A 44,074-nucleotide genomic window follows, 5' to 3' on the forward strand; every position below is an offset into this window, starting at 1 on the left:
GGTGACCGTGATGTCAGCGGCGCCCAGGCCGACACCGCTGGCATGCGCGTTGGCGTCATTGCCTATGCCGATGGCCGTCTGTCCCAGGTTGACGAAGCGCGAGTCGGTGAAGGTGATGGTGTTGGCGGCGGAGACCTGTACGGCGGCGGGCATCTGCTGCCAGTTCGGCCGGGTCGCTTCGAACTGCCGGCAGCCCTGGTGGCAGGAGGTGAAGGCGGGCCAGCTCCAGTTGCCGGCTATGTAGGCGCCGGTCTGCTGGTCCACGTAGCCCTGGTTGCTGCTGGGGCCGAGCCAGCTCGTGCCGGTGAAGGTGATCCCGCTGAACGTGATGTGGTGCGCGGGCGCGTCGTACGTGCCCCCGACGTTCACCAGCGACTGGAGCACCGGCAGCTCCACGCTGACGTTGCTCATGTTCTGCCCCGCGAGCGGGATGTAGGAGAGCACGCCGGTGGAAGGGTTGATGTACCACTCGCCTGGGGAGTCGAGGAATTCGTAGGCGTTGGCCAGGTAGAGCGGACCCGCCCGGTGCGGGCTGGTGAAGGTGTCGTACCCGAAGTTGTTGTTGTTCCAGGCGGGCTGCTGCATCGTGATGAGGTTTCCGCTGATGCTCTGCACCGGCGCGTACCGGTCGGTGAAGGAGCCGACGCTCTCCATCTCGACCCGGCTCTGGCCGGCCAGGTTGTTCAGATAGCTCAGCGCGCTGCTGGTGAACCTCATCCCCGTGCTGCTCGCGGTGAAGTCGGATCGGTTGACGGCGGTGCGCGCCCGGGTGGCGAGCGCGCCGTCGACGTACAGCTGCCGGGTGTCGATCCCGGCGCCGACGTTGGCGCGCCAGATGTTCTTCCCCGAGTCGGCCACGGTCCATCCGGTGACCGCCCTGGCTCCGCTGATGGCAGGATGGGCGCCCGCCGCGGCCTGCCATTTGACGGTGTAGCCGTTGTTCCCGGAATCGGCGGCGGACAGCCGGAGCGGCGCGGAGAGCCGGTACACCCCGTCGGCCAACTCGACGACGATGTCCCCTGACATCGCGCCGTTCAGCGAACGTACCGCCGTCTGCGCCGCGGACAGCGAGCACGGCTGGGCGGAGGTGCAGGCGGTGCCGGTGCCGGCGGGTGACGCGTACAGGGTCGTGGTGGCCGCGAGGGCCGGGGTCGCCGGGGCGACCAGGGCAAACGCCGCGGCCAGGACCGCGGCGACGATGCCGGTCAAGACCGCTCGGAGCGCCGTGACGGGCGAGGATGCTTGCACGGTGGTTCCTTTGGGGGGTAGGGGGTGGTCAGGTCACGCCCTCCTCCTCAGGCAGGTGACGCCCTTCTGAGGTGGAGGCCGTCGTCGAACCGGGGAGGGTACGACGGCGGCCGGTTGTGTGGATCCGGCTCAGGGGTCAGTCGGATCATGCTGCTCGGCGGCATGGCCAGCGTGATCAGTGGACCGGCGAAGGCCGCCTCCTGCACCGTCATGGCGCTGACCGGGATGGCCGTGCCGGATCGAGACCCGCCTCGTCCACGTATCTCGTTCGATCGGTCACGTGCTTCTCCCAAAAATGGCGCGCCTCACCGATGACACCCACCAGGGGATGAATGGTGAAGCGAGGCTGTGGACGTCGACGTGGCCGGGCACGATGCGGAGGGCGGCGAAACGCCTCCGCAGTGCGCCCATGTGATCCCGTCGCGGAGGTTCCGGAAGGAGCGCGTCCCCCGGGCCTCGCTATCTAATTACGTTCAGAGTCACGATGTCCGTCAAGACCTTAAGCCCGCTTATTTCATCATCTTCACACCGAGGGCTGGCCATGGTTAGCCGCTTTGCTTCTTCACCAGCGAAGATGCCTGCCACCGCGTATTCCTGTGCGGATCATCCTCGAATGAACCGTTCAGATGTGTCGTACTAATCGGACGATCGTCTGACCCGGGCGGGCGGACCTCGATCAGTCATACTCTTGCAGGGAGTGGCGAGGAGGAAGCACGGTGACCGACACCCCGCGTGAGAGCGGATACCGGCCGGGCTACGAGGTGGCCGCCGAGCATGTACTGGAATTGATCGTCCGGCTCGGCCTGCGTCCGGGCGACCGCATGCCGACCGAGAACGAGCTGGCCCAGCAGCTGGGCACCAGCCGCACCGTGGTACGCGAGGCGGTGAAGATACTCTCCGCGCTCGGCCGGGTGCGCGCCCAGAAGGGCCGCGGTCTGTATGTGGCCGACGGCGAAGGGATGCTCGGCACCGGGCGCTGGGCGTCCTTCTTCCTCCCGACCGACCTCGACCATGTCTACATGCTGTTCGAGTTCCGCCGGGCGCAGGAGATGGAGACCAGCCGGCTGGCCGCCCGCCGCGCCATCCCTGCGGAGCTGAGGGCCATCGAGGAGGCGGCCGGAGTGTGCCGCCAGGGCTTCGAGACAGGACGCGAGGACCTGTTCAACGAGGGCGACGACACCTTTCACACCGCTATCGCCACGGCCTCGCACAACATTTTCCTCCAGGTCGCGGTGCGGGAGGCCCGCAGGCTGCAGGCGCAGTCCAGCCTCATCGGGCTGCGCGGCTCGGTGGGCGGGCACGCCGCCAAGGCCGTCGAGGAGCACGACGCCATCTACCGGGCCATCCGCGCCGGCGACCCGGAAGCGGCCGCCCAGGCCGCCGCCACGCACATCGACAACACACTCGACGACTACCGAAGAGAGATCCAGCAGCGCCTCTTCTCCTCATCTGACTGAGCCGGCTGCCCCCGAACCGGTTCGACCATGGGAGAACCAACGGCACATGGCCAGGCCAGCCGGGGCGGATGAACGTTTCATCGAGCCTGACTCGGCGGAAGTGCAAGCTTCGCGGATGACTGCCGCCAGGTAGGACTTTCGGCAGGCAGCCGAACAGCACGGAGCCTTGACAGGCGGTCCGCCGGTCGTATGTGCTTCGCTGTACACCGCCGTCTCCCCCTCCCTAGTGGATTCGGTACGTTGGCGAATCGATTCGCATCCGTAGTGGCGACCGGTTTCCGAGCGGCCCTCTCGCACGGTTTCATGATCGGGGAAGTCCGGTCCTCGGTCTCCGTCAGATGGGTGCGTACCGTCTCCTGCCGTCTCCGCCTCGCCTATCCCCCAAGGAGTACGACATGCAGCCTTCATCCGTTCCCTTATCGGGCCGTGCGACACGTGGGTGGCGCTCTCGGGCGGCCGTCGTCGCGTCTGTGGTGGCGGCGCTGGTGACCCTCCTGGCCACCGCCCTGACATGGTCGGCACCGGCCTCGGCAGCGACCACGCCGCTGGTGGGCGCGGGGTCGAACCGGTGCCTGGACGTCAACGGCGCCTCGCAGACGAACGGCGCGCAGGTGCAGATCTGGGACTGCAACGGCCAGGCCAACCAGCAGTGGACGTCGACCAGTTCCGATGAGCTGCGGGTGTACGGCACCAAGTGCCTGGACGTTTTCGGCGGCGGCACCGCCGACGGCACCAGCGTGATCATCTGGGACTGCAACGGGCAGAACAACCAGAAGTGGCGCCTCAACGCCGACGGCACCATCACCGCGGTGGGGGCGAACAAGTGCCTGGACGTCAGTGGCACCGGCACCGCCAACGGCACCAAGGTGCACATCTGGACCTGCCACGGCGGCACCAACCAGAAATGGACCACCGGAGCCGAGCCCAGCCCCACGCCGACCCCGCCGCCACCCGGCGCGCGCCCGTGCGACATTTACGCCTCGGGCGGCACGCCGTGCGTGGCCGCGCACAGCACGACACGGGCGCTCTACGAGTCGTACAACGGCAACCTGTACCAGGTCAGGCGCTCCTCCGACAACACGACCACGAACATCGCCGTCCTGAACGCGGGCGGCGTCGCCAACGCCGCGGCCCAGGACTCGTTCTGCGCCGGCACCACGTGCGTCATCACCGTCGTGTACGACCAGTCCGGGCGGGGCAACGACCTGTGGTACCAGGGATCCAGCGTGGTCCCCGGCTCCCCTCAAAGCAGGCCCGCGATCGCGACCACCGAGTCGCTCACCGTCGGCGGCGGTAAGGCCTACTCGCTCTACATCAACCCCGGCAACAGCTACTGGCGGGACGGCCACCTGACCGGCGTGCCCACCGGCAGCGCACCCGAGGGCATGTACATGGTTACCAGCGGCACCCACGTCAACAGCGGCTGCTGCTTCGACTACGGCAACAGCGAGACGACCAGGAAGGCCGACGCCGCCGGCGCCATGGACGCCATCAACTTCAGCACCCAGTGCTGGTTCGGCGGCTGCCAGGGAACCGGCCCCTGGGTCCAGGCGGACCTCGAATGGGGGCTCTACCCCGGCGGCAGCCAGTCGTGGAACCCCAACCAGCGGGCCTTCCCCCACAAGTTCGTCACCGCCACGCTGAAGAACAACGGCACGACCCGGTTCGCCATCAAGGGCAGCAACGCGCAGTCCGGCAGCCTGTACACCCTGTACGACGGGCCGCTCCCCAACGGCTACAGCCCGATGAAGAAGCAGGGGGCCATCATCCTGGGCAGCGGCGGCGACTGCTGCAAGCCCGACGGCGGCGCCAACCTCAGCGCGGGCACCTTCTACGAGGGAGCCATGGTCGCCGGCTATCCCACCGACGCCACGGAGAGCGCCGTCCAGGCCAACATCATCGCCGCCGGCTACCGCTGACTCAGTCCCAGCCCGGACGCCGGCCACCTACTCCACCCAGCAAGGGGAGGCGGTGGCCGGCATTCGGACGACGCCGGGGCACGGGCGACGGCGGGTGAACCCGGCAGTCCCCTCGCTAGGCCTGATGGAAGCCGCCGGTGACCGCCGGCAGCCGTCGTCCGGCGTGCTCCGGCCGGATGTCGGGGCCGTCGGCGGCTCTGGCGTTCGGCCTGCGGGTGAACCCGTTGATCGCGTGCTCGTCGATCGTGATGCCGAGGCCCCGCGAGTCTCCGAGGATGAACGCGCCGTCCTCGACGTACAGGTCGAGTCCCAGACCACGAGCTTCAGCTGGTTCTGCTGCTTCTGCTGCGAGCCTCAGGACGGGGACTCCGTCCGGATCGGTTCCCACAGCCGGCCACGGCCAGTGCCGCGACCATCAACGCCGAACACAACACTCGCTGCTTCATTGCTGCCCGCTTTCCGAGAAGGACCGCCTGGACCCTTCCGTCCCGGCCGAATGTAATTCGTATGACGTATAACGTCAATGAGGCTCACCGTGCCGCCGACCCGGCCGGGCACTCGGAACGATTCGATTGACCGACCGTGAAAGTTTCATCGCGGCACCGCAGTGGTCACCACGGCCGCTTCCCCTGATCAGACGCAGGAGCGACAGGGTCGTCTCAGGCGAGGGCCGCCAACGTCGACAAGGCCGAGCCTTGACAGGTCTTGTCACGGTCATATTTGCTCCGCTGCACCGTCGCCTCCAGCCGCGCGAAAGAAAGGATGCGATTACGGCGGCGTTGAGTGAGCGCTAACATTTTGGGACTCGACCGGCCGGTCGATATGCGCCGGGCCGACGAGTTTCGATCGGCAGAACGCGGCGCGCCGCGTCGGCCCGGTATTCACTGAGTCAGCGACCAGAAATGCCGGCCGCTGACGCCCTCACGCCCGGAGAAGGTGGAGAAAGTGGCTTTCCCATCTACGTGTGCAACCACGAGAACGGCAAAGGAATTTGCGTGATGTCGAGGCTTAGGTCCCTCTTAACCGCCATCGCGACCACGGCACTGCTCGTCGTCCTGACCACGCCTCAAACGGCGCTGGGCGACAGCGCGACCCCGTCGCTCGCACAACAGAGCGCCCTCGCGCCCACCGCAGGATGCGGCCAGACTCCGACGCTGAGAAGCGGCACGCAGTCCATTACCACCAGCGGGAAAAATCGCAGCTACATCCTGAGAATTCCGGACAACTACAACAACACTAATCCGTACCGGTTGATATTCGGATTCCACTGGAATGGCGGCACCGCCAACGATGTCGACTCGGGCGGAACCAGTGGGTATCCCTGGTCCTATTACGGGCTCAGGGCATTGTCGAACAACACCGCGATCTTCGTCGCACCCCAGGGCATCAACAACGGCTGGGCCAACTCGGGCGGTGAGGACGTCACCTTCGTCGACGACATGATCCGGCGGATCGAGGCGGACCTCTGTGTGGACACCTCCCAGCGCTTCGCCCTGGGCTTCAGCTACGGCGGCGGCATGAGCTACGCGCTCGCGTGCGCCCGGGCGACGGTCTTCCGCGCGGTGGCGGTCTACTCCGGCGGGCAGCTGAGCGGGTGCAGCGGCGGCACCCAGCCGGTCGCGTACATCGGACTGCACGGCCTCAGGGACGGGGTGCTCAACATCTCCGCGGGCCGGTCGCTGCGTGACAGGTTCGTCAGGAACAACGGCTGCACGCCTCAGAACCCGCCGGAGCCGGCGCAGGGCAGCCTGACGCACATCGTCACCTACTACTCGGGATGCCAGGCCGGGTATCCCGTCGCATGGGCGGCGTTCGACGCGGGTCACACCCCCGGTCCCGTGGACGGGAAGCCTGGCGACTTCGAACCCGGCGAGAATTCCTGGACCAGACCAGTGGTGTGGGAGTTCTTCACGCAGTTGGGAGGCGGCAACCCAACTCCGCCGGGGACCGCGCTCAAGGGTGCGGGGTCGGGCCGGTGCCTGGACGTCACCGGCGCCTCGCAGACGAACGGCGCGCAGGCGCAGATCTGGGACTGCAACGGCCAAGCCAACCAGCAGTGGACCTCCACCACCGCTGGTGAGCTGCGCGTCTACGGCGGCAAGTGCCTGGACGTGAACGGGGCCGGGACGGCGGACGGCACCAGCGTGATCATCTGGGACTGCAACGGACAGAACAACCAGAAATGGCGCCTCAACGCCGACGGCACCGTCACCGCCGTCGGAGCGAACAAGTGCCTGGACGTGTCCGGCGCCGGCACCGCCAACGGCACCAAGATGCAGATCTGGACCTGCCACGGCGGCACAAACCAGAAGTGGACCCGCGCCTAACACTGACCGCCTGCGACAGCTGACGACGCGCCATCGCCGGGGCGACTCATCGCCCCGGCGAGCTGGGAGAACCGAAATGGCAGAATTATCGCGAAGACAAGTGCTGAGATTCGGCGCGGTTGGAGCCGGAAGTGCGCTGTTGCCGGGGCAATGGACGGCGGCCGCCCGGGCCGCGTCGGTAGCTCCTTCGGACGTGCGCGCCGCGAACGATCTGGCGCTGTGGTACGACGAAAGCGCCGGTACGGACTGGCTGCGTGCGCTTCCGCTCGGAAACGGTCGCCTGGGCGCCATGGTGTTCGGCAACGTCGACACCGAGCGACTGCAGCTCAACGAGGACACCATCTGGGCCGGTGGGCCGTACGACCAGAGCAACACGAAGGGTGCGGCGGCGCTGCCGCAGATCCGGCAGCTGGTCTTTCAGAACCAGTGGAGCCAGGCCCAGAGCCTGATCGACCAGAACATGCTGGGCAACCCTTCGGCTCAGTTGGCGTACCAGCCCGTGGGCAATCTGCGACTGGCCTTCGGCAGCGCCACCGGCGTCTCGGAATACAACCGCTGGCTGGACCTGACCACGGCCACCACGACGGTGACGTACCTGCAGAACGGCGTGCGGTATCAGCGCGAGGTGCTCGCGAGCGCGCCGGATCAGGTGATCGCCGTCCGCCTGACCGCCGACAGGCCCGGCTCGATCACCTTCTCCGCGACGTTCGACAGCCCGCAGCGGACGACGCGGTCCAGCCCGGACGGCACGACGGTGGCGCTCGACGGCATCTCCGGCGACCAGAGGGGCCTGGCCGGCAAAGTCAAGTTCCTGGCACTGGCCCGGGCCGTCGCCGAAGGCGGCAGTGTCAGCAGCTCCGGCGGCACGCTGCAGGTGAGGGCCGCCAACAGCGTGACGGTGCTGATCTCCATCGGCTCCAGCTATGTGAACTACAAGGACGTCAGCGGCGACTACCAGGGCATCGCGTCGCGTCACCTCAACGCCGCCGTCACCAGAGCCTACGACGACCTGCGTGGCCGGCACGTCGCCGACTACCAGCGGCTGTTCGGGCGCACGACGCTCGACCTCGGCCGCACCGCGGCGGCCGACCAGCCGACCGACGTACGGATCGCGCAGCACGCCAACACCAACGACCCACAGTTCTCGGCGTTGCTCTTCCAGTACGGCCGTTACCTGCTGATCTCCTCCTCGCGTCCGGGTACCCAGCCCGCCAACCTGCAGGGCATCTGGAACGACTCACTGACCCCTTCCTGGGACTCGAAGTACACCCTCAACGCCAACCTGCCCATGAACTACTGGCCGACCGACACGACGAACCTGTCGGAGTGCTACGAGCCGGTGTTCAAGATGATCAACGACCTCACGGTCAGCGGCGCCCGCACGGCCCGGGTGCAGTACAACGCCGGCGGCTGGGTGACCCACCACAACACCGACGGGTGGCGGGGCAGCTCGGTCGTCGACGGCGCGACCTGGGGCATGTGGCAGACCGGCGGCGCGTGGCTGGCCACCATGATCTGGGACCACTACCTCTTCACCGGCGACCTCGAGTTCCTCCGGCAGTACTACCCGGCCATGAAGGGGGCGGCGCAGTTCTTCCTGGAGACTCTCGTGCAGGAGCCAAGCCTGGGGTATCTGGTCACGAACCCGTCGAACTCCCCGGAACTGACTCACCACGCGGGCGTCAGCGTGTGCGCCGGACCCACGATGGACAACCAGATCCTGCGGGACCTGTTCAACGGCTGCGCCAAGGCCAGTGAGCTCCTCGGCACGGACGCGAGCTTCCGGGCGCAGGTCCTGGCCGCCCGGGACCGGCTCCCGCCGATGAAGACCGGGTCACGCGGCAACATCCAGGAGTGGCTGTACGACTGGGTCGAGACCGAGCCGAACCACCGGCACATCTCCCACCTCTACGGCCTGCACCCCAGCAACCAGATCACCAAGCGCGGCACCCCCGCGCTGTACACCGCCGCGCGGCGGACCCTCGAACTGCGCGGTGACGACGGCACGGGCTGGTCGCTGGCCTGGAAGATCAACTACTGGGCGCGGATGGAGGAGGGCACGCGGGCGCACGACCTGGTTCGCGCCCTCGTGACGACGGCCCGGCTCGCGCCGAACATGTTCGACCTGCACCCGCCGTTTCAGATCGACGGCAACTTCGGCGCGACGTCCGGCATCGCCGAGATGCTGCTGCAGAGCCACAACGGCGAGCTTCACGTGCTGCCGGCGCTGCCGGCGGCCTGGCCGAGCGGGAAGGTGCAGGGGCTTCGGGGGCGCGGCGGCTACACCGTGGACGTGACGTGGAGCTCCGGCGGGGCCACCGAGATCCTCCTCAGGTTCGACCGTGACGGGACGGTCAACGTACGCTGCCGGATGTTCGCCGGGACCTACCAGGTGGTCGATACCACCACCGGCGGTACCGTCAGCGTCGACAAACCCGAGAGCGATGTCATCAGACTGACCGGCCAAGCCGGTCGTACGTACCGCATGACCGGGTCCGGCCCCGCGCCGACGAGCTACATGCGTATCACCAATGTCACCACCGGTCTGGTGCTGGACAGCGGCGGGAATGTCGCCTCCGGGTCGAACCTCAAGCAGTGGAACTGGGACGGCAGCACCAACCTGCAGTGGCAGCTCGTGGACCTGGGTGGCGGGTGGTACCGCATCGTCAACCGCACCAACGGCATGGTCGCCGACAGCTGGGGCAACACCGCCAACGGCGCCAACGCCAGGCAGGCGGCGTGGAATGGCGGCAACAACCAGCAGTGGCGCCTCAACAACATGGGCAACGGCCGCTACCAGATCATCAACCGCGGCACCGGCACGGCCCTGGACGGTATGGGCAACAGCACCGCCGGCTCCACCGTGGCCATGTGGACGCCGAACAACAGCACCAACAACCAATGGACTATTACGGGCGCGTGAAACCCGACCCTCGCAGACCTCTGCCCAACGCGCGCTTCGCCGCAACCGGCCACCGGTTGCGGCGAATGCCGGTGCGCCTTCGCCAGGTCAGGTGCGGGTCCAGCGTTGGTTGGCGGCGCCGTTGCAGGACCAGATCTGGAGTTTGACGCCGTTGGCGGTGGAGTAGTTCGGCACGTCCAGGCACTTGTTCGCGCCGACCGCGGTGATGGTGCCGTCGGAGTTGAAGCGCCATTTCTGGTTGTTCTGACCGTTGCAGTCCCAGATGATCACACTGGTGCCGTCGGCGGTGCCGCCGCCGTAAACGTCCAGGCACTTGCCGCCGTAGACCCGCAGCTCACCGCTCGCGGTCACCGTCCACTGCTGGTTGGCCTGGCCGTTGCAGTCCCAGATCTGCGTCTGCGCGCCGTTCGCCTGCGAGGCGCCGGAGACGTCAAGACACCGGCCCGACCCCACACCCCTGATCGCACCCGCACCAGGTGTTGGGCTGGGGGTGCCGCTCCCCGGCTGGCCGATGCTGCCCGGTACCGACTGAAGGGCTTCGTACCAGGCGGCGGCCATCTTGTCGTAGCCGCCGGCGGTGGGGTGGATGCCGTCGATCAGGTCGGAGGTGGTCACCTTGCTGTGCATGTCGACCAGGTGGACATGTTTGCCGCTGTTCACCTTGCTCTGGACGATGCCGGGGATCGCCGCGTTGAAGGTGCGGCCGGCCGACTCCTGGCCGGAGTTGGACAGCGGGATGATGGTGGCGACGAAGACGTCCGCGTTGGGCACGGCTGTGGTGATGTGGTCGATCAGCGTGGACAGCCGTTGCGGTGCACCGGCCAGGTTGTAGTTCTGCAGGACATCGTTGGTGCCGATGTGCAGCAGCACCGTACGCGGTGTGTACGTACGCAGCCAGCCCGTGATGTTCGCGTCGATCTGATCGATCCGCCACCCGGGATGGCCCTCATGATCGTGGTCGCCCAGGCTGCCCGGCCCATTGAACTGCGACCCGACAAAGTCGACCGTGTAGCGGCCGGCGGCCAAGCGCTGCCACAACCCGATCCGGTACCCGCCCGGCACCTGCGTGCCCTCGGTGATCGAGTCGCCCAACGGCATGACGCGCACCCCGCCGTTGGACTCCGCGCCGGCGCCCCCCGCCCCCATCGCCGCACCCGCTACCACCAAGGCCACGGCCATCAGCGCGGCGGCCCACCATCGTCCCCACGTACGCATGCTCAACTCCTCGCGGCGCTCAAGGAGCAGGTCGAATCGAGTGGCAAGGTTTGCGCTAATGCGCTTACGTTCCGGCCCGCCCTTGTGGACACGGGGACCTCCTTTGGAAGGATCGGCGACTTGGGATCGTGCTGAGTGGTTGCCGCACCCGGGCCACGGCCGGCAGGTTCGGGGCTGACCCGATTCGGCATGCCGGGAGCGGCTCCCGAAGTGTCTGTTAGCGTTAACATCACCGTGGCGAATCGAGTGCTCCTTCCACGCAGGCCGACTGAGGTGGTGGTGTGGCGGGAGCAAACATGACGCCAGAAGATCCGTCAAGGGCCCGCTCTCCTGCGTCACGATTCCGCCGCATGCCGAAGCGACCTGAGCAGGGCCGGCCGGGAGCGGCCGCACTGTCGCGGCGGGGCCAAGTGATGAAACGTTCATCCCGTGGCGGCGTGGCGTGACCGGGACGTACCAGCGCACCCGCCTCCTGGGTGCCGATCACGCCATCGAACCGATTCGTCCGCGGTCTTGACATGTTTCGTGGTGGTTTCCACACTGAGTCCGCAAGGTGGCTACCTCCTCACCCAGACCAACTCACCCTGCTGACCTGCGCTCCACGCTCCCAGTGGCGCCCGCCTGAGCCCGTCACCCGCGACGGCGGTGCGGCGTGCCTTGAGTTACTCCGGCCCCCACCACTTCGGAGGAGCGGAAGCTTGCCGCCGTCCGTGAGCCGGCAAGGGCACCGCCACCAGCCCCCCGTGGCCCGCTCGACCTGCCCCGACCCTCCGTGACCAAGGAGTCACATATGGACGCCACACCCTGCAGGCGGCACAGAAGCCGCCGCGGGATCGCTGCCCTCCTTGCCGCAGGCGCACTCGTCGCCGGCCCCGTCGTGACGGCCGCCACGCCGGCCCTGGCCGCGGACCAGACCATCACCGTCGACTTCTCCGCCGGTGGTGGCTCTCCCACCTACCGCGCCTCCGGGTGGATCTACGGCATGACCGAGAACGCGTCGGCGCCGCCGGACCGTTTCTACACCGATGTGAAGTTCCGGTACATGCGCGCTGGCGGGGCACAGCTCGACAGTCCGGGCGGCTGGGTGTCGGGCAAATACGACCGCCGATGGAACTCCACCCGCGCTCAGCTGCTGCGCACGCGATCGCTGGGCGGGGAGTTCATCCTGCTCGTCCACGACCTGTGGGGGGCCGACGGCTACCCGATCTCGCGATTCCCCGGCGACAACGGCGACTGGACCGACTACGACAACTTCCTCACCCGTCTGATCAACGACGTACGGGCGACGGGCGCCACCGTACAGTGGGACCTCTGGAACGAGCCCAACATCACCTTGTTCTGGAACCGCCCTCAGTCCCAGTACTTCGAGCTGTGGCGGCGCACCTACCAGCGCATTCGGGCCGCGTTCCCGACGCATCTCATCGTCGGGCCGAGCTGCGCGTGCGTACCTTCGGCCACGCACTCGTTCTGGAACCAGTACCTGGACTACGTCAAGGCCAACAACGTGGTCCCCGACATCATCAGCTGGCACTCCCTGCCCGGCGACCCGGTCGCCAACGTGGCTGCGGCGGATACCACGCTGAACTCCCGCGGCATCCCGCACCCACGCCCGTACCAGATCAACGAATACGGGGCGTCCAACGAGCAGAACCCCGGTGACGGATCCTGGTACATCGCACGCCTGGAAAGGGCCGGCGCCGACGGCCTGCGCGCCAACTGGGCGGGCGGCGGAAACCTGCACAACGACCTCGGCAACCTGCTCGTCCGCAACTCGGCAGGCGAGTACCAGCCGAAGGGTGAATGGTGGGTCTACCGCTTCTACGGCTCTCAGACCGGCCAGATCGTGTCCGTCACCCCCAGCTCCTCATACGACGCGTTCGCCACCAAGGCGGCCGGAACGGCCAAGATCCTGGTCGGCGGCGGCACCACGACCGGCAACATCGCCGTCAACCTGCGGCGCCTGGACACAACGAGCAGCATCGTGCAGAACAACCAGGTAAGAGTCGTCGCCGAGCGCATCCCCTACAACGGCGGCGGCGCCGTCCAGGGCCCGGTCCTCTTCCAGAACTCCGTGGTGACGCTGTCCGGCGACGGCACGACGGTCAACCTGCCGCACACCGCCATCGACGACACCTACACGATCACGCTCCTGCCTCCCACGGACCCCGGACCCGGCGGCGGGTCGACGTCGGTGTTGCGGAACGTCAACGCCGGCCGGTGCCTGGACGTCCCGAACGCGAGCACCGTCAACGGCACCCAGCTCCAGCTCTGGGACTGCGGCGGCGGCAACAACCAGCAGTGGACCCTCACCTCGTCCAGGCAGTTGCAGGTGTACGGCAACAAGTGCCTGGACGCCAAGGGGCAGGGCACCGGTAACGGCACCCAAGTGATCATCTGGGACTGCAACGGGCAGGCGAATCAGCAATGGAACGTCAACGGCGACGGCAGCATCACCGGCGTGCAGTCCGGCCTCTGCATGGAGGCGAGCAACTTCGGGACCGCGAACGGAACGAAGGTGCAGCTGTGGTCCTGCACCGGCACGACCAGCCAGAAATGGACCAAGAGCTGACCCGATGGCCTGCGAGGATCACCGCACTGAGACCGGCAAAATCCCCGCAGGCCCGCTCTTCCATACGTGGGTGCCGCGGTCGGGCAGGCGCGTCGCCGCACCGTCATCGGGTCGGGAGGCGCTGCAGGAGAGGGCTGGTGTGGCGCTGTGCCGTTGGCGGTGAAGCCGAACGTGGTGGTGCCGTTGGCTCCTGTGCCTGCGGCGTCACTGGAAGCCCGTGACGTTCTCCTTCGTCACCATCTCTGTGCCGGTGTCGATGATCGCCGGGACCTTCTGGCCCCGGGCCGCGGCGACCGCGGTCTCGATACCGGCCGAGCCCATCTTGGCGGGGAACTGGGCGACCGACGCCGCGACCTCACCTCCGGCGATGGCCTTCAGCTCGCCCGGTGAGGCGTCGAAGCCCACCAGCACGAGCTCGCCCGGCTTCTTGCCGGCGGACTTGACGGCCTGGAGGGCGCCGAGGATCGGCGGCCCGCAGGCCCCATAGATGGCGGCGATGCCGGGATGAGCGGCCAGGATGTCCTGGGCGGCGTTGAGCCCCTTGGTCTGGTCGCAGTCGGTGGCGGGTTTGGAGACCACGGTGACGCCGTCACCGAGCGTGGACAGCATGCCGGTGACGCGGTCGTCGAGCGAGGGGTTGCCGAGCCGCCCCTGCAGTACGGCGATCGTCGAGCCGGGCTTGACGCGCTCGGCGAGCCAGGCACCCGCCAGCTTGCCGCCCGCGAGATTGTCGGTCGCCACCACCGACGACTTACCTGCCCAGCCGGGGATGTCGTTGTCCACCAGGACGACCTTGACCCCGGCATCCACGGCCTTCTGCAGAACGTTCTGGAGGTTGGGGCTCGTCGGCGTGATCGCGATGGCCTTGACCCCCTTGGCGAGCATCGACTCGATCTGGGCCGTCTCGCCTTCGTCGTCCGTGCCGCTCTTGCCCTGGCCGAAGAGGACCTCGACGTCTGGGTGGTCGCGGTTCCAGGTCTTCACCGCGTCGACCATGGTGTCGTAGAAGTCGACCGGGAACTTCGTGATGAACCCAACCTTGATCGGTTCGGCGGTGCCGGGAGACGCCCCGGTCGTGGACGTACCCGAGCCGGTGGAGCAGGCGCCGAGACAGAGCGCCAGCGCGAGGGCCAGCGAGGCTGACCGAAGGTGTGGTGCCATCGTTCTCATCTCTTTCTGGAGGGTGGTAGCGCGGAACGCCGGAGGGAGGTCACGAGTCGCCTCCGACGATGAGCGAGACGATCGCCTGCTGGTTGTCCGGCGTAGGCCTCATCTCGCCGACCTTGCGACCGCGCCGCAGCACCGCGGCTCGGTCGGCGATCTCGATCACGTGATCCATGGCATGGGAGATGACGATGACGGCGTGGCCCTCCTCGCGCAGGCGCAGGATGAGGTCGAGCACTCGCCGCGACTCGCGCAGCCCGAGCGCTGCCGTCGGCTCGTCGAGGATCACGACCTTCGACGCGAACGCCGCGGCCCTGGCCACGGCGATGGCCTGCCGCTGGCCTCCGGACATCAGACCGACCGCGGCGTGGGGGTCGGCGATCCCGACCTGGAGGCGTGTCAGCAACTCGCCCGTCGCCCGGGACATGTCCCGGCGGCGAAGCAGCCGCAAGCCGCGGGGAAGCCAGCGCGGCCCGGCGACCTCCCGCCCGGCGTAGAAGTTCGCGACGGGATCCAGATTGTCGAACAGCGCGAGGTCCTGGTAGACGGTCTCGACCCCGAGGGCTCGGGCGGCGGCGGGCGAGCCCGTCGTCACCGCGACTCCGCCCATCTCGATGGATCCCGCGTCCAGCCGGTGCACGCCGCTGATGCACTTGATCAGCGTGGACTTGCCCGCCCCGTTGTCACCGAGGAGGGCGAGCACCTCGCCGGCGAACACCTCCAGATCCACGCCGTCGAGGGCGAGAACGGCGCCGAAGCGCTTGGTGGCGCCGCGAACGGCCAGGACGGGCGTCATGACCGCGCCGCCCGCGCGATGCGGAAGCGGCCTTCCAGCCGCCCGCGGACGACGTCGGACTCGACGGCCAAGACGATGACGACGCCGATGACGATCGGCTGCAGAAAAGCGTCGACGTCGAGCAGGTTCATGCCGTTCCGAATGATTCCGATCATGAGTGCTCCCACGAGTGCGTTGCCTACGCCACCCCGGCCGCCGAGGAAGCTCGCGCCCCCTATGACCACGGCGGCGATCGAGTCGAGCTCGGCCAGGTCGCCGAAGGTGGGGGAACCGGCGTTGAGCCGGCCGGAGGTGACGATCGCGGCGATCCCGGCGGCCAGGCCGCTCAGGACGTACACCGAGATCACCACCCGGTCGACGGGGATCGCTGCCCTCCGGGCTGCCTCCGGGTTCCCGCCGACGGCGTAGATCCAGCGCCCCCACACCATCCGCGTGGTGAGCAGGAGGACGGCCAGCGCCACTGCGGCGACCAGGAAGGCCGAATACGGCAGCCAGCCTGCCGAGCCGCCGCCCATCGTCTGGACGATCTCGGGCATGCCCTGCTGCGGTTGCCCGCCCGACAGCCACAGGGCGAGGCCCCGCCCCGCGCTCAGGGTGGCGAGCGTGATGATGAAGGGGTGGGGCAGCCGGCCCAGGACGTAGCCCATGCCGTTGATCGCGCCGACCGCCATGCCGGTGGCCAGCATGGCGAGGACGACGACCGGTCCGGACGGTACGGCGGAGTAGACAAGGGCCCCGGTCACGGAGGCGAGCGCCAGCGTCGATCCCACGGACAGGTCGATCCCCCTGGTGAGGATCACCAGGAGCTGCCCGATGGCGAGCACCGCGATCACCGCGCTCTGCGCCAGCACGTTGCCCAGGTTGAGCACGGTGAGGAACGCGGGTGACAACATGCTCATGATCACGATGAGGAGCAGCAGGATCAGCGCCGGGCCGAGCCGGATGGCCAGCAGCGCGAGCCGCAGCGGATCGCTGCCCAGGCGGCGCAGGGCCCCGGCCTCGGCGGTCACGTCATCTCTCCGGGGGCGGTGTCCACTCGCTTCCCCGACTCGTACGAGCGGATCACGGCGTGCGCGAGCTCGAGCGCGCGACGCCCGGCGCGGGCGTGGACGGGCGGCGGGTCTCCGGCGCGCAGGGCGGTGAGCACCTCGTCGACGTGCCGGTCGAAGGTGGTGTGGAAGCCCCGGTCGGCGTCGTTGAAGTAGCCCGCCTGCCACACCCGGCTCGTCTCGTCACCGGCCGGCGTGTAGGTGTAGCGGCGGACGGTGTCTTCGACGAGGATCCGGCCGCCGGTGCCGTTGATCTCCAGCAGGTGGGTTCCCGGGTAGGCGTACGACGAGTCGTACGTGCCGAGGAGCGTCCCCACTGCCCCGCTCGCGAACCGCACGGCGATCGCCATCGTCGTGTACGGCGGCCCGCCGGTCATCTGGGCCGTCACGGACGAGATCGGGCCGCACAGGTGCTCGACCATGTCGAAGCCGTGGCACTGGGTCTCGATGAGGTTGGCGTGGGGGTGCCGGCTGGTGCCGGCCTCTCCGCCGAATCGCCAGGTCGCGAAGACCAGCCGGCCCAGCTCACCGCGCTCGATGGCCGCCGCCGCCAGCCGTACGGGACGGGCGTAGCGGTGGTTGAAGTTGATGGCGAAGAAGAGCCGGCGGGCCTCGGCCTCGGCGATCAGGACGTCCGCCTCCTCGAGCGAGAAGACGAGCGGCTTCTCGACCAGCAGCGGGATCCCCGCCTCGACCAGCAGCCGGGTGGTGGCGAAATGGTCTTCGTTCGGCAGGCACACGGAGATCAGGTCGGGCCGCTCCCGGGCGATCATCTCCTCCACGTCGAGATAGGGGCGCACGCCGAACCGCCGGGCGCGCTCGACGGTTCGCTTCTCGGTCCGCCCCACGATGGCGCGCAGCTCGGCGTCCTCGTGGCCGGAGAACACGCGGGCGTGGTGCAAGCCCCACCAGTCGCCGGTGCCGACCACCGCGACCCTGGTTCGATTGCCTTTCACTGTCGTCTCCTCCTTGCCAGGGCGGCCTGGACGAGTACGACCAGGACGAGGAAGGTGCCGCTGACCACCTGCTGGTAGGCGGAGCTGAGCGTGCCCACCTGGTTGATCAGGTTCTGGATCACCTTGAGCAGCAGTACGCCTGCGAGGGTCCCCCCGAGCGATCCGGCGCCTCCGGTGAGCAGCGTGCCGCCGATCACGACGGCCGCGATGGCCTCCAGTTCCCTGCCTTCGCCGAGGGTGGGGAGCCCTGAGGCGGTCTGCGCGGCGATGAGGACTCCCGCGAGGCCGGCCAGCAGGGAGCTCAGCACGTAGACGCGGACCCGGATGCGAGCCACCGGGAGCCCCATGAGCTCGGCGGCGTGCCCGTCCCCGTTCCCGGCGGCGAAGACCCGCAGGCCGAACCGGGTGCGGTTGAGTACCACGCCGGCCGCGGCGAAGACCGCGAGGGCGATCAGCACCGGGACACCGACGCCGAGAACAGTGGCCTGTCCGATCCGGGTGAGGGCCAGATCGGCCGGGATGATGTAGACCTGGTTACCCTCCTGTGAGACCGCGAAGGCCAGCCCTCGGGCGAACAGCAGGGTCGCCAGGGTGACGACGAACGGCGCCAGCCGGGCCCGTCCGATCAGCAGCCCGTTCACCAGGCCGATCAGCCCGCAGACCGCCAGGGGCAGCAGGACCGCGCCCGCCGTCCCCCAGCGGGAGCCGTACGCCGACAGGACACCGGACAGCGCGAGAACGGACCCGACGGACAGGTCGATCCCGCCGGAGAGGATCACGAACGTCATGCCGGTCGCGACCAGCAGCAGGTAGGAGGCGTCCAGCGCGATGGCGCCGAGGTTCCCCGGGCCGGTGAAGCTCGAGCCGAAGGTCAGCGACCCGAGGAGGAGGACCAGGACGAGCACCAGGGCGGCCCCGTGCCGGCGGGCGAGTGCCGCCAACCGCGTCCGCCCGGTGCCGGCGGCCGGCGAGAAGGGGGCGGCACGTACCGCCTGTCCGGTCGTCACGTCCCGCTCCTGTTCCGCTGCGCGTACACGGCGGCCACGATGATCGCCGCCTGGATCATCCGGGCGGTCGAGTCGTGCAGGTCGTGCTGGATGACCGTGGCGATGATGAGCTGCATCAGCAGCGCCCCCATCAGCGTGCCGAGGATCCGGACGCGGCCTCCGGCGAGGGGCGTGCCCCCCACGACCACGGCGGTGATGGCGCTCAGCTCGATCAGCAGCCCGGTGAACGAGGGGTCGCTCGCGCTCTGCCGCCCGGTGGTGAGCACTCCGGCCATAGCTGCGAGCACCCCGCTGATCACATAGACGGTGACCAGGGTCCGCCGTACGGGCAGGCCGGCCAGGAGCGCCGCGGGCCGGTTGCCTCCCACGGCCAGCAGCCTGCGGCCGAACGCGGCGCGGCGCAGGACGAACCCGGCGGCGGCGGCGACCGTCAGGGCCATGAGCACGGGCAGTGGGACCCCCAGCACCTGCCCGCCGCCGATGGCGGCCAGCGTGGGGTCGAAGATCTCGACGAGCCGGCCGTCCGCGAGCACTAGCGCCGCCCCCCGTCCGGCTACGAGCAGCCCGAGGGTGGCGACGATCGGCTGGATGCCGTAGGCGACCAGCCCGCCGTTCACAAGTCCCACGGCCGCACCGGCGAGCACCGCGACGGCGATGGCGGGCCAGGGCCCGTAGCCGAGGTAGAGCGGCAGCAACGCCGCCGCGATGGCCATTGTGGAGCCGACCGACAGGTCGATGCCTCCGGTGCCGATCACCAGTGCCATGCCGAGGGCGACGATGGCCACCGGGGCTACCTGGACGAGCTGGAGACGTAGATTCGCGACCGTGGCGAAGTTCGGCGTGAACACCAGGTTGAACGACAACAGGACGCCGAGGGCGAGGTAGACCCCGTAATCGGACAACCAGGTCACCCGCCCCGCCGCGCCCGTGCGGCCGGCCACGCGGGTGGGGGTGGGCGCGGAAGTCCCGCTGGGCGGCTCAGTCATCGAACCGCCCATCGGCAGATCCATCCGAGTCGGCCGCGGCGATCAGCTCCATGATCGGCCGCTCGCCGATCTCCGCACCGCGCAGCACGCCGGCCGCCGTCCCGTCCCGCAGGACCACGACGGTGTCGGCGCCCTCCACGATCTCCTCCAGCTCCGCCACCAGCAGCACGCCGAGGCCCTCATGAGCGAGCTCGTCGATGAGCGCCTGAACCTCCGCCTTGGCGCCGATGTCGATGCCCCGCGTCGGCTCGTCGAGGATCAGCACCGCGGGATGGAGACAGAGCATGCGGGCGAGCAGCACCTTCTGCTGGTTGCCTCCGGACAGCTCGCCCACCTTCTGGTCGGGCGAGGACACCTTGATCCCGAGGCGGCGGACGAATGCGTCGACGATGCGGTCGCGCGCCCGGCGGGACACCAGCCCGCCCCGGGTGAGGCGGGGCAGCGCCGCCAGCGTGATGTTGTCACGGACCGACAGCCCCGGCACGACACCCTCGGCCTTGCGGTCCTCCGGCACCATGCAGACACCCGAGCGGATGGCGATGGCGGGGTTCCAGCGCCGGCGGGCGCGCCCCGCCACCTCCACCGATCCGGCGTCGAGGGGGTCGGCGCCGAACACCGCTCTCACCGTTTCTGACCGGCCGGAGCCGAGCAGGCCCGCGAGTCCCACCACCTCGCCCGGGCGTACCTCGACGGAGACACCGTGCAGAGCGTGCTCGCGCACCAGGGACTCGGCCCGCAGAACCGGCGCGGCGCGGCCCACCTCGTGGGCCTCGCCGAAGCTCGTCACGCCGTGGCGGCGCACCTCGGCCACCGGCCGGCCGAGCATCGCGGCGACCAGGCCGATGCGGGAGGTCTCCCGGACGAGACCGGTGCGGACCAGACGGCCGTCACGCAGGACGCTGACCCGCTGGCAGACGCGGAAGACCTCATCCAGCTTGTGAGTGACATAGAGGATCGCGATGCCCTGCGCACGCAGCACCTCGATGACATCCGCGAGCCGGTCCACCTCGCGCGGGGCCAACGAGGAGGTCGGCTCATCCATGATCACCAATCGGGCGCGCGCACTGACCGCACGGGCGATCGCCACCATCTGCCGGATGCCGAGACCGAGCTCGCCGAGCGGCCGGCGGACGTCCACGGCCACGCCGTACCGGGCGAGGACCTCGGCGGCCTCGCGCCGCAGCCGCGACCGGTCGAGCAGCCCCAAGCGAGTGATCGGCTCCCTGCCGAGGAAGAGGTTGTCGGCCACGCTCAGCAGCGGGGCGAGCTCCACCTCCTGGTAGATGGTGCTGATCCCGGCGTCCTGAGCGTCGGCGGGCCCGGAGAAGGACACCGGCCGCCCGAGGTGGCGGATCGTGCCACCGTCAGGCCTGTGCACCCCGGTGAGCACCTTGATCAACGTGGACTTCCCCGCACCGTTCTCCCCCACCAGCGCGTGGGCTTCGCCGGCGTCGAGCCGCAACGAGACGCAGTCGAGGGCGAGGGTCCCGCCGAACCGCTTGGAGATGGCATGCGCCTCGCACACCGCTTCATTCATGTGCCCGCTCCCGGACGTCGTGAGGGCGGCGGTCCGGGCCGCCCCCGGGCTCAGTAGGCGTTCGGCAGTTCGACCTTGGCGTTCTCAGGGGTGTACTCCTTGTCGGAGATGATCGTCTTCGCCGGCACGCCCTTGCCTGCGTAGAAGTCCTCGAGCGCCTGGAAGGCCAGCGGCCCGAATCGTGGGTTCGACTCGATGACCGCGGCGATCCAGCCGTCGACGATGCCCTGGACCGCGCCACGAGTGCCGTCGATCGTGACGATCTTCACGTCACCCGGCTTCTTGCCCGCCGCCTTGAGCGCGGCGACGGCGCCAAGGGCCATCTCGTCGTTCTCCGCGTAGATGGCGCTGATACCGGGGTTGGCGGAGATGAGCTGCTCGGTGACCGCGCGCCCCTTCTCACGGGTGAAGTCGCCGGTCTGCTCGGCCACGACCTTCAGCGCCGAGCCCTTCGCGGCGAGCTGATCCTTGAACCCCTTGGTCCGGTCGACGGTGACGTTCACCCCTGAGGCTCCGAGCAGGATCGCGACCTCTCCCTTGTCTCCCGTCGCGGTGATCATCGCATCGGCGGCTCGGGCACCCTGCTTGACGAAGTCGGAGCCGATCCAGCCGACGTAGTCGACGCAGGCCTTTTTGGTGGTGAGCAGCCGGTCGATCGTCATGATCGGGACTTTGGCATCCTGGGCCGCCTTGAGCGCGGGGTCGAGCCCTTCGGAGTTGAGCGGGGAGATGATCAGGACCTTGGCACCCTGGGCGATCATGCCCTGGATGTCGGCGATCTCCTTGTTGAGGTCCGACTGCGCGTTCGTCGTGATCAGCTTGATGCCTCGCTGCGCGGCCTCGTCCTTGATCGACTGCGTCTCCGTGATCCGGAACGGGTTCGCTTCCTTCTCCGACTGCGCGAACCCCACGGTGACGTTCTTCAGATCGAGCTTGGGCACACCGCCGTTGTATCGCTCCGGAGTGCACAGCGACGCGTCTCCAGAGGTCGCCTCCACCTGCTGCTGGGCGGACGCGCCGGCGTCCGCGGGACCGTCGCCGACCGACTTGGTGCACGCGCTCAGCGTGAGCGCCAGCAGGCCCACGACGGCTGTGGCCATTGTTCTGCAGGGCATCACGTAACCCCTTCTTCCGAGGGAACGAACCCATCCACTGCCAGGATTTGCCTACTTTTGACAGGAACTTGGAGGGATCATAGTCACGGCGGGCGCGGATGTGTCAATACGCGTCGGCAGATGTCATGCAGTGTCGAGTCGACCTCATGCTCACGAGCTGGCCATATACGGCAATAGGGGAAGGGCGGATATGTTCGGCGTGCTATGCGCCAGTAAGACCTGTCATTTCAGGTCAAAATTCATCGGTTCATGTCAGCGATGTGAACGTCGACCTGTGCCTGGACGAGCCGGTCGACCATGACGGGATCGGCCTTCGAGTCCGTGACCAGGACCCTCATGCGCGCGGTGGCCACGGTCTGGCACATCGTGTCATGACCGATCTTGGAGTGGTCGGCGAGGACGACGACCTCGCGGCCGGCCGCGGCGAGAGCCTGGTCGGTGGCGGCGGCGAAGACGTTGGGCGTGGTCAGTCCCCTCTCGGGGGTGACGCCGTCCCCTGACAGGAAGGTCTGCGCGCCCCGCAGGCCCTCCAGGTGCTGCTCGGTGATCGGCCCCACGAAGGCTTGGATGGATCGGCGCAGCGTGCCGCCCACCGCGACGACTTCGACGTGGGGCGCGTCCATGAGCGCCTCGACCACCAGGGTGGAGTTGGTGACGACGGTGAGGGACGGCAGCTTGGCGAGCCGGCGGGCCAGCGCCGCGGTGGTCCGCCCGGGCCCGAGCAGGACGGCGGTGCCAGGCTCCACGAGCGTCGCGGCGTGGTCGGCGATGGCCTCGCGCTCGGCCGCCACCACGTCCGGGAGAGCCGGTCGCGACGCCGCTGACAGGACGGGCCGCGTCACGCCGCCCCGGGTGGCGTGCAGCAGGCCCTCGCCTACCAGCGATCGCAGGTCACGCCGGACAGTGGACTCCGACGTGCCGAGCGCGCCGGCCAGCTCCTGGAATGAGGCGTATCCGTGCTCGTGCACGTGCTCCAGGATGCGGCGTCGCCGCTCTGCGATCAGCATGGGACCGGGCTCACCCATCTGTGGTAGGGCTCCTCTGGGACGCTACTTTACTCCAGAAGTTGTCAACAGCGGTCAATCGCCGAAATCGAGCGTACGCCGCATCGTACGGCTCACGCTCGCCGGCCGGCGTGTACACCCGGGGCGGGAACGACCGGCGGACCACCTCGCGCAGCTCTCCAAGGGAACCGATGCCCTCGTGGGCCATGACCTGGACGAGGAGATTGCCGATGCCGGTCGCCTCGACCGGCCCAGCGAGCACGGGCCGCCCGCCGATGTCCGCGGTGAGCCGGCAGAGTGTGTCGCTGGCGGCGCCGCCTCCGACGAGATGCACGGCCTCGACCGGGCGGCCCGTCAGCTCCTCGGCCTGCTCCAGGACCAGGCGGTAGGAGCACGCCAGGCTCTCCAGGATGCAACGCACCGTCGCGGCCCGGCCCTCGGGCACCGGCTGGCCTGTCGCGCGGCAGAACGCCGCGACCCGGCCCGGCATGTCCTCCGGCTTGAGGAAACCCAAGTGAGCGGGGTCGATCAGCGGGCCGAAGGCGGGCGCGGTCGCGGCCTCTGCGACCAGGTCCGCATACGCAGCGCGGGTCCCCCAGGCCCGGCGGCACTCCTGGAGCAGCCACAGGCCGTTGAGATTGCGCAGGAACCGCACGGTGCCGAGCACGCCACCCTCGTTGGTGAACCCGGCGAGCCGGGACTCTGGAGTGGTGATGGGCCCGGCCGTCTCCACACCGACGAGCGACCACGTGCCGCAGGAGACGTACGCGACCGCGCCAGAGGAGCCGCTCGGACCGGAGACGACGGGGAGCGCCGCAACCGCCGATGCGGTGTCATGACCGGCCACGGCGACCACGACGGCCTCGCCGGGCCGGCCGGATTCGTCCCGCAGCGACCCGGCGACCGTGCCGGGCTCGACGATTTCCCCGCCGAACAGACGCGACGGCAGCCCGAGCCGGGCGATGAGGTCGCCGGCCCAGCGGCCGGTCCGGGCGTCCAGGAGCTGGCTGGTGCTGGCGATCGTCCGCTCGGTGAGCATCTCGCCGCTCAGCCAGAGGGTGAACAGGTCCGGTAACATCACCAGCCGATCGGCGGCGTCCAGCAGCGGCGACCCGGCATGCGCGAGCAGCTGGCACGAGGTGTTGATGGGCAGCGGCTGCACCCCCGTCACCTCATATTGCTCCTGAGAGGAGACCAGGGCGGTCAGGCCCGCGGTGTAGGGGTCGCGATGGTGCCGGGGGTTGGCCAGAAGCCGCTGGTCGCGGTCGAGCAGCCCGAAGTCGTTGCCCCACGCGTCCACGCCCACGCTGACGACCCGGCGCTCGGCGGCGACGCGCCCGATCCCGGCACGCGCCTCCGCCAGCAGGCGCAGAACGTCCCAGTGGAGGCCGCCGAGAACGCGCACCGGCACGTTGGGAAAGCGGTGGGCTTCGCTCACCACGAGACGCTCGCCGTCGAACTCACCCGCGAGCACCCGTCCGCTCTCCGCCCCGAGATCCACGGCGACGTAGGTGGGCACAGGCCGAGCCTATCCCGCTCACGGCGCCCGGAAGGTGCCGCAAGGTCACGGTTGGAAGGCGGCTGCGCCCACGCTGTACGGCTGCCGGCAGAGGCCCGCCTGATGGCCGCCGTTCTGGAATACCCGCCTTGACCGGCGCGGCGCAGCACCGCCACCTCGTACCGCAGGACCAGGGTCTCCGCCTCCTTGGAGGCACTGCCGAGTGAGCAGGGCAGCCGCGTACGCCCACCGCTTCCGGCCCTGGACCCGACGGTGGTCAGCACCGGGACGATGACCTGCACGAGGTACAGGCGGCAGAACCGGCGGTGCTGAGCGCGCTGAACACACCGACCCCGCTCGCCAGACGAAGGGGCACAGGTTGGTCCGAACCTCAACGGCGTTCGAGGGCGGCTCGGGCTCTGCCCGCCATGGCCTCGTCCACCATCTCCCCCTCGAACGCGATCGCCCCGGCGCCGCGCGCCCGCGCCTCCTCCACCGCGGCGATCAGCCGCTCGTAGCGGGCGAGCTCCTCGGGACCAGGTGAGTACACCTCGTTGATCACGGGGACGTGGGAGGGGTGGATGGCCATCATGCCGTCGTAGCCGAGCGAGCGGTTCTGCTCCGCGAACGCCCGCAACCCCTCCAGGTCGCCGACGCCGGTCCACAGGCCGGCAACCGGACACGGCACTCCCGCCGCCCGGACGTCCAGCAGGACACGGGAGCGCAGGGCCAGGGTCTCGGCGCCCTCGCGGCTCCAGCGGTAGCCGATCGCGCGCTCGACGTCGCCGCCCTTGCCGGTGACCGCGCCCAGGTAGGCGACGCGGGGGGCGGCCCGGCCGATCTCGTACGCCTCCCGCAGCGCGGCGGCGCTCTCCAGCAGCGGCACCAGGGCGAGATGCCTTTCGGGCAGGCCGTGTTCGCGTTCGCACCAGGTCAGGAGCCGATCGGCCATAAGCACGTCCGCCGGCCCGCCGATCTTGGGCACGACCACCCCGGCCAGGCCGGCGTGCGTGACGCCGCGCAGGTCCTCGGCGGCCGCCCAGCTGTCGAGGGGGTTGATGCGGACGAAGATGGCCATGTCGCCGCTCGCGTTCGCGACGGCGTCGGCCACGCGGGCGCGGGCGGCGGGTTTCTCCGCGGGCGGGACCGCGTCCTCGAGGTCGAGGATGGCCGCGTCGGCCCCCGCGGCCGCCGCCTTGGCGAGCCACTCGGTTCTGGTCCCCGGGACGAAGAGCAGGGAGCGCAGCTGGGGCCGGTCAGATGACACCGCGCTTCTCCAGGTCCACGATCTCCTCCGCGCCGAGCCCGAGCCAGTCGCGGTAGACGAGGTCGTTGTCCTGCCCGAGCGCGGGCCCGGTGCGCCAGATGTGCCCGGGCTCCTGGTGGAAGTGCGGGAGGGCGGCCTGCATGCGGACGGGGCCGAGGTCGGGGTCGTCGACGGTGACGATGTCGCCGCGTTCGGCGTAGACGGGGTCGGCGGCGATGTCCGCGGCGGTGAAGACGCGGGAGGCGACCACCTCGGCCTCGGCGAAGGCCCGCAGGCACTCGCCGGTCTCGCGGGCCGCCACCCAGGCGCGGAGCCCCTGGTCCAGCCGTTCCCGTCCGGCGAGCTGCTGCCGGGTGGTGGCATAGTCCTCCTCGGGCAGGCCCAGGAGGCGGACGACGTTCAGCACGGAGCGGAGGGTCGCGGAGGTCACGGTGATCCAGTCGCCGTCGCGGGAGAGGTAGGTGTTGATCACGGCGGCGGGGGCGACGGCGAGCTGGTTGCCGGATCTACCGGGGACGACGCCGAGCTGGTCATGGGCGATGACCTGCCATTCGACGAGCCGGAACAGGGGCTCGAAGAGGGCGAGGTCGATCCACTCGCCGTCGAAGCCGGGGTCGTGCGCCCGGCGGTGCAGGGCGGCGAGTATGGCGTAGGCGCCCATCAGGCCGGTCACCGCGTCGCCGTGGGAGAACCCGGTGTGCACGGGCGGGCCGTCCGGGAACCCGGTCAGGTGCACCACGCCGCTCCTGGCCTCGCCGACCTTCCCGAATCCTGGGGCGTCGGCCTGGGACGAGGTCGCGCCGAATCCGGAGATCTGCAGCAGGACGGCCTTGGGGTTGATCCGGTGCACGGCCTCCCAGTCGAGCTCCCAGGTCCGCAGCCGGCCCGGCCGAAGCGTGACGATCACGACGTCGGCCCAGGCCACCAGCCGGTGCGCGACCTGCCGGCCGCCGGAGTCGTGCAAGTCCAGGGTGACGGAGCGCTTGTTCCGGCCGGCGACCTTGAACCACAGCGGCACGCCGTCGCGCGTGGGACCCATCGCGCGGGCGGCGTCGCCGACGCCCGGGGGTTCCACGTGCACCACGTCCGCGCCCTGGTCGGCGAGCATGGAGCCGGCCAGCGGCCCGGCGACCACGTGGGCGAACTCCACCACCTTCAAGCCGCACAACTGCCCTCGCTGTTGTTCAGAGGCCACGCATGCTCCTTCGTCCTGTCGGGCTCCATGTCATCTTGCCCAGGCGAAGAAATGCGGGTCCAGCACAAAAAATCGATAAATTCATGCTATTTACGCATTATTCAACCCAGGAGGCGCCTACAGGCACGTCCAGCGCCCGAGTACGGGACTCCTCCAGCAGGTCGAGGAACGCGGCCGCAGCGACCGGCAGGGTCCGCCGCGCCCGGACCACGACGTCCAGTCGCCGCTCGACCACGGGGCCGACCAGCGGGCGGTGCAAGATGTGCCCGGGTCCCAGGAGCGGCAGCACCAGGGCAGGCATCGCGGACACGCCGAGCCCGGCGGCGACCAGGCCCCCCACCGTCGCCACGTTGCTCGCCTCCGCCGCGAGCGTCACCTCGGCGCCCGCCTGGGCGAACGCCGCGTCCGTGAGCCTGCGGACACTGGACTGCGGCCCCACGGCCAGGAACGGCTCGCCGGCCAGGTCCTCCCAGGCGACCTCGTCGCGGTCGGCGAGCGAGTGCCCCTCCGGCAGCACCGCGTGGAAGCGGTCGCGGATCAGCGGGCGGTGTTCGAGCCGATCCGACGGCGCGCCGACCGTGGTGATTGCGAAGTCGGCGTCGCCGGACAGCACCTTGCCGAGCACGGCCCGTTCGAGCCCGTCCATGATGCGGACGGTCACGAGCGGGCGCTGTCCCCTGAAGGCGGAGATCATGCGTGGCAGCAGCACGGCCGCGACCGAGGGCAGTGTGGCCACGGCCACCATGCCCGACTCGCCGAGCAGGTAGCGCTGCAGCTCTTTCATGCCCGACCGGTGGGCGCCGACGATCTGCTCGGCCACCCGCAGGGTCTCCTGGCCCGCCGCGGTGAGCTGCACGTTGCGGGTGTCGCGCGCCAGCAGGCGGACGCCGAGCACGCGCTCCAGGTCGGCCACGGCGCGGCTCAACGTCGACTGCGAGACGTGCAACTGGGCGGCCGCGGCGGTGAAGCTGGCCGCCTTGGCGACGGCGACGTAGGCGGCGAGCTGCCGGAGGCTGGCTTCCATAGACGCAACTGTTGCGCATAACGCATGGATAAATCCACTTTTGATGGTGGACGTGAAAGGTCGGCGCTCGGAAACTTCTCCGTAACCTCCCGAAAGAAAAGGACCCCGATGATCGCGCTCCTGGGCTTTCTCACCATCGGCCTGTTCCTGGTGCTCACCATGACCAGGCGCGTCTCGGTTCTCACCGCGCTGGTGCTGGTCCCGGTGCTGACCGCGGTGGCCGGCGGGTTCGCCGCCGACATGGGCCCGATGATCCTCAACGGGCTGGCCAAGGTGGCGCCGACCGGCATCATGATCGCTTTCGCGGTGCTCTACTTCAGCCTGATGATCGACACAGGGCTGTTCGATCCGCTGATCCGCGGCATCCTGCGGGTGGCCAAGGACGACCCGCTGCGGATCGCCGTGGGCACGGCGGTCATCACCATGTGCGTCGCCCTGGACGGCGACGGAGCCTCGACCTTCCTCATCACCGTCTCCGCCCTGCTGCCCGTCTACAAACGGCTCGGCATGAGCCCACTGGTGCTCACCGGCGTCGTCTGCCTCGGCGCGGGCGTGATGAACATGATCCCCTGGGGCGGCCCCACTGCCCGCGCCATGGCGGTGCTGAAGCTGGACAGCTCGCAGGTGTTCACCCCGGTCCTGCCCGCGATGGCCGCCGGCATCGCCTGGGTGCTGGTGGCGTCGTACCTGATCGGCCTGCGGGAACGCCGCCGCCTCGGCACGGTGACCCTGCCCCCGCAACCGCAGGTCGTCGGCGACGGCCCAGGGACGCCCCGGACCCCGGAGCGCAGGCACCCGGCCCTGACCGCCTTCAACCTGGCGCTGACCGTCGCGCTGCTGGTCGGGCTGGTGCTGCAGGCGATGCCGCTGCCGGTGCTGTTCGTGCTCGGCTTCGCGATCGCCGTGCTGGTCAACCACCCCACCTGGGAGAAGCAGCAGGAGCTGCTCGACCGGCACGCCAAGAGCGTGGTCCTGGTCACCACGATGATCTTCGCGGCGGGCGTCTTCACCGGCATCCTCACCGGCACCAAGATGATCAACGAGATGGCCACCGCGTTCGTGAACATCATCCCCGACTCCTTCGGCGGCCACCTGCCGGTGCTGGTCGCGGTCACGAGCATGCCGCTCAGCCTGGTCTTCACCCCCGACGCCTACTACTTCGGCGTGCTCCCGGTGCTGGCCCAGACCGCCGGCGGCTTCGGCATCGAGTCCGCCGAGATCGCCCGCGCCGCGATCCTCGGCCAGATGACCACCGGCTTCCCGCTCAGCCCGCTCACCGCCGCGACGTTCATCCTCGTCGGCATGAGCGGCGTGCAACTCGGCCGGCACCAGCGCTTCATCTTCGGCTGGGCGTTCGCCACCACCCTGGTCATGACCGTGGCCGCGCTCGTGACCGGCGCCATCTCGCTCTGAGGAGTCCCCCATGAAGTACGGCAGGATCGCCGCCGCCCTGTCCGCCGCCCTGGCGCTCCCCCTCACCCCGCACCAGCCCGCCCGCGCCGAAACCGACCCGTTCTTCTCCTACGATCGGCCCGCCACATACGGAGTGCGTACCGAGCGCGTGTCGGTGCCGCTGCGCGACGGCGGCCACCTGGCCTGCGACCTGCACCGGCCCGACGCCGACGGCCGCTTCCCGGTGATCGTGTACGACTACAACGCCTACAACCAGCTGGAAGCGCAGGGCCGCGCGGCCGCCTACTTCGTCACCCGCGGCTACCACGCCGCTGTGTGCAACGCCCGCGGCTCGGGCGACTCCCCCGGCCGGCTCGATCCGTTCAGCGCGCAGGAGCAACGCGACAACTACGACCTCATCGAGTGGCTGGCCGCCCAGCCGTGGTCCACCGGCAAGATCGGGCAGACCGGCGTCAGCTACGGCGGCCACTCCTCGCTCCTGGTGGCGGTGAACAAGCCACCCCACCTCGCCGCGATCATCCCCGTGGACGGGATCAGCGACTGGTACGAGAACACCATCTACCGCGGCGGCATCTACTCGGCCCGGATCCGCGACTGGCAGCGCGCCGTCGCCCCCGGCACGCTGGTCACCTACGCGCAGCACCCGCTCTACGACGACTTCTGGCGCGAGCGCAGCGTCAAGGCCCGCTGGAAAGACCTCGACATTCCCGTCCTGGAGATCGCCGGCTGGTACGACAGATACCGGGCCGCCATGGTGGAGAACTTCCAGGCCCGCCCCGGCAACGTCTGGCTGGTCGCCGGCCCCTGGCAGCACGGATGGCCGTCCGGCCAGCACGCCGACCCCGGCAACGGCGCGTACCTCGCCTGGTGGGACCGCTGGCTCGCCGGACGCCGGGACGCGCCCCTGCCGGCCGCCAAGGTCACCTCCTACGAGATCCCCGGCCCCGGCGCGGGCGCCGGCTGGAAGCAGTTCTCCACCTGGCCTCCTCCCGGCGCCCGCCGGCACCGGCTCGGCCTGAGCGCCGACGGAACGCTGACCTCCGCCCCGGGCGCCCCCGCCGCCCTCCACTTCACCGTCAACACCGACCCGGCCGCCGCCGCCCCGGACGAGCGGCTGACCTTCCAGACCCGGCCCTACCAGCAGGATCTCGTCCTCGCCGGAGACATCACGGCGAAGGTACGCGCCTCCTTCACCGCCGCCGACGGCAACATCGCCATCGTCGCCGAGGACGTCGCCCCTGACGGCACGGCCGCCCGCATCACCCAGGGCTGGCTCAAGGCCGGTCACCGCTTCGGCCACGACCGCGCCGTGCCCGTCCGCCCCGGCAAAACGTACGACCTGGAGCTCCGCACCTGGCCCACCCACTACCGGCTGAGCGCCGGCCACAGGCTGCGCGTCACCGTCTCCAGCGACGACCACCCAGAGATCGACTCCGACGCCCCGGCCGGCCAGGTCCACCTGCGCGTAGGCCGCGGCGGCACCGAGCTCCGCCTCACCACCTGGAAGGATCCGAGGTGAGCCCGCTCAGGAGACTCCTCGCCGCGATCGCCGTCCTGCCGATCGGGCTTTCCCCGCAGGCGCCCGCCACCGCCGACAGCACGTGCGAGAGCCTGACCGCCGTGGCCCTGCCGCACACCACGATCACCATCGCCGAATCGGTTCCGGCCGGCGGATACACCGCTCCCGACGGCCGCGTGCTGCCGTCCGTGCCCGCGTTCTGCCGCGTCCACGGCACCGCCAAGCCGGTGCCGGGCTCCGCCATCGGGTTCGAGGTGTGGATTCCGGAGCAGTGGAACCAGCGGATGCTGATGTTCGGCAACGGCGGATACAGCTCGGCCATGGACTTCGTCTCCATGGGCGGGCCGACGCTGGCAGCCGGGTACGCGACCGTCGGCACCGACACCGGCCACACCGGCGACGACCCGGACGTGTTCGTGCAGGGCGCGGCCAACCCAGAGATCATCGTGGACTGGGGCCACCGCGCCGTGCACGAGACGATCGTCAACGCCAAGCTGATCGCCGAGCAGCACACCGGGGCCAAGCCGCGCTACTCCTACTTCATCGGCTGCTCCACCGGCGGCCACCAGGCACTGATGGAGGCCCAGCGCTACCCCGACGACTTCGACGGGATCGTGGCCGGCGCTCCAGGCAACAACCGCGTCGCGCTCAACGCCGGATTCCTCTGGCAGTTCCTCCGCAACCACACCCCCGGCAACGACACCGAGCCGATCATCCCCGCGGCCAAGCTGCCGCTGCTGACGAACGCGGCCGTCAGGCAGTGCCGGGGCAGGGACGGCGGCCTGCCCACCGACGGCTTCCTCACCGACCCGCGCCGCTGCTCCTTCGACCCCGCCACGCTCCAGTGCCCGGTCGGCGACGCCCCCACGTGCCTGACCAAGCGCCAGGTCAGCGCCGTACGCGAGATGTACGGCGGGGCTCGCGATCCGCGTACCGGCAGGCAGGTCTACCCCGGCTGGCCGGTCGGCAGCGAAGCGCCCGTGATCGACGCGGCCGGCCGGGTGCTGACCGGATGGAGCGGCTACTGGGGCACCACCCAGCCGGCCCGCGCGAACTTCTGGCGCCACTGGGTCTTCAACGACCCGAGCTGGAACTGGTGGACCTTCGACTTCCACCGCGACCTGCGTCTCGCCGAGAGGAAGCTCGGACCGCTCATCAACGCGACCAACCCCGACCTGAAGCCGTTCCGGCGTAGCGGCGGCAAGCTCCTCATGTACACCGGCTGGGCCGATCCGGTCGTCTCCGCCCACGACACCATCGACTACTACCGCAAGGTGGTGCGTGTCACCTCCGGCGGGCGTGAGCGCGAGACCCGGGAGTTCGCGCGGCTTTTCCTGTTCCCCGGCATGACCCACTGCGGCCGCGGCCCCGGCCCGAACATCTTCGACACCTTGACGCCGATCGTGCGCTGGGTCGAGCAGGGCGCTGCACCGGCCGAGATCGTCGCGACGAAGTACGTCAACGACAACCCGGCCGACGGCGTCGCGATGACTCGCGCACTCAATCCCTTCGCCTGCTGATCCCGCCACGGCCGCCCGCGCCCAGGTCGATCTCCGGAAGACACGCCGACCGGGGCGCGGCCAGCGAACGCCGCTGGGCCGCCCCTCCAGTCAGTCGGCTTCCGGGCCTACTCCGCTTCTTCACCTCAGCGCCACCAGCACCTTGGACTTAGCCAATCAGAGACGCTGTGGACAGATGCCGGAGGGTCGACGTTCGGGCCAGCAGGCGGGTGTGATGGACCACGCCTCCCGACACAGCAGGCGTTTCTCCTTCGACGAGTTGGATGAGGAGTTCCGTGGCGATTCTCGTCGCTCCGACGGGATCGAGGGACAGCGTGGTGACCGGCGGTGTTGTCGTCTCGTAGGCACTGGACTCGCTCGCACAGGCCACCAGGAGGTCTTCGGGAATCCGCAGGCCATAGCCAGGGGCGGCCGACAGTACGGCGTGCCCGCATCGGTCGTACGGACCGAAGATGGCGTCAGGAGGATCGTCCCGGGACAGGAGGCGGGCGACGGCAGGGGCCGGATTCTTGCGTCTCATGAGTTCGAGAAGGGCGGGCTCTCCCCGCTCGGCGCACCACTGACGGTACGTTGCCATGCAGGCCTGGATGTAGTAGTCGGTGGTGTCGCCGCCGAGTAGGGCGATCCGCTGTGCACCGGCCTGCGACAGGTGGTCCAGCACGCCGCGCACCGCGCCTTCGACATCGTTGTCCACCCAGATGTCGTTCGGCTCCGCGCTGACCGGCCTCCCGATGTGGACGACGGGCACGCCGCGCATCAGCAGATCGGCACGAACCCGATCGCCCTTCGGGCTGTCGATCAGCAGCATGCCGTCGACAGGCAGAACGGCCCACCGTTCCAGGCCGAGAGCGGTGGGTTGCACGACGAGCCCATAGCCGTGTTCGTGTGCGACCACGGTGGCGGACTGGATGGCCTGGGAGAAGTAGGGGATTTCCGCGAAGCCCCATGAGGCGGGGTGGTCGGTGGTGACGGCCAGGCCCAGCGTTCTCGTGTGCGTCTTATCAGGAAGGTAGCCGAGCTCTCGTGCCACGCGCCACACGTTGTCACGCGTGCTCTGGGACATGCGGCCGGCCGAGTTGAGCGCGTTGGAGACGGTCGCGATCGACACTCCGGCCACTCGCGCCACATCCGCCATGGTCACGTCAGGTGAGGGCTTTCGGGGCACCTTTACAATCGTACGCTCGTGGCGTTTCGCGGAGGTTACCCGCCGGCTGTCATTCGGCTGTCTCCACCGGGACGAATGACCCGCCGTGACCAGGGATGATCAGGCTCGGACGCAGGGCGAGCACGCGCTCGCGCGATCGTCTCAACGCGTGGGCGTCCTCGGCCAGCGGGTCGTCGGCCGGCCCGTCGGCACTCCACCACAAATGCGTGGCGACGACCAGCCCGTCATCGGTCTCCGCCACCGTGGAGATGTCCTGCGCCGTGTGCCCCGGGGTCCGCAACAGCCGGACCGAGGGCGACAGCTCGAAACCATCGGCCTCACGTTCCACCCACTCGTCGCCGGAGTAGATCGCCCAGTGGTCGTGGAAGCGGGCCTCGGGGAACAGGGCGGCGTTCAACGTGTGATCCGGGTGGTGGTGAGAGAACACCACGTCGGTGACCTGCTCGGGTTGCAGGCCCAACTCGGCAAGTGGGTCCAAGATGAGCCGGCGGTGGGCGACCATGCCCGGATCGACCACGGCGATCAGGTCGCCTTCCCGGATCAACGTCACGGTGCTGGCGACCCGCTCGTCGGCGTATCCGTCCGTGAGGACGTGAACGAATGCTGGCATGCCAGGCAGCATACGGAAATCGTTGCCAGCGAGGAAGATGGCGACCGATTCGGTCGCCATGGCCATGCAACGAGATTGTTACCGTACGGGGTTGTGGTTAATTCGTTAATCAACCTCAATGGCCCTCACCCGCAAGCTCGTCTGGGTGGAGGTACGGAATGCACGGTCGCATACTCGCGACGGCCGCCGCGCTGTCATTGGCCGCATGCGGAACGGCGGCGAAAACGGAGGCCGCTCCAGCCGGCGGCAAGGCGATGGTAGCGCCTCCTGCGGTGATCAAGGACGGGGAGATCGTCTACTGTTCCGACATCTCCGCCCCGCCGCTGGAGTTCTACGACAAGGCCAAGAAGCCCATCGGTGCCGACGTGGAGATCGGCGAGGCGCTCGCGGCCAGGCTCGGTGTGGCGGCGGTATGGCGGAACACCAAGTTCGCCTCCATCGTCCCTACCTTGGTGGCCAAGCAGTGCGATGCGATTCTGTCCCAGCTCTACATCAAGCCAGAGCGGGAAAGGGTCGTCGACTTCGTCCCCTACATGTACTCCGGGCAGTCGATCCTCGTGGCCAAGGACAATCCCCGGCGCGTCATCGGGCTGGACGAGAGCCTGTGCGGGCTGACCGCGTCGACGCTCATTTCCACCACGGCCGCCACGCGTCTCGAGGATCAGTCCAAGAAGTGCGAGGCAGCCGGCAAACCCGCCATCAAGCTGACCCGGTTCGATCAGGACATCGCCGCGCTGCAGGAGCTGGCGCTCGGCCGGTCGCAGGCATACGCGACCACCAGCGAGACCGCCGCCTACTACATGGGCCAGAAGCCCGGCCTCTTCGCCTTCGCGGGAGAGTCCTTCGACAAGATCAAGGCCGGCATCGCCGTACGCAAGGGCAACTCCGCGCTGCAGAGCGCGCTGGCCAAGGCGCTGCAAGAGATCCGAGCGGACGGGACGTACGACAAGGTCCTGGCCAAGTGGAACCTCCAGGTGGACAGGCTGGAGCCTTGACCTTCGACCCGGCGTTCTTCTGGGACGCGCTCCTGCGCCCATCGGGGCCGTTTCTCGCGGGGCTCTGGCGCACGGTCTACATCTCTGTCCTCGCCCAGCTCCTGGCAGTGATCATCGGGCTCGGCGTGGCGCTGATGCGCCGATCCAAGCGCCGCTGGGTCACCGCGGTGGCCGGGTTCTACATTTGGATCCTGCGCGGCACCCCGCTGCTGGTCCAACTGGTTCTGGTCTACAACGGCCTGGCCGCGGCCGAGCTCTATTCCTTCTCCGACGTGACCCTGCTCGGCGTGACCGTCACCGGCGTGTTCCAGGCCGCCCTGGTCACGCTGGCGATCAACGAGAGCGCCTACATGGCGGAGATCATCCGGGCGGGGATCGACTCAGTCGGGAAGGGGCAGTCGGAGGCGGCGCTCGCCATCGGCATGACACCGCGCTCCGCGATGAGATGGATCATCCTGCCGCAGGCGCTGCGCTTCATCGTCCCGCCGCTCGGCAACAACTTCAACGCCATGATGAAGACCACCTCGATCTTGAGTGTGATCGGCGTGGACGAGCTGTTCCTCAACACCCAGGCGATCAGTTCCACGACCTTCCGCACGTTCGAAGTGTTCATCGTCGCGGCTCTGTACTACCTGATGCTCACTACCTTGTGGTCGTTCGTCCAGGCTTGGATCGAGGGCCGGCTGAATGCATCGGCGGGGATATCGCGACCTCCGACGATAGGGCAGCGGCTCTTCGGCGGCGGGCGTGCTGTGGTCCGGGCAGAGGCGCCATGACCTATCACTGCGCCATCGCCAGCCCGCACGTTCTCGCCACCGCCGCGGCAAAGAAGGCGATCGCACGCGGCGGCAACGCCATAGACGCCGCGCTCGCGGCCGCCGTGACGCTCACCGTCGTCTATCCGCACAACACCGGACTCGGTGGCGATCTGATCGCTCTGATCAGATCCCCGGACGGCAGGATCTCCTGCGTCAACGCCAGCGGTCCCGCCCTGTCCGGCATCGACGTGGCGGCGCTGAGATCGCGTTCCGGCGGCCAGATGCCCGTGTCCGGGCCTGACACGATCACCGTCCCCGGCGCGGTCGCAGGCTATGCCGCGCTGCACGCCTCCGGTGCCGCGCTGACGTGGCCCGACCACTTCGCCGCCGCCATACGCCATGCGGAAGGCACTCCTGTCGTTCCGGGCTTGGCAGTGGCCATAGCCGAGGCCAGAGATCTGATCGCCGCCGACCCGGGGATGCGGACCGTCTTCGGGTCACTTCGCGTCGGCGAAACCCTGCGCCAGGAGGCGTTGGCCACGACGCTCGCGGAGATCGCGGCTCAGGGCCCCGAGGTGTTGTACGGCGGGCGGCTGGGCGAGCGACTGGTCGCCGGCCTGCAGGCGTTGGCGGTCCCCATCGCCCTGGGCGACCTGGCCGCTTACGAGGTCGAGCAGTCCGATCCGCTCCACCGCACCTTCCGGGGTTTCGACGTGTACACCAGCCCGCCCAACACACAGGGCTTCCTGCTGTTGCAGGCGCTGGGCGCACTGGAGAGAACGGACCCGCAGGGGGAAGACGCCGGACAACTGGCCGCGATCTTCCACAGAGGCATCGCCGACCGGACCCGCCATCTGGCCGATCCCCGGTTCGCGCAGATCGACGTGGACGCCCTGCTGCTGGGCCCCTCCCCCCAAGCGCCCGGGCCGGCCATCACCGGCAGGGCGGGTGGTGACACGGTCGCGGTCGTGACCGCGGACAGCGAAGGGTACGCGGTCTCGCTGATTCAGAGCCTCTTCCACAGCTTCGGCGCAGGGCTGCTCGAACCCTCGACCGGCATGGTGATGCACAACCGCGGAGCGTTCTTCTCCCTCGACGCCGCCTCGCCCAACGTCATCGCGGCAGGCAAGCGTCCGGCACACACGCTGATGCCGGTCATGGTCACCCAGGAAGAACGGCTGGCCTGGTCGATGGGCACGATGGGAGGCAAGGCCCAACCGCAGATCCTCACCCAAGTGTTGCTACGGCTGCTCGACGGGGAACAACCTGCCGACGCGGTGGCCGCGCCCCGCTGGGTCGTCGGCGGTATGGAAGCGGGCCAGCCGGAGGACACGATCAGCCTGGAGATGGATCTCTCCCCGCGGACCATCGCAGCTCTGACCGCGTCCGGCGCACCGATCATCCCGCTGCCGCCGGCGTCAGAATGGGTCGGCCACGCGCAAGTCGTCGGGGGTGCCACCTCAGCGGGGAGCGATCCTCGCTGCGATGGCGCCTCCGCCGTGGTTTCGCTGATACCGGAAGATCCCCAGGCCGACATGTCCTGAGGTGATGCGGGACAGGGTCAGTGAGTGCCCCGAGGAGCGCTACCGTGATAGCGCATGATCGATGCGTTCGAGCGCCTCAGTCAGCACCTTCCGGGGGCAGCCGACGTTCAGTCGGACGCACCCCTCTCCTCCGGGGCCGTAGACCCGGCCGTCGTAGAGATTGACAGCCGCACGGTCGACAAGGAACTGGTGCAGCCCGCCCACACGAGCGTCAAGCTCACGAGCCTCGAGCCAGACCAGGAACGATGCGTCCGGCGGCATCGGCGTGATCTCGGGCAGCCGCTCTTGGACGAACTCGTGCACGAAGGCCACGTTGCCCTTGAGATATTCGGTCAGCCGGTCGAGCCACGGACCACCCGTAGTGTAGGCAGTCTCCAAGGCCAGACGACCGAAGTAGTGCGCGTTGATCATGAACGATGCCCGCATGGCGTTCAGCAGTTCCGAGCGCAGGTATGGATCGGCAACCGAGAGTGTGGCCGTTGGCAGGCCGGCAAGGTTGAAGGTCTTGGTGGGGGCAGTGCAGATGAATGCTCGGCGGGCGGCGTCGCTGCTGATCGAGGCATAGACCACGTGGGGCCGGCCGTTCAGTCGGATGTCGCAGTGGATCTCGTCAGAAATCACCAGAAGGTCGTAGCGCGCACAGATGTCGTTCACGGCGAGCAGCTCGTCGGCCGTCCAGCTCCGGCCCGAGGGATTGTGGGGGTTGCAGAGAAGTAGCACCTTCGCGCCGGATGCGGCCAGCTCGGCCAGGTTGTCGAGGTCGAACTCGTAGCGGTTGTCGATGAGCCGGAGCCGGTTCACGAGCAGCCGCCGGTGGTTACCGGTAATGGCCTCGAAGTTCGGCGAGTAGACCGGTGACTGGACGATCACCCCATCTCCAGGGGCGGTGAAGGTGCGCAAGATTGCTGCGACCGAGGACATGATCGCAGGGGCCGGGAGGAGCGTTTCCACCGGTGGTGTCCAGCCGTGCCTGACGGTGAACCAGTTCTGCACGATCTGGAAGTGTTCCGGGTCTCGCAGGGTGTAGCCGTAGATACCGTGGTCCGCAGCGGCGCGCAGGCGGTCGATGACGGTCGTCGGCGCCCGGAAGTCCATGTCGGCCGTCCATAGCGACAGCAGATCCTCGCCCCGGACACGCGGTGAAAATTCGTCCCATTGGTTGGCCCATTTGGCTGACCCGAAAGTGGCGCGGTCGTACACCGTGTCAAAGTCGGGGTCGGCGCCGTACTCTGCGGTGGCGGTAGGACTGGCTTTTGGCGGTCTGGTGGTCATGCGAAAAACTTCTCCACTCCACGGGCGACACGGCAGTCTGGGTGGTCGTGGCTGCGGGGCGGATCCGGAGCCACGACCACCGGCTAGGTACGGGCTCAGCCGTTCTGGCCGATGCCGGCTTTGATGAGTTCCGGGACGATCTTCTTGCTCTCGTCGAACGAGATCAGCACGATGGCGTCCGGGTCTTGGGCCTTCACCTTCTCCACCTCGGCCGTGTAGTTGGCTGCGTTCGCGTCGTAAAGGGCATAGGAGACGACTTTGCCGCCGGATTCCTCATAGAAGGAGCGGACGTTCTTCGCCAATGCCTCTCCGTAGGCGTCCTGCCGGGCGAGGATTGCGATGTTGCGGTGACCGTCCTCGCTGATGGTCTGGGCCATCACCTGCCCCTGCAGGACGTCGGAGGGGGCCGTGCGGAAGTACATGCCATGGTCGGGGTAGGTGTCGAATGCGGTCGAGGTGTTTCCGGCCGATATCTGGACGACGCCGGCCCCGGAGATCTTGTCGATGACCGACAGCGACACCGACGAGGAAGCGGCGCCGATGATGACGTCGGCACCACCGCGGAGCAGTTTGTCGGTCTCGGATGGCGCAATGTTCGGCGACCCGTCACCGGAGTCGCCCTTCAACTGCTTCACATCCTTGCCCAGCACACCCCCGGCCTTGTTGATTTCGTCAATGGCCAGGTCCACGCCGGCGAACTGCGGGGCGCCGAGGAAGGAGCTGTCCCCTGTGGCAGGGAGCAAGGTGCCGAACGTAAGGGTGCCGTCCCCTTTGGGGATTGGGCCGCTGACCTTCTGGTCGGCTCGGATGTTGGCTTGGTCCGGAGTGGTGCCGTTGACGTAGCCGACATTCTTGTAGTTGTTGTCCTGCCCGAATTGGTAGATGCCGACGGTCGCCGCGGACGGGCTTCCTGTCGAGTTCATCTCGATCGCGCCAGAGGCGCCGTCGTAGTCGATGTCCGTTCCGTCGGCGAGTAGGTCGGCGCACTGCTTGAAGCTGGTGCACTTTGTCCCATCCCTGGTAATGCCGATCTCCTTCCCGGCGATCGCCTTGCCGGAGTCGTTTTTGGCGGCGATCGCAGCCAGGGCTGAGAGGATCGTGGCGTCGTAGGCCTCCGGAGCGTAGGTGAAGTCCTTCACCTTGCTGTTGATCTTGAGGATCCGCTGCCGGAACTCGTCGCCGATCTTGCCGCCGGGCAGGGTGGCGCGCACACCGTTGAGAGTGCCCGGCTCGAAATCACCGGAGTAGTCGGCGGTGTTGCCGTCTACGAAGTAGAGCTGGGTGCCCGCCTTGGCTGGCGGCTGGGTGCCCGCCGTGGCCGGCGGCTCGCTGCCGGCTGCGGTGGGGCTGCTGTTAGAACCGCAAGCGGCGGTTGCCAGCGCGGCGAAGGCCAAAACGGCGATACAGGGGATGCGTCTGGGGAGCGGCATGGGGCCTCCAAGTGTGGTGAGGACTGTTGCGCTATTGGTGCGGTGCACGGCTGTGTCGTGGCGGAGGTCAGGAGCGGACGCGATGGGAGGATTCGACCGGCGAACAGGTGCGGTCGTAGTCCTAGTTCCGCCGGCCGGCAGGTGTGCTGTCTGCCTGGGCGGCATTGGACAAGGTGCCGAGATACAGCTCGATCACCCTGGGGTCACGGGCCAGCGCCTGGCCGGACCCGGTGTAGGCGTTGCGTCCTTGGTCGAGGACGTACCCGCGGTCGCAGATCTGCAGGCAGCGGCGTGCGTTCTGCTCGACCATGACGACCGATACACCGGTGCGGTTGATGGCTCGGGTCTGGACGAACACCTCGTCCTGCAGCGCCGGGGACAGGCCCGCTGAGGGTTCGTCGAGCAACAACACGGAGGGTTCCATCATCAGAGCCCGGCCCATAGCCACCATCTGCCGCTCACCGCCTGACAATTGTCCGGCCCGCTGCTTGCGGCGCCGGCCCAGCGCAGGGAACAGGTCGGTCACGAACGCAAACCGGAGGGCGAACTTCTTGGGGGACTGGTAGCACCCCATCCGCAGGTTTTCCTCGATGGTGAGCGAGGGGAAAATGTTGTTGGTTTGCGGTACGAAGCCGATCCCTTGGGATACCAGTGCGTCGGCGCGCTGGTTCGTGATCTCTTCGCCCTGCAGGCGAACCGTCCCAGCGGTGATCTTGACCAGCCCGAAGAGTGCTTTGAGCAGTGTCGACTTGCCGGCGCCATTGGGTCCGATGATGCCGACCAACTCGCCCGGTTGGCAGTACAGATCGGCGCCATTCAAGATGTTGACTCCGGGGAGATACCCGGCGATCAGATTGTCGGCGCGAAGGGCTGCACCCTCGGCCGCCTGAAGATGCCTTGTCTGCGCTGCCTGGTCGATCTTTGGGGCGTTGGGATCGGTTTCAGCCACGATCTCGCCCTGATCGGTGACCTGGGAGTCCGATGGGCCCTGATGGGCAGAAGTCATCTCGGGACCTCCCGGTCGACCAACTGCTCGGCGTGGTCGTGCGCGTGCTCGACCTGGATCACGTGTTCGAGCTCGCTGATGTCGGTGTCGTGGCGAGCTCCGAGGTAGGCATCGATGACCCGTTCGTCCGACATGATGGATGTGGGGGGTCCCTCGGCGATCACCTTGCCCTGGGACATGACGACCACCCAGTCAGAGATCTCTCGCACCATGTCCATGTCGTGTTCGACGAACAGGACGCTCATTCCCTGATCCCGAAGCGACTTCACATGCCCGAGCAGAGACTGCTTCAGCGCTGGGTTGACGCCGGCCATGGGTTCGTCGAGCATGACCAGCTTCGGTTCGACCATGAGCGCTCGCGCCATCTCGAGCAGCTTTCTCTGGCCGCCTGACAGGGACCCGGCGAAATCTTCCTCCTTGGCGTCGAGCTTGAACCGCTTGAGCAGGTCTCGGGCCCGGTCGGTGATGTCTCGTTCCTGCGCCCGCCACAGGGCGGGGAGCGCGGCGGCCCACAAGTGTTCGCCACGCTGACCTGTGGCGCCCATCCGCATGTTCTCCACTACTGTCAGTTTCGAGAGCACTCTGGTCAGCTGGAAGGTCCGGACCATGCCGAGGCGTGCCACTTTGTAGGCTGCCTTGCCTTTGAGCGGTGTCCCGTCGAAGGACCAGGAACCGGCATCGGGTTGATCGAAGCCGGTGAGCAGGTTGAAGAACGTGGTCTTGCCTGCACCGTTGGGTCCGATCAAGGCGGTGATGACCCCACGTTGGATTTCGAGATGTTCCACATCGACCGCGGTGAGGCCGCCGAAGGTGCGGCGGATTCCGTTCACGACCACAACGGGGTCGGGTTTGGCAGCGCCAGGCTCCTGCGGCACCGACTGCAAAGCAGTCCGGCACTCGCGCATCGACTTGTTCTCCCCGGCACCGGGGTCGGGAACCCTTGGCTGCGACGTATCACCGGCAGCTGGGACGTCCTTGGGTGCGATGCCCGAGGAGAGGTGGTCAGTGGGGACGTTGTCAGTGGGCATCGAGCGCGATCTCCCTTCGATCACCGAAGATGCCTTGCGGGCGGAAAATCATCAGCAGCATCAGCACCAATCCGACCAACATCAGCCGGAAGATTGATGCTTGGTCGGCGTTCATGAACTGCGCCACGACCGGGTAGCCCGCCAACTGCGTCAAGACCGATCCGAGGAACGACAGGATCGCCCAGAACATCACCGCGCCGACGATCGGACCAAGGATCCGAGCGGCGCCACCGAGGATGAGCATGGTCAAGGCGATGAAGGTGAAGTCCAGGTTGAACGTGTCGGCCTGGACCGAAGCGGCCCCGAACGCGCCCACGAAACCTCCGGCGCATCCGACCACTCCACCGAGGATGAGTGCCTGGATCTTGTAGCTGTAGACGTTCTTGCCCAGCGACCGCATCGCATCCTCGTCTTCACGGATGCCCCGAAGAACCCTTCCCCACGGTGATCGCATCAGGGCCCAGGTGAACAGACTGATCATGATGACCAGGCCCCAGCCGACAATGATTGTCCACAGCTCCTCCCGGCTGTAGGTCAGGAAGAAGCCGTCGTAGTTCGGCAGCGGGTTGAGGCTTCGGAACCCGGCGGTAAAGCCGGTCACACCGTCCTTGCCGTGAAAGTACGTCCGGAACGACGTCCCGAACACAAGTCGTAGGATCTCTGCCGCCGCGATGGTGACGATCGCCAGGTAATCCGCCCGAAGACGCAGGGTAGGGATACCCAAGATCAGCGCCAAGGCCACGGTGAAGGCGATCGCGAGCAGGATCGCGAGGACGGTGGGAATCCCGCTTGTGGCGATCGCCGCGCCCATGATGTAACCGCCTACCGACAAGAAGGCGGCCTGACCGAAGTTGACCAGCCCGGCGTAGCCGAACTGAATGTTCAAACCGATAGCAGCCAAGCAGAACGAGACGGCCATATAGCCGAAGCCGTCGTGCAGTGCCCCCGTGACGGCGCCGATGATGTCCATGTCCTCACCCGATCCTCTCGGCGCGGCCGAGCAAGCCTTGTGGTCGGACGAGCAGGACCAGCGCCAGCAGAACCATCGCGCCTGCGAACTTGAGTTCCGATGGGATGACCAAGGTTGAGGTCTCGACGAACAGCCCGATGATGATCGAGCCGATCAGCGCGCCCCACACTGATCCCAGACCTCCGACGCAGGTAGCGGCGAAGATCAACAGCAGTACCTGCGCTCCCAGTTGGTAGGACACCGATTGGGAGAATCCCAAGAACGCCCCGCTCAGTCCCGCCAGCGCGGTGCCCACGATCCACACCGTGGTTATGACACGATCGACGCTGATCCCCGTCGCAGAGGCCAGGGCCGGATTGTCCGACACCGCGCGCGTGGCGCGACCGAGCCGGGTGTACTGCAAAGCAAGAGTGACCGCGACGAGCGCAAGCCCGCTGATGGAGATGATGACGACGTCTCGCAGGGCCTGTCCAGAAAACGGTGTAACTCGATCTTGAATTAGTTCTATCGAGTGGTCGGGGTCAGACGGCCTTCGAAGGTGATGGCGAAGGCGTTCAGAGCGGCTTTCCAGCGGGTGATCCAGCGTTT

General features: G+C 68.4%; 35 protein-coding genes (1 of these 35 only partly in view). 11 read left to right on the top strand and 24 right to left on the bottom strand.

The window, feature by feature from the left end; genetic code table 11:
• Window positions 1–1,248, bottom strand: the 5' portion of a protein-coding gene (locus ACTWPT_RS38310) for an RICIN domain-containing protein (protein ID WP_443182412.1). Its footprint begins 1,134 nt before the window's first position; only the first 1,248 of its 2,382 coding nucleotides appear in the window; it begins with the start codon at window positions 1,246–1,248; the stop codon falls past the left edge of the window.
• 716 nt (window positions 1,249–1,964) lie between these two features.
• Between ACTWPT_RS38310 and ACTWPT_RS38315 the strand changes: the two genes are divergently transcribed.
• Both ACTWPT_RS38315 and ACTWPT_RS38320 read left to right on the top strand, forming a co-directional pair.
• Window positions 1,965–2,705 carry a FadR/GntR family transcriptional regulator gene (locus ACTWPT_RS38315; protein WP_443182413.1) on the top strand — a complete coding sequence of 247 codons (741 nt, stop codon included), beginning with the start codon at window positions 1,965–1,967 and terminating at the stop codon, window positions 2,703–2,705.
• Window positions 2,706–3,100: 395 nt separating this feature from the next.
• Window positions 3,101–4,624, top strand: a complete 1,524-nt coding sequence (locus ACTWPT_RS38320; RefSeq protein ID WP_443182414.1) for an arabinofuranosidase catalytic domain-containing protein — start codon at window positions 3,101–3,103, stop codon at window positions 4,622–4,624.
• Window positions 4,625–4,739: 115 nt separating this feature from the next.
• Here ACTWPT_RS38320 and ACTWPT_RS38325 read toward each other — a convergent pair whose 3' ends face one another.
• Window positions 4,740–5,012, bottom strand: coding sequence for a hypothetical protein (locus tag ACTWPT_RS38325; protein ID WP_443182415.1), 273 nt, complete (start codon window positions 5,010–5,012; stop codon window positions 4,740–4,742).
• Window positions 5,013–5,622: 610 nt separating this feature from the next.
• Here ACTWPT_RS38325 and ACTWPT_RS38330 point away from each other — a divergent pair.
• Window positions 5,623–6,951 (top strand): ricin-type beta-trefoil lectin domain protein, encoded by a 1,329-nt coding sequence (locus tag ACTWPT_RS38330; protein ID WP_443182416.1) that lies wholly within the window; start codon window positions 5,623–5,625, stop codon window positions 6,949–6,951.
• Window positions 6,952–7,144: 193 nt separating this feature from the next.
• Window positions 7,145–9,874 carry a glycosyl hydrolase family 95 catalytic domain-containing protein gene (locus ACTWPT_RS38335; protein WP_443182417.1) on the top strand — a complete coding sequence of 910 codons (2,730 nt, stop codon included), beginning with the start codon at window positions 7,145–7,147 and terminating at the stop codon, window positions 9,872–9,874.
• 87 nt (window positions 9,875–9,961) lie between these two features.
• On the opposite strand, the gene ACTWPT_RS38340 is transcribed toward ACTWPT_RS38335, so the two are convergent.
• On the bottom strand, window positions 9,962–11,089 hold the full coding sequence (locus ACTWPT_RS38340) for a lectin (protein WP_443182418.1): 1,128 nt from the start codon (window positions 11,087–11,089) through the stop codon (window positions 9,962–9,964).
• Between the two features lie 790 nt (window positions 11,090–11,879).
• Between ACTWPT_RS38340 and ACTWPT_RS38345 the strand changes: the two genes are divergently transcribed.
• Complete coding sequence (locus tag ACTWPT_RS38345; RefSeq protein ID WP_443182419.1) at window positions 11,880–13,658, top strand: RICIN domain-containing protein; 1,779 nt, start codon at window positions 11,880–11,882, stop codon at window positions 13,656–13,658.
• Window positions 13,659–13,862: 204 nt separating this feature from the next.
• Here ACTWPT_RS38345 and ACTWPT_RS38350 read toward each other — a convergent pair whose 3' ends face one another.
• The 13 genes from ACTWPT_RS38350 to ACTWPT_RS38410 all read right to left on the bottom strand — a co-directional run bounded on the left by ACTWPT_RS38350 (window position 13,863) and on the right by ACTWPT_RS38410 (window position 28,256).
• On the bottom strand, window positions 13,863–14,819 hold the full coding sequence (locus ACTWPT_RS38350) for a sugar ABC transporter substrate-binding protein (RefSeq protein ID WP_443182420.1): 957 nt from the start codon (window positions 14,817–14,819) through the stop codon (window positions 13,863–13,865).
• 49 nt (window positions 14,820–14,868) lie between these two features.
• Entirely contained in the window at window positions 14,869–15,618 is a 750-nt protein-coding gene (locus ACTWPT_RS38355) for an ATP-binding cassette domain-containing protein (RefSeq protein WP_443182421.1), read from the bottom strand.
• Window positions 15,615–16,628: an ABC transporter permease gene (locus ACTWPT_RS38360; RefSeq protein WP_443182422.1), complete on the bottom strand. Its 1,014-nt coding sequence runs from the start codon at window positions 16,626–16,628 to the stop codon at window positions 15,615–15,617. Before ACTWPT_RS38360 ends, ACTWPT_RS38355 begins: the two co-directional genes overlap by 4 nt.
• On the bottom strand, window positions 16,625–17,623 hold the full coding sequence (locus ACTWPT_RS38365; RefSeq protein WP_443182423.1) for a Gfo/Idh/MocA family protein: 999 nt from the start codon (window positions 17,621–17,623) through the stop codon (window positions 16,625–16,627). The genes ACTWPT_RS38360 and ACTWPT_RS38365 overlap by 4 nt, the downstream gene beginning before the upstream one ends.
• A complete protein-coding gene (locus tag ACTWPT_RS38370) occupies window positions 17,620–18,630 on the bottom strand; it encodes an ABC transporter permease (RefSeq protein WP_443182424.1) in 1,011 nt (336 codons plus the stop codon). Before ACTWPT_RS38370 ends, ACTWPT_RS38365 begins: the two co-directional genes overlap by 4 nt.
• On the bottom strand, window positions 18,627–19,616 hold the full coding sequence (locus ACTWPT_RS38375; protein WP_443182425.1) for an ABC transporter permease: 990 nt from the start codon (window positions 19,614–19,616) through the stop codon (window positions 18,627–18,629). The genes ACTWPT_RS38370 and ACTWPT_RS38375 overlap by 4 nt, the downstream gene beginning before the upstream one ends.
• The gene (locus ACTWPT_RS38380; RefSeq protein WP_443182426.1) at window positions 19,609–21,153 is read right to left on the bottom strand and encodes a sugar ABC transporter ATP-binding protein; all 1,545 of its coding nucleotides are present in this window, start codon (window positions 21,151–21,153) and stop codon (window positions 19,609–19,611) included. The genes ACTWPT_RS38375 and ACTWPT_RS38380 overlap by 8 nt, the downstream gene beginning before the upstream one ends.
• 50 nt (window positions 21,154–21,203) lie before the next feature.
• Entirely contained in the window at window positions 21,204–22,268 is a 1,065-nt protein-coding gene (locus ACTWPT_RS38385) for an ABC transporter substrate-binding protein (RefSeq protein WP_443182427.1), read from the bottom strand.
• Between the two features lie 239 nt (window positions 22,269–22,507).
• The gene (locus ACTWPT_RS38390; RefSeq protein ID WP_305915562.1) at window positions 22,508–23,293 is read right to left on the bottom strand and encodes a DeoR/GlpR family DNA-binding transcription regulator; all 786 of its coding nucleotides are present in this window, start codon (window positions 23,291–23,293) and stop codon (window positions 22,508–22,510) included.
• Complete coding sequence (locus ACTWPT_RS38395) at window positions 23,286–24,791, bottom strand: rhamnulokinase (protein WP_443182428.1); 1,506 nt, start codon at window positions 24,789–24,791, stop codon at window positions 23,286–23,288. The genes ACTWPT_RS38390 and ACTWPT_RS38395 overlap by 8 nt, the downstream gene beginning before the upstream one ends.
• Before the next feature lie 370 nt (window positions 24,792–25,161).
• Window positions 25,162–26,037 (bottom strand): HpcH/HpaI aldolase/citrate lyase family protein, encoded by an 876-nt coding sequence (locus ACTWPT_RS38400; protein WP_443182429.1) that lies wholly within the window; start codon window positions 26,035–26,037, stop codon window positions 25,162–25,164.
• Window positions 26,027–27,232 carry a CaiB/BaiF CoA transferase family protein gene (locus tag ACTWPT_RS38405; protein WP_443182430.1) on the bottom strand — a complete coding sequence of 402 codons (1,206 nt, stop codon included), beginning with the start codon at window positions 27,230–27,232 and terminating at the stop codon, window positions 26,027–26,029. Before ACTWPT_RS38405 ends, ACTWPT_RS38400 begins: the two co-directional genes overlap by 11 nt.
• 97 nt (window positions 27,233–27,329) lie before the next feature.
• Entirely contained in the window at window positions 27,330–28,256 is a 927-nt protein-coding gene (locus tag ACTWPT_RS38410; protein WP_443182431.1) for a LysR family transcriptional regulator, read from the bottom strand.
• Between the two features lie 24 nt (window positions 28,257–28,280).
• On the opposite strand from ACTWPT_RS38410, the gene ACTWPT_RS38415 reads away from it, so the two are divergent.
• From ACTWPT_RS38415 to ACTWPT_RS38425, 3 genes are read left to right on the top strand one after another with little or no spacing between them, the layout of a single operon-like run.
• Window positions 28,281–29,669, top strand: coding sequence for a CitMHS family transporter (locus ACTWPT_RS38415; RefSeq protein WP_443182432.1), 1,389 nt, complete (start codon window positions 28,281–28,283; stop codon window positions 29,667–29,669).
• Between the two features lie 10 nt (window positions 29,670–29,679).
• On the top strand, window positions 29,680–31,188 hold the full coding sequence (locus ACTWPT_RS38420) for a CocE/NonD family hydrolase (RefSeq protein ID WP_443182433.1): 1,509 nt from the start codon (window positions 29,680–29,682) through the stop codon (window positions 31,186–31,188).
• Window positions 31,185–32,708, top strand: coding sequence for a tannase/feruloyl esterase family alpha/beta hydrolase (locus ACTWPT_RS38425; protein ID WP_443182434.1), 1,524 nt, complete (start codon window positions 31,185–31,187; stop codon window positions 32,706–32,708). Before ACTWPT_RS38420 ends, ACTWPT_RS38425 begins: the two co-directional genes overlap by 4 nt.
• Window positions 32,709–32,856: 148 nt before the next feature.
• Here ACTWPT_RS38425 and ACTWPT_RS38430 read toward each other — a convergent pair whose 3' ends face one another.
• Complete coding sequence (locus ACTWPT_RS38430) at window positions 32,857–33,873, bottom strand: LacI family DNA-binding transcriptional regulator (protein ID WP_443182435.1); 1,017 nt, start codon at window positions 33,871–33,873, stop codon at window positions 32,857–32,859.
• Between the two features lie 49 nt (window positions 33,874–33,922).
• Window positions 33,923–34,483 (bottom strand): MBL fold metallo-hydrolase, encoded by a 561-nt coding sequence (locus ACTWPT_RS38435; RefSeq protein WP_443182436.1) that lies wholly within the window; start codon window positions 34,481–34,483, stop codon window positions 33,923–33,925.
• Window positions 34,484–34,641: 158 nt separating this feature from the next.
• Between ACTWPT_RS38435 and ACTWPT_RS38440 the strand changes: the two genes are divergently transcribed.
• The 3 genes from ACTWPT_RS38440 to ACTWPT_RS38450 are packed head-to-tail and all read left to right on the top strand — an operon-like array spanning window position 34,642 to window position 37,780.
• Window positions 34,642–35,478, top strand: coding sequence for an ABC transporter substrate-binding protein (locus ACTWPT_RS38440; protein WP_443182437.1), 837 nt, complete (start codon window positions 34,642–34,644; stop codon window positions 35,476–35,478).
• The gene (locus ACTWPT_RS38445) at window positions 35,475–36,254 is read left to right on the top strand and encodes an amino acid ABC transporter permease (RefSeq protein ID WP_305915572.1); all 780 of its coding nucleotides are present in this window, start codon (window positions 35,475–35,477) and stop codon (window positions 36,252–36,254) included. Before ACTWPT_RS38440 ends, ACTWPT_RS38445 begins: the two co-directional genes overlap by 4 nt.
• Entirely contained in the window at window positions 36,251–37,780 is a 1,530-nt protein-coding gene (locus tag ACTWPT_RS38450; protein WP_443182438.1) for a gamma-glutamyltransferase family protein, read from the top strand. Before ACTWPT_RS38445 ends, ACTWPT_RS38450 begins: the two co-directional genes overlap by 4 nt.
• A gap of 39 nt (window positions 37,781–37,819) precedes the next feature.
• Here the strand turns inward: ACTWPT_RS38450 and ACTWPT_RS38455 are convergent, their stop codons facing one another.
• The 6 genes from ACTWPT_RS38455 to ACTWPT_RS38480 all read right to left on the bottom strand — a co-directional run bounded on the left by ACTWPT_RS38455 (window position 37,820) and on the right by ACTWPT_RS38480 (window position 43,994).
• Entirely contained in the window at window positions 37,820–39,052 is a 1,233-nt protein-coding gene (locus ACTWPT_RS38455; protein WP_305915574.1) for a MalY/PatB family protein, read from the bottom strand.
• A gap of 95 nt (window positions 39,053–39,147) precedes the next feature.
• Window positions 39,148–40,482 (bottom strand): ABC transporter substrate-binding protein, encoded by a 1,335-nt coding sequence (locus tag ACTWPT_RS38460; RefSeq protein ID WP_443182439.1) that lies wholly within the window; start codon window positions 40,480–40,482, stop codon window positions 39,148–39,150.
• Between the two features lie 121 nt (window positions 40,483–40,603).
• On the bottom strand, window positions 40,604–41,488 hold the full coding sequence (locus ACTWPT_RS38465; protein ID WP_443182440.1) for an ABC transporter ATP-binding protein: 885 nt from the start codon (window positions 41,486–41,488) through the stop codon (window positions 40,604–40,606).
• Window positions 41,485–42,393, bottom strand: a complete 909-nt coding sequence (locus ACTWPT_RS38470) for an ABC transporter ATP-binding protein (RefSeq protein WP_443182443.1) — start codon at window positions 42,391–42,393, stop codon at window positions 41,485–41,487. The genes ACTWPT_RS38465 and ACTWPT_RS38470 overlap by 4 nt, the downstream gene beginning before the upstream one ends.
• 112 nt (window positions 42,394–42,505) lie before the next feature.
• On the bottom strand, window positions 42,506–43,486 hold the full coding sequence (locus tag ACTWPT_RS38475) for a branched-chain amino acid ABC transporter permease (protein ID WP_443182441.1): 981 nt from the start codon (window positions 43,484–43,486) through the stop codon (window positions 42,506–42,508).
• Between the two features lie 4 nt (window positions 43,487–43,490).
• On the bottom strand, window positions 43,491–43,994 hold the full coding sequence (locus tag ACTWPT_RS38480; protein ID WP_443182444.1) for a branched-chain amino acid ABC transporter permease: 504 nt from the start codon (window positions 43,992–43,994) through the stop codon (window positions 43,491–43,493).
• Between the last annotated feature and the right edge of the window lie 80 nt (window positions 43,995–44,074).

The organism is Nonomuraea sp. 3N208, assembly GCF_052245935.1.
Lineage (GTDB): Bacteria > Actinomycetota > Actinomycetes > Streptosporangiales > Streptosporangiaceae > Nonomuraea.

What these genes read in the sequence shown, in the direction of transcription:
- ACTWPT_RS38475 (WP_443182441.1), bottom strand. Translation starts at nt 43,486, where the DNA reads ATGGACATCATCGGCGCCGTCACGGGGGCACTGCACGACGGCTTCGGC.
- ACTWPT_RS38340 (WP_443182418.1), bottom strand. Translation starts at nt 11,089, where the DNA reads ATGCGTACGTGGGGACGATGGTGGGCCGCCGCGCTGATGGCCGTGGCC.
- ACTWPT_RS38350 (WP_443182420.1), bottom strand. Translation starts at nt 14,819, where the DNA reads ATGGCACCACACCTTCGGTCAGCCTCGCTGGCCCTCGCGCTGGCGCTC.
- ACTWPT_RS38435 (WP_443182436.1), bottom strand. Translation starts at nt 34,483, where the DNA reads ATGCCAGCATTCGTTCACGTCCTCACGGACGGATACGCCGACGAGCGG.
- ACTWPT_RS38345 (WP_443182419.1), top strand. Translation starts at nt 11,880, where the DNA reads ATGGACGCCACACCCTGCAGGCGGCACAGAAGCCGCCGCGGGATCGCT.
- ACTWPT_RS38420 (WP_443182433.1), top strand. Translation starts at nt 29,680, where the DNA reads ATGAAGTACGGCAGGATCGCCGCCGCCCTGTCCGCCGCCCTGGCGCTC.
- ACTWPT_RS38385 (WP_443182427.1), bottom strand. Translation starts at nt 22,268, where the DNA reads ATGCCCTGCAGAACAATGGCCACAGCCGTCGTGGGCCTGCTGGCGCTC.
- ACTWPT_RS38450 (WP_443182438.1), top strand. Translation starts at nt 36,251, where the DNA reads ATGACCTATCACTGCGCCATCGCCAGCCCGCACGTTCTCGCCACCGCC.
- ACTWPT_RS38355 (WP_443182421.1), bottom strand. Translation starts at nt 15,618, where the DNA reads ATGACGCCCGTCCTGGCCGTTCGCGGCGCCACCAAGCGCTTCGGCGCC.
- ACTWPT_RS38455 (WP_305915574.1), bottom strand. Translation starts at nt 39,052, where the DNA reads ATGACCACCAGACCGCCAAAAGCCAGTCCTACCGCCACCGCAGAGTAC.
- ACTWPT_RS38460 (WP_443182439.1), bottom strand. Translation starts at nt 40,482, where the DNA reads ATGCCGCTCCCCAGACGCATCCCCTGTATCGCCGTTTTGGCCTTCGCC.
- ACTWPT_RS38415 (WP_443182432.1), top strand. Translation starts at nt 28,281, where the DNA reads ATGGATAAATCCACTTTTGATGGTGGACGTGAAAGGTCGGCGCTCGGA.
- ACTWPT_RS38375 (WP_443182425.1), bottom strand. Translation starts at nt 19,616, where the DNA reads ATGACTGAGCCGCCCAGCGGGACTTCCGCGCCCACCCCCACCCGCGTG.
- ACTWPT_RS38380 (WP_443182426.1), bottom strand. Translation starts at nt 21,153, where the DNA reads ATGAATGAAGCGGTGTGCGAGGCGCATGCCATCTCCAAGCGGTTCGGC.
- ACTWPT_RS38410 (WP_443182431.1), bottom strand. Translation starts at nt 28,256, where the DNA reads ATGGAAGCCAGCCTCCGGCAGCTCGCCGCCTACGTCGCCGTCGCCAAG.
- ACTWPT_RS38470 (WP_443182443.1), bottom strand. Translation starts at nt 42,393, where the DNA reads ATGCGCGAGTGCCGGACTGCTTTGCAGTCGGTGCCGCAGGAGCCTGGC.
- ACTWPT_RS38330 (WP_443182416.1), top strand. Translation starts at nt 5,623, where the DNA reads ATGTCGAGGCTTAGGTCCCTCTTAACCGCCATCGCGACCACGGCACTG.
- ACTWPT_RS38440 (WP_443182437.1), top strand. Translation starts at nt 34,642, where the DNA reads ATGCACGGTCGCATACTCGCGACGGCCGCCGCGCTGTCATTGGCCGCA.
- ACTWPT_RS38390 (WP_305915562.1), bottom strand. Translation starts at nt 23,293, where the DNA reads ATGGGTGAGCCCGGTCCCATGCTGATCGCAGAGCGGCGACGCCGCATC.
- ACTWPT_RS38320 (WP_443182414.1), top strand. Translation starts at nt 3,101, where the DNA reads ATGCAGCCTTCATCCGTTCCCTTATCGGGCCGTGCGACACGTGGGTGG.
- ACTWPT_RS38465 (WP_443182440.1), bottom strand. Translation starts at nt 41,488, where the DNA reads ATGACTTCTGCCCATCAGGGCCCATCGGACTCCCAGGTCACCGATCAG.